At 70.3% G+C, this 55711-nt stretch carries 54 protein-coding genes (2 of these 54 only partly in view); 24 read left to right on the forward strand and 30 right to left on the reverse strand.

Translation table 11 applies throughout. The annotated features are described in order from the left end of the window. Positions 1-113 carry the 3' portion of an MDR family MFS transporter gene (locus OHA25_RS50380; protein WP_327583957.1) on the forward strand. 1174 nt of this gene lie to the left of the window's left edge, so the window shows 113 of its 1287 coding nt (coding positions 1175-1287); its start codon lies beyond the left edge, outside the window; its stop codon occupies positions 111-113. A 422-nt stretch (positions 114-535) separates the two neighbouring features. Here OHA25_RS50380 and OHA25_RS61710 read toward each other — a convergent pair whose 3' ends face one another. Beyond that, positions 536-1342: a hypothetical protein gene (locus OHA25_RS61710; protein ID WP_442941984.1), complete on the reverse strand. Its 807-nt coding sequence runs from the start codon at positions 1340-1342 to the stop codon at positions 536-538. A 156-nt stretch (positions 1343-1498) separates the two neighbouring features. On the opposite strand from OHA25_RS61710, the gene OHA25_RS50390 reads away from it, so the two are divergent. Beyond that, the gene (locus OHA25_RS50390) at positions 1499-2464 is read left to right on the forward strand and encodes a phosphotransferase enzyme family protein (RefSeq protein WP_327591160.1); all 966 of its coding nucleotides are present in this window, start codon (positions 1499-1501) and stop codon (positions 2462-2464) included. On the opposite strand, the gene OHA25_RS50395 is transcribed toward OHA25_RS50390, so the two are convergent. The 6 genes from OHA25_RS50395 to OHA25_RS50420 are packed head-to-tail and all read right to left on the reverse strand — an operon-like array spanning position 2451 to position 8017. After that, on the reverse strand, positions 2451-2825 hold the full coding sequence (locus OHA25_RS50395) for a universal stress protein (protein ID WP_327583959.1): 375 nt from the start codon (positions 2823-2825) through the stop codon (positions 2451-2453). The two genes, OHA25_RS50390 and OHA25_RS50395, sit on opposite strands and share 14 nt — an antisense overlap. Then, entirely contained in the window at positions 2822-4342 is a 1521-nt protein-coding gene (locus OHA25_RS50400) for a tripartite tricarboxylate transporter permease (protein ID WP_327583960.1), read from the reverse strand. The genes OHA25_RS50395 and OHA25_RS50400 overlap by 4 nt, the downstream gene beginning before the upstream one ends. Continuing rightward, positions 4339-4785: a tripartite tricarboxylate transporter TctB family protein gene (locus OHA25_RS50405; RefSeq protein WP_327583961.1), complete on the reverse strand. Its 447-nt coding sequence runs from the start codon at positions 4783-4785 to the stop codon at positions 4339-4341. The genes OHA25_RS50400 and OHA25_RS50405 overlap by 4 nt, the downstream gene beginning before the upstream one ends. Next, a complete protein-coding gene (locus OHA25_RS50410) occupies positions 4782-5768 on the reverse strand; it encodes a Bug family tripartite tricarboxylate transporter substrate binding protein (protein ID WP_327583962.1) in 987 nt (328 codons plus the stop codon). The genes OHA25_RS50405 and OHA25_RS50410 overlap by 4 nt, the downstream gene beginning before the upstream one ends. A gap of 16 nt (positions 5769-5784) precedes the next feature. Further along, positions 5785-7062, reverse strand: coding sequence for an enolase C-terminal domain-like protein (locus tag OHA25_RS50415; protein WP_327583963.1), 1278 nt, complete (start codon positions 7060-7062; stop codon positions 5785-5787). A 13-nt stretch (positions 7063-7075) separates the two neighbouring features. Continuing rightward, the gene (locus OHA25_RS50420; RefSeq protein ID WP_327583964.1) at positions 7076-8017 is read right to left on the reverse strand and encodes a 5-dehydro-4-deoxyglucarate dehydratase; all 942 of its coding nucleotides are present in this window, start codon (positions 8015-8017) and stop codon (positions 7076-7078) included. A gap of 104 nt (positions 8018-8121) precedes the next feature. Here OHA25_RS50420 and OHA25_RS50425 point away from each other — a divergent pair, with 104 nt between their 5' ends. Both OHA25_RS50425 and OHA25_RS50430 read left to right on the forward strand, forming a co-directional pair. Further along, a complete protein-coding gene (locus OHA25_RS50425; protein ID WP_327583965.1) occupies positions 8122-8916 on the forward strand; it encodes an IclR family transcriptional regulator in 795 nt (264 codons plus the stop codon). Positions 8917-8934: 18 nt separating this feature from the next. Next, the gene (locus OHA25_RS50430; protein ID WP_327583966.1) at positions 8935-9669 is read left to right on the forward strand and encodes a sulfite exporter TauE/SafE family protein; all 735 of its coding nucleotides are present in this window, start codon (positions 8935-8937) and stop codon (positions 9667-9669) included. On the opposite strand, the gene OHA25_RS50435 is transcribed toward OHA25_RS50430, so the two are convergent. The 5 genes from OHA25_RS50435 to OHA25_RS50455 all read right to left on the reverse strand — a co-directional run bounded on the left by OHA25_RS50435 (position 9670) and on the right by OHA25_RS50455 (position 16199). Further along, positions 9670-10545, reverse strand: a complete 876-nt coding sequence (locus tag OHA25_RS50435; RefSeq protein WP_327583967.1) for a carbohydrate ABC transporter permease — start codon at positions 10543-10545, stop codon at positions 9670-9672. A 64-nt stretch (positions 10546-10609) separates the two neighbouring features. Further along, positions 10610-11539 (reverse strand): carbohydrate ABC transporter permease, encoded by a 930-nt coding sequence (locus tag OHA25_RS50440; RefSeq protein ID WP_327583968.1) that lies wholly within the window; start codon positions 11537-11539, stop codon positions 10610-10612. 62 nt (positions 11540-11601) lie between these two features. Further along, complete coding sequence (locus tag OHA25_RS50445) at positions 11602-12921, reverse strand: extracellular solute-binding protein (RefSeq protein ID WP_327583969.1); 1320 nt, start codon at positions 12919-12921, stop codon at positions 11602-11604. An 18-nt stretch (positions 12922-12939) separates the two neighbouring features. Continuing rightward, positions 12940-15039, reverse strand: a complete 2100-nt coding sequence (locus OHA25_RS50450; RefSeq protein ID WP_327583970.1) for an alpha-galactosidase — start codon at positions 15037-15039, stop codon at positions 12940-12942. A gap of 131 nt (positions 15040-15170) precedes the next feature. Further along, positions 15171-16199: a LacI family DNA-binding transcriptional regulator gene (locus OHA25_RS50455; protein WP_327583971.1), complete on the reverse strand. Its 1029-nt coding sequence runs from the start codon at positions 16197-16199 to the stop codon at positions 15171-15173. 50 nt (positions 16200-16249) lie between these two features. Between OHA25_RS50455 and OHA25_RS50460 the strand changes: the two genes are divergently transcribed. Further along, positions 16250-17131, forward strand: coding sequence for a DNA-3-methyladenine glycosylase family protein (locus OHA25_RS50460; protein WP_327583972.1), 882 nt, complete (start codon positions 16250-16252; stop codon positions 17129-17131). 45 nt (positions 17132-17176) lie between these two features. Further along, positions 17177-17596: a CoA-binding protein gene (locus OHA25_RS50465; RefSeq protein WP_327583973.1), complete on the forward strand. Its 420-nt coding sequence runs from the start codon at positions 17177-17179 to the stop codon at positions 17594-17596. 252 nt (positions 17597-17848) lie between these two features. On the opposite strand, the gene OHA25_RS50470 is transcribed toward OHA25_RS50465, so the two are convergent. Continuing rightward, positions 17849-18517, reverse strand: a complete 669-nt coding sequence (locus tag OHA25_RS50470; protein WP_327583974.1) for a hypothetical protein — start codon at positions 18515-18517, stop codon at positions 17849-17851. Between OHA25_RS50470 and OHA25_RS50475 the strand changes: the two genes are divergently transcribed. Both OHA25_RS50475 and OHA25_RS50480 read left to right on the forward strand, forming a co-directional pair. Continuing rightward, positions 18516-18713 carry a hypothetical protein gene (locus tag OHA25_RS50475; RefSeq protein ID WP_327583975.1) on the forward strand — a complete coding sequence of 66 codons (198 nt, stop codon included), beginning with the start codon at positions 18516-18518 and terminating at the stop codon, positions 18711-18713. The genes OHA25_RS50470 and OHA25_RS50475 overlap by 2 nt on opposite strands. Before the next feature lie 113 nt (positions 18714-18826). After that, positions 18827-19990: an NAD(P)/FAD-dependent oxidoreductase gene (locus OHA25_RS50480; protein WP_327583976.1), complete on the forward strand. Its 1164-nt coding sequence runs from the start codon at positions 18827-18829 to the stop codon at positions 19988-19990. A 3-nt stretch (positions 19991-19993) separates the two neighbouring features. Here OHA25_RS50480 and OHA25_RS50485 read toward each other — a convergent pair whose 3' ends face one another. From OHA25_RS50485 to OHA25_RS50495, 3 genes are read right to left on the reverse strand one after another with little or no spacing between them, the layout of a single operon-like run. After that, the gene (locus OHA25_RS50485) at positions 19994-20662 is read right to left on the reverse strand and encodes an alpha/beta fold hydrolase (protein ID WP_327583977.1); all 669 of its coding nucleotides are present in this window, start codon (positions 20660-20662) and stop codon (positions 19994-19996) included. Next, positions 20659-21825: a YbfB/YjiJ family MFS transporter gene (locus tag OHA25_RS50490; RefSeq protein ID WP_327583978.1), complete on the reverse strand. Its 1167-nt coding sequence runs from the start codon at positions 21823-21825 to the stop codon at positions 20659-20661. Before OHA25_RS50490 ends, OHA25_RS50485 begins: the two co-directional genes overlap by 4 nt. Beyond that, positions 21816-22646 carry an alpha/beta hydrolase family protein gene (locus OHA25_RS50495; protein ID WP_327583979.1) on the reverse strand — a complete coding sequence of 277 codons (831 nt, stop codon included), beginning with the start codon at positions 22644-22646 and terminating at the stop codon, positions 21816-21818. The genes OHA25_RS50490 and OHA25_RS50495 overlap by 10 nt, the downstream gene beginning before the upstream one ends. Before the next feature lie 79 nt (positions 22647-22725). Between OHA25_RS50495 and OHA25_RS50500 the strand changes: the two genes are divergently transcribed. Further along, positions 22726-23328, forward strand: a complete 603-nt coding sequence (locus tag OHA25_RS50500; RefSeq protein WP_327583980.1) for a TetR/AcrR family transcriptional regulator — start codon at positions 22726-22728, stop codon at positions 23326-23328. 110 nt (positions 23329-23438) lie between these two features. On the opposite strand, the gene OHA25_RS50505 is transcribed toward OHA25_RS50500, so the two are convergent. Beyond that, entirely contained in the window at positions 23439-24173 is a 735-nt protein-coding gene (locus OHA25_RS50505) for a maleylpyruvate isomerase family mycothiol-dependent enzyme (RefSeq protein ID WP_327583981.1), read from the reverse strand. Between the two features lie 128 nt (positions 24174-24301). Here OHA25_RS50505 and OHA25_RS50510 point away from each other — a divergent pair, with 128 nt between their 5' ends. Next, positions 24302-25363 carry a trypsin-like serine peptidase gene (locus OHA25_RS50510; protein WP_327583982.1) on the forward strand — a complete coding sequence of 354 codons (1062 nt, stop codon included), beginning with the start codon at positions 24302-24304 and terminating at the stop codon, positions 25361-25363. Between the two features lie 4 nt (positions 25364-25367). Here OHA25_RS50510 and OHA25_RS50515 read toward each other — a convergent pair whose 3' ends face one another. The 3 genes from OHA25_RS50515 to OHA25_RS50525 form a co-directional block, all read right to left on the reverse strand. After that, a complete protein-coding gene (locus tag OHA25_RS50515) occupies positions 25368-25979 on the reverse strand; it encodes a flavin reductase family protein (RefSeq protein WP_327583983.1) in 612 nt (203 codons plus the stop codon). A 60-nt stretch (positions 25980-26039) separates the two neighbouring features. Beyond that, positions 26040-27692: an FAD-binding dehydrogenase gene (locus OHA25_RS50520; RefSeq protein WP_327583984.1), complete on the reverse strand. Its 1653-nt coding sequence runs from the start codon at positions 27690-27692 to the stop codon at positions 26040-26042. A gap of 95 nt (positions 27693-27787) precedes the next feature. Further along, positions 27788-28558, reverse strand: coding sequence for a SigB/SigF/SigG family RNA polymerase sigma factor (locus OHA25_RS50525; RefSeq protein ID WP_327583985.1), 771 nt, complete (start codon positions 28556-28558; stop codon positions 27788-27790). 291 nt (positions 28559-28849) lie between these two features. Here OHA25_RS50525 and OHA25_RS50530 point away from each other — a divergent pair, with 291 nt between their 5' ends. Then, on the forward strand, positions 28850-29968 hold the full coding sequence (locus OHA25_RS50530) for a 5-methyltetrahydropteroyltriglutamate--homocysteine S-methyltransferase (RefSeq protein WP_327583986.1): 1119 nt from the start codon (positions 28850-28852) through the stop codon (positions 29966-29968). Between the two features lie 35 nt (positions 29969-30003). Here the strand turns inward: OHA25_RS50530 and OHA25_RS50535 are convergent, their stop codons facing one another. Next, positions 30004-30336 carry a helix-turn-helix transcriptional regulator gene (locus OHA25_RS50535; RefSeq protein ID WP_327583987.1) on the reverse strand — a complete coding sequence of 111 codons (333 nt, stop codon included), beginning with the start codon at positions 30334-30336 and terminating at the stop codon, positions 30004-30006. Between the two features lie 130 nt (positions 30337-30466). On the opposite strand from OHA25_RS50535, the gene OHA25_RS50540 reads away from it, so the two are divergent. Next, complete coding sequence (locus OHA25_RS50540) at positions 30467-30745, forward strand: hypothetical protein (RefSeq protein WP_327583988.1); 279 nt, start codon at positions 30467-30469, stop codon at positions 30743-30745. A gap of 2 nt (positions 30746-30747) precedes the next feature. Here the strand turns inward: OHA25_RS50540 and OHA25_RS50545 are convergent, their stop codons facing one another. Continuing rightward, positions 30748-31116 carry an STAS domain-containing protein gene (locus OHA25_RS50545; protein WP_327583989.1) on the reverse strand — a complete coding sequence of 123 codons (369 nt, stop codon included), beginning with the start codon at positions 31114-31116 and terminating at the stop codon, positions 30748-30750. 109 nt (positions 31117-31225) lie between these two features. Further along, positions 31226-32563: an MFS transporter gene (locus tag OHA25_RS50550; RefSeq protein WP_327583990.1), complete on the reverse strand. Its 1338-nt coding sequence runs from the start codon at positions 32561-32563 to the stop codon at positions 31226-31228. A gap of 186 nt (positions 32564-32749) precedes the next feature. Here OHA25_RS50550 and OHA25_RS50555 point away from each other — a divergent pair, with 186 nt between their 5' ends. The 5 genes from OHA25_RS50555 to OHA25_RS50575 all read left to right on the forward strand — a co-directional run bounded on the left by OHA25_RS50555 (position 32750) and on the right by OHA25_RS50575 (position 37574). Beyond that, complete coding sequence (locus OHA25_RS50555) at positions 32750-33310, forward strand: hypothetical protein (RefSeq protein WP_327583991.1); 561 nt, start codon at positions 32750-32752, stop codon at positions 33308-33310. 37 nt (positions 33311-33347) lie between these two features. Further along, the gene (locus OHA25_RS50560; RefSeq protein WP_327583992.1) at positions 33348-34427 is read left to right on the forward strand and encodes an NAD(P)H-dependent amine dehydrogenase family protein; all 1080 of its coding nucleotides are present in this window, start codon (positions 33348-33350) and stop codon (positions 34425-34427) included. Then, positions 34424-34930, forward strand: a complete 507-nt coding sequence (locus tag OHA25_RS50565; protein WP_327583993.1) for a carboxymuconolactone decarboxylase family protein — start codon at positions 34424-34426, stop codon at positions 34928-34930. The genes OHA25_RS50560 and OHA25_RS50565 overlap by 4 nt, the downstream gene beginning before the upstream one ends. A gap of 28 nt (positions 34931-34958) precedes the next feature. Then, on the forward strand, positions 34959-36554 hold the full coding sequence (locus OHA25_RS50570) for a GMC oxidoreductase (protein ID WP_327583994.1): 1596 nt from the start codon (positions 34959-34961) through the stop codon (positions 36552-36554). 201 nt (positions 36555-36755) lie between these two features. Further along, positions 36756-37574 (forward strand): IclR family transcriptional regulator domain-containing protein, encoded by an 819-nt coding sequence (locus OHA25_RS50575; protein ID WP_327583995.1) that lies wholly within the window; start codon positions 36756-36758, stop codon positions 37572-37574. Positions 37575-37584: 10 nt separating this feature from the next. On the opposite strand, the gene OHA25_RS50580 is transcribed toward OHA25_RS50575, so the two are convergent. From OHA25_RS50580 to OHA25_RS50600, 5 genes are read right to left on the reverse strand one after another with little or no spacing between them, the layout of a single operon-like run. After that, a complete protein-coding gene (locus OHA25_RS50580) occupies positions 37585-38550 on the reverse strand; it encodes a quinone oxidoreductase family protein (RefSeq protein WP_327583996.1) in 966 nt (321 codons plus the stop codon). 23 nt (positions 38551-38573) lie between these two features. Next, positions 38574-38936 carry a hypothetical protein gene (locus tag OHA25_RS50585; RefSeq protein WP_327583997.1) on the reverse strand — a complete coding sequence of 121 codons (363 nt, stop codon included), beginning with the start codon at positions 38934-38936 and terminating at the stop codon, positions 38574-38576. Next, positions 38933-39799, reverse strand: a complete 867-nt coding sequence (locus OHA25_RS50590) for an extradiol ring-cleavage dioxygenase (RefSeq protein ID WP_305915848.1) — start codon at positions 39797-39799, stop codon at positions 38933-38935. The genes OHA25_RS50585 and OHA25_RS50590 overlap by 4 nt, the downstream gene beginning before the upstream one ends. Then, on the reverse strand, positions 39792-40652 hold the full coding sequence (locus tag OHA25_RS50595) for a citryl-CoA lyase (protein ID WP_327591161.1): 861 nt from the start codon (positions 40650-40652) through the stop codon (positions 39792-39794). The genes OHA25_RS50590 and OHA25_RS50595 overlap by 8 nt, the downstream gene beginning before the upstream one ends. Then, positions 40652-41872 (reverse strand): CaiB/BaiF CoA transferase family protein, encoded by a 1221-nt coding sequence (locus OHA25_RS50600; protein WP_327583998.1) that lies wholly within the window; start codon positions 41870-41872, stop codon positions 40652-40654. Before OHA25_RS50600 ends, OHA25_RS50595 begins: the two co-directional genes overlap by 1 nt. Before the next feature lie 183 nt (positions 41873-42055). On the opposite strand from OHA25_RS50600, the gene OHA25_RS50605 reads away from it, so the two are divergent. After that, a complete protein-coding gene (locus tag OHA25_RS50605; protein ID WP_327583999.1) occupies positions 42056-43501 on the forward strand; it encodes an amidohydrolase family protein in 1446 nt (481 codons plus the stop codon). Here the strand turns inward: OHA25_RS50605 and OHA25_RS50610 are convergent. Then, positions 43498-44529 carry a LacI family DNA-binding transcriptional regulator gene (locus tag OHA25_RS50610; protein ID WP_327584000.1) on the reverse strand — a complete coding sequence of 344 codons (1032 nt, stop codon included), beginning with the start codon at positions 44527-44529 and terminating at the stop codon, positions 43498-43500. The genes OHA25_RS50605 and OHA25_RS50610 overlap by 4 nt on opposite strands. 261 nt (positions 44530-44790) lie before the next feature. Between OHA25_RS50610 and OHA25_RS50615 the strand changes: the two genes are divergently transcribed. The 6 genes from OHA25_RS50615 to OHA25_RS50640 all read left to right on the forward strand — a co-directional run bounded on the left by OHA25_RS50615 (position 44791) and on the right by OHA25_RS50640 (position 52976). Beyond that, positions 44791-46065 carry an ABC transporter substrate-binding protein gene (locus OHA25_RS50615; protein ID WP_327584001.1) on the forward strand — a complete coding sequence of 425 codons (1275 nt, stop codon included), beginning with the start codon at positions 44791-44793 and terminating at the stop codon, positions 46063-46065. Next, on the forward strand, positions 46059-46991 hold the full coding sequence (locus OHA25_RS50620) for a carbohydrate ABC transporter permease (protein WP_327584002.1): 933 nt from the start codon (positions 46059-46061) through the stop codon (positions 46989-46991). The genes OHA25_RS50615 and OHA25_RS50620 overlap by 7 nt, the downstream gene beginning before the upstream one ends. Further along, positions 46988-47815, forward strand: a complete 828-nt coding sequence (locus tag OHA25_RS50625) for a carbohydrate ABC transporter permease (protein WP_327584003.1) — start codon at positions 46988-46990, stop codon at positions 47813-47815. The genes OHA25_RS50620 and OHA25_RS50625 overlap by 4 nt, the downstream gene beginning before the upstream one ends. Position 47816: 1 nt before the next feature. Beyond that, complete coding sequence (locus OHA25_RS50630; protein WP_327584004.1) at positions 47817-50438, forward strand: family 78 glycoside hydrolase catalytic domain; 2622 nt, start codon at positions 47817-47819, stop codon at positions 50436-50438. An 80-nt stretch (positions 50439-50518) separates the two neighbouring features. Further along, entirely contained in the window at positions 50519-51508 is a 990-nt protein-coding gene (locus OHA25_RS50635; protein WP_327584005.1) for an endonuclease/exonuclease/phosphatase family protein, read from the forward strand. 103 nt (positions 51509-51611) lie between these two features. Then, on the forward strand, positions 51612-52976 hold the full coding sequence (locus tag OHA25_RS50640; RefSeq protein WP_327584006.1) for a xylan 1,4-beta-xylosidase: 1365 nt from the start codon (positions 51612-51614) through the stop codon (positions 52974-52976). 46 nt (positions 52977-53022) lie between these two features. On the opposite strand, the gene OHA25_RS50645 is transcribed toward OHA25_RS50640, so the two are convergent. After that, positions 53023-55711 carry the 3' portion of a PQQ-dependent sugar dehydrogenase gene (locus OHA25_RS50645; protein ID WP_327584007.1) on the reverse strand. It continues 617 nt past the right edge of the window, so only the last 2689 of its 3306 coding nucleotides appear in the window; the start codon falls outside the window, past its right edge; the stop codon is at positions 53023-53025.

Below are 55711 nucleotides of genomic sequence, written 5' to 3' on the forward strand. Positions count from 1 at the left end.
TTGGCCTCCCGGCCGCCGTACCCTGGCTGCTCCTCGCCACCGTCCCGGCTCTGGCAGTGGCCCTGCTTCCCCGCCGCCCGGGAAAGACCAGGGGCGCAGGGGCCGCGCCCTAACGGATTCTCCGCGGCCTGTTCCATCGAACCCGCTGACCGCACTTCGGGCTGGAATGGCAGCCGCCGCCCGCATCCTCACGGGCCTGCAACGGCACGAAGGAGAGGTACTCCTCGACGGGCGGCGGCTGAGCCTGTCGCCGCGGCCCGGCTCAGTGCCCGCCGGATCGTCGTGTTCGATGAGCCCAGCTCCGGCGTCGACCGCCGCCGGCCGTATCTGCCAGGCCCTGCTCAAAACCTGATCCCTCCCTTCCCCGAACCCATCCAGCGCAGCTCTTCAGGCCGCCACGTGCGACCCGATCGGCGCGGACATCAAGCCGGATTCATGCGGTCCCGGCGAGCACTCCTGGCAGGGGTACCTCGTGCAGGTTAGGCCTCACCTCACGCCCAGGGGCTGATCCACGGAATCGGTGGCCCGCCTCAATTCAAGGCGTCACCAGACGATGGCTCAAGGAGTCCAGCGCTCCCTGCGTTCTCGATCCATCGACCCCAGCGGGGACTGCGAGAAATTGCGCCGCAATCGCGCCATCCGGGCCACAGTTCCCCTGCGCGCACTGCCATGCCAACTGATGCAGGCACCGAGCTCGCTCGTGGGTCGACTTCGGCTGAGCGTTACCGACATCCCCGGTGCTCTCTGACCGACGACCTTGCTGCACGCCTTCCTCTGCTTGCGGTCGTGCTGATCGGCCCTGCCGAATCTGGCCCATGAGCAACTCGTAGGCGCCGATAAGCGCGAGGGACGGCCAGGCGGCGATGAAACGAGCGATCAGGGTGGGATCGGCGACAGCCACATTGGCACCCAGACTGGCCAGACTGCCGATGACCAGCGGGATCCACGCCAGCACTCCCCGCGACGACCGTACCTGCCGGCAAGAAGGATCGACATCGATGAGGCCACGATCATGCCGTCCACCGCGAGCGGGATCAATGTCGCCCCTAGCGCACTCTCGCCGTGCCGCAGCGCCAGCTCGTACATGTGGCGATACGACACGACGGCCGCGATGCCGTAACCGAGCGCCGTCGATGTGGACGGCCGCACCGATCCTGGCCGCGGTGAGAATGATCTCGCAGTCGCAGATGAACCCATCTTGAGCGCGCAGATAGCTGCCGACGTCGAGGTGTTCGGCGTTGACGGCGACGCCGTTCGGGTTGTTCAGGTGTGCGCCATTAAGCGTGAGGTTGCCGCTGATCCGGCCGCTGGGCAGGCGCAACTCGCCGGTGCGCGATTGCATCGGGCTGATCGACGACTGGGATCAGCCTTCCAATACCGCCGATCTTCACCGCCTTCACGGCGCTGCCGCCGCTGAGCCATCTGATGGTGCGCTTCATCGGCATGAAAACTTTGTGCGCGGGCCAGATGACCGCCCATACTGGGCCGCGTGGATCTCATGGCGTACGTGCAGGAAGCGTTCGGCTGGGATGAGGACGTCGTGGCGTCCCTAGGGCCGCGGGGGGCGCTGGGGCAGATCTGGCGGCTGGAGGTCGGCCCGGAGCGCTACGCGCTGAAGGAGATCTTCGCCGAGCCGCCGTCGACGGCGTTGATCGACGCGGAGCTGGCGTTCGCGCGGCGTGCCGCCCAGGCCGGGGTTCGGCTGCCGGCCAGCCACGCCGACCGCGACGGGCGCTATCTGCTCACGACGCCCGATGGGACGTGGCTGCGCCTGTACGACTGGGCGGACCTGCGGCCGGTCGAGCTGACGGCGCCCGCCACGCCGACCGAGCTCGGGGCGCTGCTGGCGCGCCTGCACCGGTGCGCCCAGCCCACGGCCGCCGAGCCGGACGGCCGGCCGCCCGACCCCTGGTACGACCGGGTCCCCGCCACTGATGAGCTGGCGAAGCTGTCCGCGTCGGGCGCGGCGTGGGCGGCGCGCCTGGCCGACCTGCTGGCCATCGTGCCCGAGTTGTGCGCGGCGGTCGCGCCGGCCGATCCCGTCGGCCTGCTCGTCTGCCATCGCGATCTGCACCCGGAGAACGTCCTGGCCGACCCGGCCGGCGGGCTGGTGGTCGTTGACTGGGACAACCTGGGGCCGGCCGCGCCGGGCCGGGAGCTGGCCCGGGCGCTGTTCGACTGGTTCTGCGACAACTCGGTCGCCGACCTCCACGCCATGCGCGCCATGTACGAGGCCTACGTGCGCGCGGACGGCCCCGGGCGCATCACCGAGCCCGCGGACTTCTCGATGCTGGTCGCCTCCCGGCTCAACTTCCTGCTGGTCCAGGCACGCCACGCCCTCGACCCGGACACCGAGCCACGCCACCGCGAGTGGGCGGAACGCGAGATCGACGAGGCGCTGCGCATCCTGCCGACCCCGCGGCAGCTGGCCGACGTGCTGGAGATGGCCCTCAAGACTCCTTGACCGCCAGCACGGGGCAGGCCGAGTCCAGCAGGATGCGCTGAGCCGTGCTGCCCATGATGAGCTTGCCGACCGGGGAGCGGCGCGGCACGCCGATCACGACGAGGCTCGCCGACTCCCGCTGCGCCACATCCAGCACCGCGGCGGCCGGGTCGTTGTCCTGCACCTGCCGCACCTCGTGCCCGTCGCCCACCCGGCGTTCGAGGTCGGCCACCACCGCGGTGTCGGGGTCGACGTAGGAGCCGGGGCGGGAGACGTTCACCACCACGAGCCTGGCCTTCCTGAGCTCGGCCTCGGCCAGTGCCTGGTCGAGGACGGCCTGACCGAGCGCCGTGGGGACGTATCCGGCGATGACGACTGTCATGCTTCCACCTTCTCTCGGGAGGAGTCCTTGCGCTTGCTCAGGCGCAGGACCGGGGGCACGACGATGATCAGGACGATCACGGCGAGCAGGGTGGCGGTGATGGGTTGGGTGAGGAACCCGGTCACGTCGCCGCCGAAGATGCGCATCGACCGGCGGAACGACGACTCCAGCAGGCTGCCGAGCACGAACGCCAGCACGAGCGGCCCCGGCTCGAAGCCGGCCTTCTTCATCAGGTAGCCGAGCACGCCGAGACCGACCATGAGGAACATGTCGAAGACGCTCATCCTGACCGTGTAGACGCCGATCATGGTGACGAGGATCGTCAGCGGGGCCAGGATCGCCTGCCGCACCCGCAGGATGCGCACGAACACCCCGATCAGCGGCATGCTCATGGCCAGCAGCAGCAGGTTGCCGACGTACATGGAGTTGACCACGCCCCAGAACAGGTCGGGCTTCTCCGCCACCAGCGCCGGGCCGGGTGTGATGCCCTGGATGAGCAGGGCACCGAACATGATCGCCATGGTGGCGTTCGCCGGGATGCCCAGCGTCAGCAGCGGGATGAACGACGACGTCGCGGCGGCGTTGTTGGCGCTCTCGGGCCCGGCCACGCCCTGGATGGCGCCCTTGCCGAACCTCTCCGGCTGCTTGCCGGCCCGCTTCTCCACGGCGTAGGCGACCATGGACGCCATGGTCGCGCCGCCGCCCGGCAGGATGCCGAGCAGGAAGCCGAGGAACGAGCCGCGGGTGATCGCACCCTTGGACTCGCTGAGCTCGGCGCGGGAGGGGTAGACCGAGCCGACGGGCGCGGCCGCCTCCGGGGGCCGGCGCAGCGACTCCAGGTTGTAGAGGATCTCGCCGACGCCGAACAGGCCCATCGCGACGATGACGAAGTCGATCCCGTCGAGCAGCTGGTCGACGCCGAAGGTCAGCCGGGAGACGCCTTCCAGCGGGTCCTGCCCGACGGTGGCCAGCAGCAGCCCGACCGTGGCCATGAGGATGCTCTTGAGCGGCGACCCGGTGCCGAGCGTGGTGATCAGCAGGATGCCGAGCAGGGCCAGCGCGGTGTACTCCGACGGCCCGAAGTCCAAGGCGAAGCCCGCGACCAGCGGCGCCACGAACGTCAGGCCGATGATCGCGACGGTGCCGCCGATGAAGGAGCCGATGGCGGCGATGCCGAGCGCCGAGCCGGCCCGGCCCTGCTTCGCCAGCGCGTGCCCGTCGATGGCGGTGACCACGCTGGACGCCTCGCCGGGCAGGCGCAGCAGCACTGAGGTGATGGTGCCGCCGTATTGGGCGCCGTAGAAGATGCCGGCGAGCATGATGATGGCCGCGGTCGGCTCGATGTTGTACGTGATCGGCAGCAGCACCGCGATGGTGGCCGCGGGACCGAGCCCGGGCAGAACCCCGATCAGCATGCCGAGGGTGACCCCGAGCAGGCAGTAGAAGAGGTTCTCCGGCTGGAAGACCACGCCGAAGCCGTCGATCACCGGGGAGAGGAAGTCCATGTCCAGTCTCACAGTTGGATGATGTGGGGCAGGGACACCCCGAGCGCTGTGATGAACAGCAGGTAGAGCGCCGCCGTCGCGACGACGGAGACCACGGCGGTCACCCGCCAGCTCTCCCGGCCGAGCCCCTTGAGCCACAGCACGAGCAGCGCGATGGTCGGCACCTCGAAGCCGACGAGCTCGAACAGGAACGCGTAGGCGATCAGCGAGGCGGCCGCGATGGCGACCGTCACGACGTCCTTGGTGAAGCGTTCCTCGTCGCCGCGGGGCCGCGACTGGAGCATGAGCACCGCGGCGATGACCACCATGGCGACACTGACCACCAGCGGCCACATGCCGGGCCCGGGGGCCGACAGGCTGCCGACCCCCAGGTTCCACGACATGAGCGCGGCCACCACGCCGATGACCAGCGGCACCAGGGCGACCACCACGTTCAGCCGACGCTCGTAGCTCACTGCTGCTGGGCCTTCAGGTCGATGCCGAGGTCCTTGGCCAGCTTGTCGAAGCGCTGCAGGCTCTCGTTCAGCTGGGTGCCGACCTGGTCGCCGTTGGCGTCCCAGCGACCGATGTAGTTGGTCTTCAGGATCTCGTTGTACTCGGGCGAGGCGATGGCCTTGTCGATGGCCGCGGCCAGCTTGTCGCGAACCTCGGCGGGCAGCCCGGCCGGTCCCGCGACGAACCTGCGCTGGTCGACCACGACGTCGTAGCCGGACTCCTTGGCGGTCGGCACCTCCGGCAGGGCCTCGTGCCGCTTGTCGCCGAAGACCGCGAGCGCCCGCATCTTGCCGGCCTGGACGTGCTTGAAGCCCTCGGCGATCTGCACGGACGCGGCGTCGACCTTGCCGCCGAGCACCGCGGTCACCGTGGGCGCGCCGCCGTCGAAGGGCACCGGGGCGGCGTCCGTCTTGGCCAGGCCGAACAGCAGGGTCTGCGACAGCTGGCTGCCGGTGCCGGGGCCGGTGGTGCCGTACTTGACGCTGGAGGCCTCGACCAGGTCCTTGAGCGTCTTGTACTTCGAGTCGGCGGGCACGACCAGGACGTAGTCCTCGACCGCCAGGCCCTTGATGAAGGTCATGTCGGTGAGCTTGACCGGGTCGGCGTCGTCGAGCATGAGCGGGCCGATGGCGAAGAGCGACTGCGGCATCACCGCGATGCGGTAACCGTCCGGCTTGCTGCCGAACACGTCCTTACCGGCGATCTTGCCGTTGGCGCCCGGCTTGTTCACGACCACGGCCTTGACGCCGAGCGGCTCCTCGATGCTCTTGGCGAGGGCGCGGGTGAGCAGGTCGGTGCTGCCGCCCGGGTCCGTCGGAACGGTGAACTCGACGGGCTTGTTGGGGTAGCCGGACGCGGCGGCGCTCTTGTCACCGCTGCCGCCCTGCACGGAGCAGGCGGAGGCGGCCAGCGCGACGGCGGCCAGGAGTACTCCGATTCTCATGATTCTTCTTTCGTTGTCACCAGCGGGGGAGTGCGGGCTGGATCCAGTCGGGGTGGACCTTGCGCATGGCGGCGACGTCGTCGCGGTCACGCATGTCGGGGCGGGCGAGCCAGCGCTCGTGCAGCGCGGCCAGCGCGTCCCGGTCGAGCTCGACACCGAGGCCGGGGGCGTCGCTCACCTCGATCGCGCCGCCGGTGAAGCGGTGCGGCTCGGTGATGACGTCCTCGGTCTGCCAGGGCCGGTGGCTGTCGCAGGCGTAGCTCAGCTGAGGGATGACGCTGGCGACGTGGGTCATCGCCGCCAGGCTGATCCCGAGGTGGGTGTTGGAGTGCATGGACAGGCCCACGCCGTACGTGCGGCACAGCGCCGCCAGCTCACGGGTGGCCTGCAGGCCGCCCCAGTAGTGGTGGTCCGACAGCACGACCTGGACGGCGTCCTTGGCGAACGCCTCCGGGACCTCGGCGAACGTGGTGACGCACATGTTGGTGGCCAGCACCGCGCCGGTGCGCTTGCGCACCTCGGCCATGCCGTCCACGCCCGCGGTCGGGTCCTCCATGTACTCCAGCAGATCGCCGACCTCCTCCGCCACGCGCACGCTGGCCTCGACCGACCAGCCGCCGTTGGGGTCCAGCCGCAGCGGGTAGCCGGGGAACGCCTTGGCCAGCGCCTTGATGGCGGCGATCTCCTGCTCGGGCTCGAACACGCCGCCCTTGAGCTTGAAGGAGGTGAAGCCGTAGTCGTCGGCGAAGCGCTGGGCCTGCCGGACGACGCCGTCGGGGTCGAGGGCGGCGCCCCAGTCGTCGGGGGCCTCGCCGTCGGGGTGCTCGGCCCAGCGGTAGAACAGGTAGCCGCTGTAGTCGACGCGGTCGCGTACCTTGCCGCCAAGCAGGCAGTGCACCGGCAGGCCGGTCGTCTTGCCGAGCGCGTCGAGCGAGGCCACCTCGAAGGCGGACACCACGCTGCGGATCAGCTTCTCGTTGTTGCGGGTGCCGCGCAGGCCGGCCGGGTCGAACTCCTTGACGTTGTCCGCGGACCCGGTCAGCGCGGCGGACGCCAGGGTGTACAGGCCGTTCACGGCGGTCAGGTCGCGGCCGGGGAGGACCTCGGCGAGCTTGCGGGCCACGTCCAGGTAGTCGGTGTCACCGTAGGTCTCGCCGATGCCGGTGACGCCGTCGTCGGTCTCGATCTCGATGATCGTGCGCGGCGTGTACGGCTGGTGCACGCCGAGCACGTTGAGCAGCGGCGGGTCGCTGATCAGGATGGGCGTGACGGTCGCCCGAATGATTCGTGACATGTGGGGATTCCTTCTAGGCGGCGGCGAGGGCGAGTCCGGTGCTCAGCAGGCCTTCGAGGGTCCGCAGGTGCTCAGGCGTGGGGTCGGCCAGCGGGGCACGCACCGAGCCGACGTTCGCGCCACGCAGCCGGGCCCCGGCCTTGACCAGGGAGACCGCGTAACCACTGCCCTGGTCGCGCAGCTCTACCAGCGGGACGTAGAACTCCTTGAGCAGCAGGTCGACCCGCGCGTCGTCACCGGCGTGGAACGCCCGGAAGAAGGCGCCGGCGATCTCGGGGGCGAAGGCGTGCACCGCCGAGGAGTAGGCCGGCACGCCGATGCTGCGGTAGGCGCGTGCCTGCATCTCGGCGGTGGCCGCGCCGTTGAAGAACAGCCACTCACTGGGGGCGGCGAGCTTGATGCGCTGCAACCGGTCGAGGTCGGAGTGGCCGTCCTTGACGCCGATCACGTTGGGGATCTCGGCGAGGGCGGGCACGGTGGCGACGTCGATCCTGACCTGGGCGCGCTGGTAGACGATGATCGGCAGCGCGGTGCTCGCGGCGACGCGGCGCACGTGCTCGACCAGTCCCCGCTGCGGGGTCTCTGCCAGGTACGGCGGCAGCAGGAGCAGGGCGTCGGCCCCGGCCCGCTCGGCGGCGGCAGCGAACCTGGCGGCCTGGGCCCAGCCGTAGCCCACGCCCGCGACCACCGGCACCGCGCCGCCCGCCTCCTCGACGGCAGCCTTGATCAAACTCGCGTACTCGTCCTCGGCGAGCGAGAAGAACTCACCGGTGCCGCAGCACGGGAACAGCGCGCCGGGACCGGCCGCGATCTGCGTGCGCAGATGCGTGCGGAAGCCGTCCAAATCGACGCACCCGTCGGGGTCGAAGGCAGTCAGCGGGAACGACAGCACGCCTGTGTCCATCCCCCGGCGCAGCCGTTCGGATATCTCCTCGCTCGTATACGTGGCAGGCAATCTGTCTCCATATGTAGATTGCTGAGCATGTGGCTGGCAGTTAAGCTCCATTTTGGTAATGTGTCAACACTTTGACCGAGGCGCGCAGACTCCTGTGAGGTGCAATGACCCATCCCGAGAGCGGGGTGCGTAGCGTCAAGTCAGCGGCGAGGACCATCGAGCTCCTCGAACTCCTGGCCTCCCGCCAAAACCGCCCCGCCCGTCTGCGTGAGCTGAGCGAGGCCCTGGGAGCCCCCCGCAGCAGCCTGTACGCCCTGATCCGTACCCTCGTGGAGCACGGCTGGGTACGCACCGACGAGACCGGCAGCCTCTACAGCATCGGTATCCGCGCCCTGCTGGCCGGCACGACCTATCTGGACACGGACCCTTACCTGCGCATCGCGCAGCCGCACATCAACGACCTCAGCGCCCAGCTGGACGAGACCATCCACTTCGGCCGCCTCGACCGCACCTCCATCGTCTACCTGGCCACGAAGGAGTCGAGCCGCTACGTGCGCCCGTTCAGCCGCGTGGGCCGCCGGCTGCCGGCGTTCAGCACCGCCATGGGCAAGTCGCTGCTGGCCGAGCGCATCGGCACCCCGCACGAGGTGCCGATCCCGCAGCCGATCGTGCCGCTGACCCCCAACACCCTCGTGGACCAGGACGCCCTGCGGCGCGACCTGGAACTGACCCGCGAGCGCGGCTACGCCATCGACAACGAGGAAAACTATGTCGGCGTGAAATGCTTCGGCTTCGCGCTGCGCTACCACTCCCCCGCGACTGACGCGATCAGCTGCTCGGTGCCCATCGCCAGCCTGACCGACGAGCGGGAGCAGGAGATCGTCGAAGCGATGGGGAAGGTCAGGCTGGCGATCGAGCGCATGGCGCCGGTCGATCTGACCGCACCCGGGTGGGTCTGACGGTTGGATCTTCTCTCCGTGGCCCTGCTGGTCGCAGCGGGGCTGGGCTCGGGCCTGGCCGGCTCCATCGGCGGGCTCGCCTCGCTCGTCAGCTATCCGGCGCTGCTCGCCTTCGGCCTGCCGCCGGTCGTCGCCAACGTCACCAATACCGTGGCGATGTTCTCCACCACCGTCGGCACCGCCGCAGGCTCCCGCCAGGAGCTGCGCGGCCACGGCCGGCGCGTCGCCAAGCTGGTCGCGGTGGCCGCGGTGGGCGGCACGGCCGGGGCCTGGCTGCTGCTGGCCACCCCGGCCAAGGCGTTCGAGCTCGCCGCGCCGTTGCTCATCGCGTTCGGCTCGGTGCTGCTGCTGGCCAGGGACCCGCTGCGGCGCCTGGCCGACGCGCGGGCGCCCAAGACCGCGTCCTTCCTGCCGCTGGCCGTGGCGGTGGCGCTGGTCGGCGTGTACGGCGGCTACTTCGGCGCGGCCTCCGGCGTCATCATGCTGGCCGTGCTCTGCGCCAGCGTCACCGAGCCGCTGCCGGTCACCAACGCGGTCAAGAACATGGCCACCGGCGCGGCCAACATCACGGCCGCCGTCGCGTACGCCTTCCTGGCCCCGGTTCACTGGCTGGCCGCCGGCGCGCTGTCGTGCGGGTGCCTGGTGGGCAGCTGGCTCGGGCCGAAGGTCGTGCGGCGGCTGCCGGAGCGCCCGCTGCGCTTCGCCATCGCCGTGGCCGGCCTCGGCATGGCCGTCAGCCTGTGGATGGCGTGACTACTTCACCGCCCCGCCCGTGATCCCGGAGATGATCTTCCGCTGCGCGACCGCGAAGACGACCAGCAGCGGCAGGCTCATCAGGATGATGTAGGCGAAGATCAGGTGCCAGTTGTTGAGGTAGAGCCCGGCGTTGGCGACCTGGAACAGGTTCAGCGGCAGCGTGTCGAGCCGGCCGCCGATGACGAAGAAGGCGTAGAAGACGTCGTTCCACACGTACAGGCAGATGAGGATGGTCGCGGTGGCCAGCACCGGCCGCAGCAGCGGCAGGATGACCGACACGAACACCCGCACCGGGCCCGCGCCGTCCATGCGGGCGGCCTCCTCCAGCGACAGCGGCACGGTGCGGACGAAACCGGTGACGAAGAAGATCACGGTGGACATGTAGATGCCGGCGTAGACGCCGATCATGCCGACCGAGGTGCCGGCCAGGCCGAGCTGGCGCAGCAGGAGCACGATGGTGACGACGGCGGGCGGCAGCACGATGCCGCTGATCGCCAGCGCGTAGAGGACGGCGTTGAGCCTGGTGGTGCGGCGGGCGAGGACCCAGGAGGCCATCGAGCCGAGCGTCAGCACCAGCGCCACGGACGGCGCGACGACGAGCAGGCTGCCGAAGAACGCGGAGGGCACCTCGCCCTGCTGCCAGACCTGTACCAGGTTGTCCCACAGCTGCCAGCGCGACGGCAGGGACAGGTCCGGCGACAGGGCCTCGCCCTGCGACTTGCCGGCGGTGACGACGACCAGCCACAGCGGCACGCCCATGACGAGCGCGACGAGCACGACGACGGCGAAGGGCCGCAGCCGTGCCGCGATCCCGCGCGAGCCGGGTGCGGGCACGCGGCTCCGCACCTTGCTTCCAAAGGCCTGGACTGTCACAGGTCCTCCTTCGTCGGACCTGCGACCAGGTCGCTGTGTTTATTGGTGCCCTCGCTACGCTCGGTCACAGGATCTCCTCCCTCTTGCGCAGGATCCGGATGACGGGGAACGCCAGCAGGGCGACCATGAGGAACAACACCAGGCTCATGGTCGTGGCCTGGGCGAACAGTCCCTGGCCGAACGTGCGGTAGATGAAGATGTTCAGGATCTCGGTGCTGCGGGCGGGCCCGCCACCGGTGAGCGACTGGACGATGTCGAAGCCGTTCATGGAGCCGAGCAGCGAGGTGGCCACGTTGAAGGTGACCGCCGGGGCCAGCAGCGGGAAGCGGACCGACCAGAACGTCTGCCAGCCGGAGGCGCCGTCGATGCGGGCGGCCTCGGTGACGTCCTCGGGGATGGTCTTGAGCCCGGCCAGATAGATGAGCATGGACAGGCCCATCCACTTCCAGGCGTGGATGACCGCGGCCAGCACGAGCGTCCAGGTGGTGCTGCCGAGCCAGGCGATGCTCACCTGCTGCCCGGTCAGCGCCGACAGCAGGTCGTTGAGGCTGCCGTCCGGCTTGAGCAGGGCCTGGAAGACGTACCCGACGGCCAGCGCGGACATCAGCACGGGGATGACGAAGATCAGGCGCGCGGCGCGGTTGAGCCAGGTGTCCTTCTCCAGCAGCACGGCCAGGCCGAACCCGAACAGGTTCTGGAAGAGCGCGACGAGGACGGCGTAGATCACGGTGATCCGCAGCGCGCTGAACAGCGTGCCGTCCGACAGCAGGAAGCTGAAGTTGTCGAAGCCGACGGGGCGGATGTCGCTCTTGAAGCTGGACCAGTCGGTGAAGGCGTAGATGAAGTTGAAGAGGGTCGGCAGGAAGAAGAAGACGAAAAGGATCGCGAACGCCGGGATGAGGAACCACATCGGGTGGTTCTGACGCCTGGCGGCCGCCGCGGGGGTGCGGCGGCGGGCGACAGGGAGCGTGAGCGTCTCCTGACCGGTCGGCACGAGGCGGCTCCTAGAAGGGAGGGCGGGAGGCCGTGCGAGCCTCCCGCCGGGCGGTACGTGGATCAGAAGCCGGAGGCTCCGGCGGCCTTGGCGAGCTGGGCGAACTGCTTCTGAGTCGCGGCGGCCACCTGCTCGGGCGTCAGGCTACCGGTGATCATGTCGGCCAGGTTGAGGTACAGGTCGGGGTTGGCCACGGCCAGCGCCTGCATGGAGCCGACCGAGGTGCCGACCGACTTGTGCACGTCCAGCAGCGCCTGCGGCACACCGGCGGGGGTCGGCACGTCGCTGCGCAGCGACACGGTCTTCCGGTCGGCGACGAAGCCCTGGTAGCCGGGGCCCATCCAGTACGAGAGCAGTTGCCGGGCGGCGGCCTCCCGCTTGGCGTCGCCGGTGCGGAAGGCGACCAGCGCGTTCGACTGGTCGGGGATGAACGTGCCCACGTTGCCGGACGGCGAGATCGGGAAGAAGCCGATCTTCTTGTCCAGCTCCGCCGTGTCGGCCTTGGCCTGGAGCTGGCCGAAGAACGAGTTCACCTGCATGGCCATGGCGGCCTTGCCGGACAGCAGCGCCTCGCCCTGGTCCTCGAACTTCGCCGTCTTGATGTCGGAGTTGAACAGCCCCTCGTCGATCAGCGACTTGTACTTCTTGATCGCATCGAGGATGGTCTTGTCCTCGAACGTCTCCTTGCCGGTGTTGACCCGGTCCCACAGGCCGCTCTTGGCGGCGTCGGCGAGCTGCACCTGCACCCACCACTGCGTGGCCCACTTGTCACCGGCCATCTCGAAGAACGGGGTGACGCCCTTGGCTTTGAGCGTGCGCCCGGCCTCCAGCAGCTCGTCGAAGTTCTTCGGCGTCTCGGTGATGCCGTTGGCCGCGAAGACCTCCTTGTTGTAGTAGACGCCCTCGACGGCCGGGCTCGTGATCAGCGCGGCGTAGCGGGTCTTGTCCAGCAGGCCCGTGATGTCACGCAGCTCGGGCGCCAGGGTCGACACCCACGGCGCGCCGTCGAGCGGCTGCAGGTTGGAGCGGGCGTTGAGCGCGGTGAGCATGGACGCGGTGGGCTGCCAGAAGGCCAGGTCGGGCTTGTCGCCGGTGGCCACCTTGGTTTGCACGCCCTGCTCGTACGGGTCCGGGATGGTGACGACCTCGACCTTGGCCCCGGTGGCCTGGGTGAAGGCGTCGGTCACGGCCTTGGGCATGGTGTTGCTGTTCTGGGCGGCCCAGATGGTGAGCGTGACCCCGTCCAGGCGGGCGGTGGGCGAGGGCCAGGCGGCGGGGGCGTCGCCGGGGGCGGGCGTGGCGGGCCCCGCGGCGGGATCGCTGCAGGCGGTGAGTGCCAGGGCGGCGGCGGTCGCGACCGCGGTGAAGGCTGCGAGTCTCACGGTGAGCTCCTTTGCGGGTCAGAGAGGGCGGAGCCGGAGGATGCGGGCAGTGGGTGCGGGGCGGGTGGCGGTGACGGTGAGCTCGGCGGTCCGCGGGTTCCACGTGTGCGTCCAGCCGTTCGCCGCCGCGGGGTAGACGACCTCCACGCTCAGGTCCCGTCCCGCGAGGTGGGGCAGGGGGAGCACGGTGGTGTCGAGGGCGCCGGGGCGGCGCCAGATCCCCAGGTGGGTGCTGTCCCCGGCGCGCAGGCCGAGGGCGAGCCAGGGGTCGTTCCAGCCGGGCAGGCCCAGCGGCCAGCACGGTGTGGCTCGGATCAGGTCGGGGCGGAGGCTCTGGTGGAGCCCGACACCCTCCTTGACCAGCGAGAACTGCGAAGGAGTCATCCTCTGCAGGTTGCCGGACAGGTAGAGACGGCCCAGGATGCCGGTGCACAGGGTGAAGGCGATTTCCTCGTCCGTCATCTCGGGCTGGGGGTAGGCCCAGTTGGCGGCCTGCTCGGGCAGCACCGACAGCGGCGCGGCCACCGCGATCGGCGGGTAGCGCAGGAAGTCCTGCTGGTCGCTGGTGGACTGCAGCTGCATGCGGGCCAGCAGCGCGTAGTCCATGCGCATCGCGCCGGAGCCGCAGTTCTCCAGCACCAGGTGAGGGTGCCGGTCCAGGACGCCCTCCAGCCAGGCGAGGTGGGCCCGGTTGTGGGCGAGCAGCCCGGCGCCGACGCTGGTGGCGTCGCGGTCGGTGCCGGCGCCGGGGTTGATGTTGTAGTCCAGCTTGAAGTAGCCGACGCCGAGCTCTTCCACCAGCCGGTCCACCACCTGGTCCAGGTGCGCGACGGCGGCGGGGTGGCGCAGGTCCAGGTGGTAGCGGCCGTGCTCGGCGACGCGCTCGCCGCCGCGCTGCAGGAACGCCTCGGCGGGCAGCTTGTCGGCCATCGGGCTGCGGACGCCGATCACCTCGGGCTCCAGCCACAGGCCGGGCGTCAGGCCGCGGCCGGCGATGTGGGTCAGCACCTCTTCCAGCCCGTTGGGGAAGCGGGTCTGGGAGGGCTGCCACTCGCCGACGCTGTCCCACCAGTCGCCGCCGTCGTCGTACCAGCCGGCGTCGACGCAGAAGATCTCCGCCCCCGCCGCGGCGGCCGCGTCGATCAGCGGCAGCAGCTTGGCCGTCGTGGGGTCGCCCATCAGCGTGTTCATGTAGTCGTTGAACACCACAGGCAGCGCGGCCCGGTCGGGGTGCGGGCGCCGCAGCGCCCGCCGGTGCGCGGTCAGGGCCGCCGCCGCGCCCTCCACACCGTCGTCCGAGACGGCGATCGAGATGGGCACGGAGGTGAACGACGCGCCGGGCGCGAGCAGCTCGCTCCACTGGTGGTCCAGGTCGGTCGGCCCGGACAGGGCGACATAGACGCCGTCCATCCGGTCGCCTGCCTCCCACCGCCAGGGGCCGTTGTGCTCGATCTGCCACAACCAGGTCTGGCCGGTGCCGCGGTCGGTCAGCCCGCCCATCGGCACGTGCTCCCCGCTGGACCAGGTGCCGGTGCTGGTCAGGGCGAACACGCCCTTCCCGTGCTGGCCGTGCCCGGCCAGGCCGAGGTCGGCGACGTGCTCGCTCAACGGCCGCCGGGACCAGCGGCTCTCCCCCAGCCATTCGCTGCTCGCCCGCAACACGTCGAGCTCGCCCACCGGGCGGCCGAGGAAACCCGCCGCGAACGAGGTGACGGCCAGCAGCAGCACGGGCCTGTCGCTCAGGTTGGTCACCTTGACCTGGGTCTGGACCGCGGCCACGCCCTCGAGCGAGCGCATCGTCACCTCGGCGCCCAGCCCCGACGTCTCATCCCGCAACCGCACGCGCAGCTCGCGCCAGTCGCCGTCGCTCGACTGGTCGGAGCCCGCGTACCGCAGCCGGCAGCCCACCGCCGTCTCCGACAGCCGCTGCGAGGCGCGGGCCCGGCCCTCGCCGGGGATCAGCACCTCCACCAGCGGCTGCGACACCCGCGCCGGCGAGCCCGCCGGACCGGCCGACAGCTCGCGGAGCGCCACCGGGCGATCCGGGTGGATCTCCACGACGGCGGCGAGGCCGGCATGGCCCCAGCGCAGGGTCTGGGCAACGTCAGCAGGCTTCAAGATCTCTCCTCAGATAACACACGTCCTCAGCCGAGTGCCGCTTGTGACCGGTCACATCGGCTGTAGGCGTTAGTGTGAGCGGTCACACGACCAGAAGAGAAGTCTCTTTGCGGGATCGTTACGCGCCGATTTCAGGAGTGAGGCGGCGGCGCCGTCGACTCCCGCACCACGAGGGCGGGCGGCACGAGGGCGGGCCGGGCGTCGTCGGGCTGCGCCTGGCCGGTCAGCTCGGCCACGGCCGCGTGGAAGCAGGCCCGGCCCAGGCCGGCGAAGTCCATCCGCACCGTGGTCAGGGCAGGAGTCCAGTACGCCGAGCCCGGGATGTCGTCGAACCCGACGATGCTCACGTCGCCGGGAACGTCCTTGCCCGCGTCGTACAGCGCGCGCCTAACCCCCTGGGCGATGTCGTCGTTGCCGCACAGGATCGCGGTGACCTCCCGCTCGGCGGCCAGCCGCCGCCCCGCCGCGTAGGCCGACTTGATGTCCCACCCGCAGCTCAGCACCTCGGGAATCTCCGCCCCGGCCTGCGCCAGCGCGTCCTGCCAGCCCGCCAGCCGGCCACCGGGGCCGCCCTCGGACGGGATCGCCACGTGATGGACGGTGCGATGGCCCAGCTCCAGCAGATGCCGGGTGGCATCGGCGGCGGCCCGGCGCTCGTCCAGGGCGATCGCGACACGGCCCCGGTCGGGCGCGGCCGGCTCGACCACGGCGACGGCGGGTACGTCCGGCGGCAGCGCCTCCAGCACCGCGATGCCCAGCGGATCCCACGCGATCACCACCACGCCGCCCGCGCTGGCGTCGCTGACGTAGTCCACGGCCTGCTTCACCTCGGCGGGGGCGGCCGACTCCACGACCCTGATGCCCATGGCCAGGCCCTCGGCGCGGGCCGCCTCCTCCAGGCCCTGCAGCGTGGTGGCGTAGCCGTACAGCACGGTGTTGGACGTGACCACGGTGATGCCGCGGGCGCGGCCGAGGCTCAGGGCACGAGCCGCCCGGCTGGGCCGGAAGCCGAGCCGCTCGATGGCCGCCAGCACGGCGGTGCGGGTTTCCGGCCGCACCCGCGGGGAGTCGTTGAGCACGCGGGAGACGGTCTGGTAGGAGACCCCCGCGGCGGCGGCGACGTCCCGGATGCTGGGCACGGATCGAGGGCTTGGGCTCACGGTCACATGGTAGGGCGGGGCGCGAACGAGGTGGCCGATACCATGCGCGCATGACCACGCACGGCTTCACGCTCACCGCCGAGGGCCCGTTCGACTTCGGCGCCTCGCTGCGGTTCGTCGAGGAGTGGCCGGCCACCAGCGTGCTGCCCTCGGACGGGCGGGCGCTGCGGTTCGCCTACTGCGCGGAGTCCGACTGGCTGCCGATCGGCGTGACCGTCACGGGCGTGCGGGGCGGGGTGAGCGTGGCCACGACGCGGGCCGCGGGGCCCGGGATCCGGGGTGAGGTGGCGCGGATCCTCTCCCTGGACGTGGACGGCGCCGGCTTCGCCAAGCTGGGCGAGGCCGACCCGGTGCTGGGCGACCTGCAACGACGCCGCCCCGGGCTGCGGCCGGTGTGTTTCTGGAGCCCGTGGGAGGCGGCGTGCTGGGCGATGATCGTGCAGCGCTCGTCGATGATCACCGCCTCCCGGATCAAGCAGCGCATCGCCGAGCGGTACGGCGCGCCGGTGACCGTGGACGGGCGAACCTACGCGGCCTTTCCCCCGCCCGTGACGCTGCTGGAGGCGGGCGGCCTGGGCCTGCCCGCGCAGAAGGAGGAGTGGGTGCGCGGCCTGGCCCGAGCGGCGCTCGACGGGCTGCTCACCGCCGAGCACCTGCGTTCGCTCGGCCCGGAGGAGGCGCTGGCCGAGCTGCGTGGCCTGCCCGGCGTGGGGCCGTTCTCCGCGGGGCTGATCCTGATCCGCGGCGCTGGCGCGCCGGACGCGTTCCCCGGCGACGAGCCGCGCCTGTTCGCGATCCTGCGCGAGGTGTACGGGCTGCCGGAGGACGCGCCGCCGGCCGCCTACCGCAGGCTGGCCGACTCGTGGCGGCCCTACCGGTCCTGGGCGTCCTTCCTGTTCCGGGCCTCCACGTACGGCGCCATGGACCCGTGAATCCGGCACCGGAAGTTACGCCGGGCCCGCGGTGTTGCCCTGGGCATGGACAATCGTTACGCGGATGAGAAGGTCATCAAGCGGCTGCTCGGACAGGCACAGACGTGGGCTTTCGTGGGCCTCGGCAACCATCCCCACCGTACGGCGTACGAGCAGGCTCGTCTGCTCCAGGTGCGAGGCAGGCGGATCATCCCCGTCCATCCTGCCGCCGAGACCGTGCTGGGCGAGCCGGGATACGCGTCGTTGTCCGACGTGCCGGCCAAGGTGGACGTCGTCGCCGTCTACCGGCGTTCCGAGCATGCGGGAAAGGCCGTGGACGAGGCGATCGCCACGGGCGCCGGGGCGGTGTGGCTGCCCCTTGACGTGATCGACGTGGCCGCGGCTCAACGTGCTCGCGACGCCGGCCTCGATGTCGTCATGGATCGTTGCCCAGGAGTCGAATGGGCATTGCGCCGCCCTTCTTAGGTTCAAACTCGGTTTGCGTTCCCCCCTTCGCTGGGATTATTGGGTTATTTTAGGAGATAAGTCGAAAGTCACGCCGGGGATGCACATCTCAGCTCCCTCGGTTGCTCCACTCTTCAAGAGGAGCGAAGCCATGATTATTAACCGCACTATGACGGCCGCACGGGTCTGCCTGTCGCTGGTCCGTCTACCGGAGCCGGGTGAGGGCGACAGCGACGACCATGCGCGAAGACGCCGTCGTCGCCGGTGACCTGATCACTTCTTGGAGATGATGCGGCCCTTGAACATCGGGTGCTTGGTTTCCCAGTAGCGCCAGCCTTCGACTCGGGCCGGCACGTTGGCGATACCTGAGTCGACCTCAACGTGGCGGCAGGTCCGCAGCACTGACCACGCCGACCAGCCGACGCGGTAACCGAGCACCCGATACCACATGTTGCCGTACTTGCCGTCGCTGATCTCCTGGGTGTATTCGTGCCCAGTGAAGACCATGTGCCGCTCTTCGAGGTGGGGAAGGCCCAGTTTCCGCAGTGCGTCGACGACCTCAGTGGTGCCGAACGTACGTGTGATTTCGTGCCTCTTCTCCTTCTCGGTCTCCAGGAACGCGAGGACTTCGTGTTCCCGCGTGACGGACACCGTCATCTCACCGCCAGGGCCGTCGATGAAGCGGGTGCGGGGGACGAAGAAGTTCCTGGGCGACAGCCAGTGACGTTTCCAGAAGATGCGCGGCTCGCACCACCTGTGATCGTGGTCAATGTGATGTTCCTGCTTCTGCTTCTGCTGCTGCTCGTAATCATCGTCGTCGGCGCCCGCACTGGTCGTCAAGGAGGCGACCAACACGACCGAGAGCGAGCCGCACATGGCCAGCCTCGTCGCCCTCCTCACCGAGTGACGGGGCTTCGGCCGGTCGGGAAGGGGCGTGAACATGTCCGTTCCTTTCAAGAAAAATGCGACCACGCAGCCGCAGCGCGAAATGCGACCCGCCGCAGGCGAGCCGATCAGACCAGCACGATGGTTACAGTTGACGCGGTTCGGGCTGGAGCGCCACACCGCAGCCGGATCTCTCGCATCGAATAAAGAATTGGCGAAGAATCGTCAATTTGCTTTTCCCGCCGCCGATTGATCTGCTCCCGCCCGGCCTCCCGGGGAGCAGAAGACCGATGGGGGCGTACCACTTCCTCCTGGTCTGTCCGATCCGCGATGCTGGATCGGGTAACCGGCGAAAGGAACCGATCCATGCGCGAGACCGGACGTGTGCTGCCCTCACATGCCTCGGCAGTCATCATCGGAGGCGGCGCCATGGGCGTCAGCTCGGCGTACGCCCTGGCGGCGGCCGGGGTGCACGACGTGGTCCTGATCGACAAGGGGCCGCTGGGCTCCGGCTCCACCTCGAAGGCGGCCGGGGGCGTGCGCGCGCAGTTCTCCGACCGGGTCAACATCGAGCTCGCCGTACGCAGCCTGGAGACGTTCGAGACCTTCGCCGACCGCTTCGGGCAGGAGATCGACCTGCACAAGCCGGGCTACCTGTTCCTGCTCGACTCGGCGGAGTCGGTCGCGGAGTTCGAGAAGAACGTGGCGATCCAGAATGACCTGGGCGTGCCCAGCCGGATGATCTCCGCGCGGGAGGCCGCGGAGCTGTCACCGTTGATCGACACCGACGGGCTGCTCGCCGCCGCCTACTCCCCCAGCGACGGGCACTGCACCCCCGAATCCGTGGTACTCGGGTACGCGGGCGCGGCCCGGCGACTGGGCGCGCTCCTGCTGCCCAACTGCGCCGCGACCGGCATCGAGACCGTGGACGGCCGCATCGTCGCGGTCCAGACCGACGGCGGCCGCATCGAGACCGACACCGTGATCTGCGCGGCCGGCGCCTGGTCGCGGGAGATCGGCGCGTGGGTGGGCGTCGACCTGCCGGTGACCCCGCTACGCAGGCAGATCCTCGTCACCGAGCCGATTCCCGATCTGCCCCCGACCGCGTTCACCATCGACTTCGGCACCACGCTCTACTTCCACCGCGAGGGCCCGGGGCTGCTGCTCGGCATGTCCGACCCGGACGAGACCCCTGGGTTCAAGCTGGACCGGTCCGACGCCTGGCTGCCGCGCCTCGGCGAGGCCATGGCCCGCCGTGCCCCGGCCCTGATGGAGACCGGCATCGCCACCGGCTGGGCCGGCCTGTACGAGGTGACGCCGGACCACAACGCGCTCATCGGGACCGCTCCGGACGTCGACCGGTTCCTTTACGCCACCGGCTTCTCCGGCCACGGTTTCCTCATGAGCCCCGCCGTCGGGGAGGTGGTCCGGGACCTCTACCTGGGCCGGGCCCCGTTCGTGGACGTCACCGGCTTCGACGCCGGCCGTTTCGCCCTGGCGGGGGCCAGGCCGGAGCTGAACATCGTCTGACCGTCAGCCGCCGATGTCGAGCAGGATTTTCAGGAGGTCCTGCGGGGCGTCCCGCATGAGGTTGTGCCCGCTGTCGAGCGCGTACGTGGTCCAGGAGGGGTCCGCGCGCAGCCGCTGGTAGGTGGGGGTGAACGGCGATTGCTCCGCCCACCCCGCCGCGTACACGTAGACCCGCCGCCGGACGTGCGCCGCGTGCTCAGTGATCGGGAGAGGTTGGAGGAGCGAGGCGAGTGGGTGGGGCGTGGCTCGCGGATCGAAGAAGGGCAGAGGACGCACGGCGTCGCCGCTCTCCACCACGTCCACGTACCACTGCCGCTCGCGATCGGAGACCAGGCTCCACATGGAATCGCCGGGCTGCGGCACGACGGCGTCCAAGTAGACCAGCGAGTCCACCCGGCCCGGCACCCGATCGGCGACCCCGGTGATCATCATTCCCCCGTAGCTGTGGCCGACCAGCACCGCGTCCTGGATGTTCTCGGCCGCCAGCACGCCGATCACGTCCTGGATGTGGGTCTCCAGGTTCACCCCGCCATGCAGCAGATGGCTGCGCTCACTGAGCCCGGTCAAGGTCAGCGGGTGTACGCGGTGCCCGTGACGGCGCAGCTCCTCGGTGAGCTGTTCGAAGCACCAGCCGCCGTGGCACATGCCGGGAATCAGAACAAAGGTGGTCACTGCCGTTCTCCTTCTCTCGTGGTCGTGGGTGCGAGGCGTGGACGGCCTAGGGTGGCGGCGGCCGCCGCGCACAGGATCGCGGTCCAGGCCAGCGTGGCCTCGGTCGAGGTGTGATCGGCGAGGATGCCGGCGATCCACGGCCCGGCGGTCTGACCGGCCGCGAACAAGGTGGTGAAGGCCGCCAGCGTGGCCGTCCAGTCGGCGGGCGGGGTGCCGTTCCTGATGAGCGCGGTCACGGCGGCGGGAACGGCCATGAACGTCGCCCCGTAGACGACTGCGGAGGCGAGGATGACCGGCAACTCCGAGGAGGCCAGGGCCAGTGCGGCTCCCCCGGCGAGGACGGCGAGCAGCGCGGCGAGGGCTCGGTCACCGGGCCACTGGGTGATGGGGCGGCTCCACAGCGAGGGCGCCGCCATGACGGCCACCCCCAGGACCGTCCAGGTGAGTGTCACCTGCGCGACCGGGAGGTGCCGCTCGGCGAGGTAGGCGGACAGGAAGGTGATGTAGGTGATGTAGCCGGCGGCGAACAGCAGATACGCCAGGGCGGTCCGCCAGAGCGGGCGCACCCGAGCCTGCCCGGCGGTGGCGGCCGGCGCCTCCCTGTCCTCGCCGGTGTCCGCGGCGGCCCAACTCACCAGCGTCGCCAGCCCGGCGGCGACGCTGAGGCCGGCCCAGGCGAGCTGCCAGCGATCCCCCAGTGCCGGGATGGTCGCGCCGCTGACCACGATGCCCAGCCCGGTGCCGGCGAAGTAGACGGTGATGGGCACGCCGGAGGAGATGCCGGTGGCGATACGCGCCGCGATCACACCGCCCGCGATGAACACCAGCGCCCCCGCGACCCCGGCGGCGGCCCGTGCGGTCAGCAGCACCAGGTGGTCACCGCTCACCGCGGTGGCGGCGAGCGCCACCACGATGAGAACCATCCCCCAGCGGAAGGTGCCGGCGGTGCCCAGCCGGCGCCGGACGACGGGGGTCACCAGCGCGCCGAGGAGGTAGCCGACCCCGTTGGCGGCGCTCATGACCCCCGCTTCGGCCAGGCTCCAGTGCAGGTCGTCCCGCATGGCCGGGACGAGCAGCCCGTAGGCGAAGCGCGCGAGCCCGAGGGCCGAAGCGGTGCCGAGCGCCAGCCTCACCGCCTGCCACAGCGCCGGGCTCACGGGCATCGCGCCAGGAAGCTCAAGATCGTACGGGCCAGCGTCACGCGATGGTCCGATAGAGCGTGGTCGGTGGCGAAGACATGATGGTCGAGCTGCTTGACGGGCTGCGCCTGGTAGGCCGTGACCAGCGGTTCGTGATGCACCTCGTGCGGGGTGACGGTGTCGAGGCTGGTGCCGATGAGCAGCACCGGGCGGTCCGCCAGCAGCGGCGCGAGCCCGGCAAGCCGCCACGAGTCGCCGGCCGCCTCCATCTCGGCGACGAGCGCCTCCCCGCTGGTGCCCCGAAGCGGTCCGAGCTCCCCGGCGAACGCCTCCACATAGCCCTCCCGCAGGCTCGGGTCAGCCCGGCAGAGCGCCGCCACCGTACCGAAGTCGAACCCCGCCACCGAGGCGACCGCCGCAATGGACGGGTCCGCCGCCGCGGTCATCAGCGCGGCGAATCCACCGAGACTGTGGCCGATCAACACCACCCGTCGCGGATCGAGCCGGTACGTGGTGGCGAGCTCCTTCTCCCGCAGACCGGCCATGATCGCGGCCGTGTCCTCGAGCACATGCCCCCACGACCACGAACCCCCGGCGCCCCACGAGCCGCGATAGTGGAACACCAAGGACGCATAGCCCGCACGGCGCAGCACCTGTGCGAGGTCGAAGTTGCGTTCGTTGCCGGGGAATCCGTGCAGCAGCACGACGACCGGGTGCGGCCCGCTGCCTGCCGGAACGTGCAGGACGCCCGGCAAGGCCGCGCCACCGCTGTCGAAGGTCAACGCGGGTGTGACGGCGGGAAAGCGGGGATCGCGCGGAGGGTCGGTGGCAAGCGGGTCCGTCATCGAAGGCTCCAGAGATCGAACCGATCGGTACGATCGAAGACGCTAGCAGCCAATCGAACCGATCGGTACCATCTATGGCATGCCAGTCGCCAAAGGCTCGACGATCGACCCGGCCCGCACCCGCGCCGCTATCATCGAAGCGGCCACCCCGGTCCTGTACGAACGCGGACTCGACGGCATCGGCGTCGCCGAGTTGTGCGCCCGCCTAGAGGTGTCCAAGGAGACGCTCTACCGCCACTTCGGCACCAAGGACGGCCTCGTGCAGGCTGTGCTGGAAGCGCGCAGCGCGCGGTTGACCGGCTGGCTGACGGAGGCCGTCGCGGCGGCAGGAGACGACCCCCACGACCAGCTGACCGCGGTCTTCGACGCCCTCCAGCGGTGGTACGACAGGCCGGCCTTCCGCGGCTGCGCGATGGTGAACGCGTCCGCCCAGCACCACGACGAGACCGTGCGTGCCCTCACCGCACGGCACCTGGACCGCTACCTCGATCTGCTCACCGGCATCGCCACGCGCGCCGGAGCCGCGGACCCGGGCGCGCTGGGGCGCCAGCTGCTCATGCTGATCGAGGGCGCGACCGTTGTCGCCGCACATCACGGCACGGCCGGCACGGCCGGACAGGCCCGCGACGCCGCCCTCACCCTGCTGGGGACCCCCTCAAGGACTCAAGGGCCGGTGAGGTAGCGGCCGCGATCGCCAGCAGGGCCCGGAGCTTGTCGGAGATGGGTGCGGTGCCCGGGGCGTCGTTCCCCAAGCTCGATGTACGGCATCCGTTTCCTCCTGAGGATCGGCGGTCAGGCGGCGTAGTTGCGGACGACACGCAGAGCGTCGGCGGCGCGCGGACCCTCGGCGGTCAGGCCGGTCTGCTCGGGTGCGAGGCGGCGAGCGCCAACCCGGCAGAACTCCGAGGCCAGGCCGATGATCCGGTCCGGGGCGGCGGGGTCGCCGAAGGTCCATCGGGTTCCGTCCGGTGCGGTGAGCTCGCAGAACACCGGAGTGTCCGGGAGCCCGGACACGGCGAAGGCGTACGGCAGCGTACGGTGGGCCAGCCAGGCCACATGCCGCAGCCGGTCCGTGTCGGGGTAGGCGATGCCCAGCGGAACCGTGATGTCCAGGGCATGCGCCCAGTGCTCGGCGATCCTGGTCGTGGCCAGAGTGCGTGGGGACAACGGCGTCCTGACCCAGGACAGGCGCGTGCCCGGCGGATGGGCGCGCAGCGCGTCAGGAGTGGCGAACGCGGCTTTGCGCCAGCGGGCAAGCAGGTCCGACGGCGGCATCCCGCGCTCCGCGGCCACCATCTCGTCGGCCAGGCCGTCCACGGTGGCCTCGGCGGAGGGAAGGAAGGCCGTCCCTTCCGTGATGGACTGGCCGGTGACCGTTTCCTCGGTCTGGGCGAGATGCAGAACGACATCGGCAACGGTCCAGCCCGCCGCCGCCGAGGGGCAGGACCACTGATCCGGGGTCAGGGACTCCAATACCGCGTCCAGCTGGCGGTATTCCGCAGCCAGATCATCGAAGATGTCCGTCATCACCCCATCGTACGGAACTTTGTTCTGCTGGTTCCAGGCGATGCCATATCCAGATACGCATACCTTGAGTCGGATCGACACCTCCGTACGTACCTCTGAGCGCAACTATCCGGTTTCGGGAGGTACGTATGCACCGCAGAGTCGCCCTGCTCTCCGCCGTCGCGCTCACCGTGGCAGGCGCCCTGGTCCCCGCGGGCGCCGCCCAGGCCAGTGCCTCGACCGGCCTCGACCCCAGGCGGCCCGTCGGATGGTCGGGCGCCGACTCCTGGTCGGAGCGCAGGACCGTCCTGCAGTACTGGACGCCGCAGCGCATGCTGGCGGCGCAAGCGCTCGATGCGCCCGCGCCGCGACGCACCAGCCAGTGGGACGACCCGTCCCAGGGCACCCCGTGGGCGACCCGCGGCGCCGCGTCGACGACGGCCCGGCGTACTCCGTGGACCACCCAGGGCGCCGCCTGGTCGGTCCGGGGCGTGGCGGCCCAGCAGCGGACCATGGTGCCCAACAGCCCCGGGCTGCGCTGGACCGACGGGGGCGGGGTCGTGCGTACCGTCGGGCGGGTGTTCTTCACCACGGCGGAAGGCCGCAACTCCGCCTGCTCCGGCACGGCTGTGACCAGCGCCAACGAAAGCGTCGTGATCACTGCGGGGCACTGCGTGAAGCTGAACGGCGCCGCGCACCGCAACTGGGTGTTCGTCCCGGGGTTCGACAACGGCCGCCGCCCGTTCGGCACCTGGGTGGCCACCACGCTGCTGACCACCCAGCAGTGGAACGCTCGAGAGGACATCAACTTCGACGTCGCCGCGGCCGTGGTCGCGCCGCTGCAGGGGCGGACGCTGACCGACGTCGTGGGCGGGCAGGGAGTGGCGTTCAACCAGCCCAGGCGGCGGCAGATGTACTCCTTCGGCTTCCCGGCGGCGGCGCCGTTCAACGGGCAGCGGCTGATCTACTGCAGCGGGCGCGCGATCGACGACACCGTCATGACCAGCGACCTGGGGCTGCGCTGCAACATGACCGGCGGGTCCAGCGGCGGGCCCTGGTTCCAGGGTTTCGACGAGTCCACCGGGCAGGGCTGGCTGAACTCGGTCAACAGCTTCAAGTACAACTTCGCGCCGAACTTCATGTTCGGCCCCTTCTTCGGGAACGAGGCCATGGCCGTCTACCAGGCGGCGCAGAACACCAACGCGCTGTGAGCCGTCATGCCCGGGGTGTCTGGCTGCGGTAGGAGTGGCCGAGCTCCGGGCCGAGCCCGAAGTAGTGGCGGAAGTTGTAGATGAGCGGGCTCCAGGCGGCCGGGTCCACGTGGTCGGTGCCGGGCACGACGATGCGCGGGTCCGCGTGGACCTTGCCGACGACGGCCTCGGCGATGACGAACCAGCCCGCGACGCCCGGCCGTACCCGTTCGACGCGGGCCTCCAGCTGGAGCGGGCACTCGGCGACCCGCGGCGGCCGTACGGTGTCGGACGGCTCGGCCCGCAGCCCTGCCGCGCCGAACTTGTCCGGCTCGAAGCGGCAGCCGTGCGGCTTGCTCGCGGGCACCGGATGGCGGCCGGTGAGGGGCGCCAGCCGCTCGACCGCCGCCCACTGGTGCGGCGCGGGCAGGTTGATCACCACCTCGGGGCGGCGCCCGAGGTTGTACGCGGTCTGGCCCTCCGCGCCCAGCCCGAGCACGATCACCTGGCCGAGTGCCCACGCCGAGGAGATGGGGGCGAGATTGGCCGATCCGTCGTCATTCTCGGTCGACAGGAGCACGACCGGGGTGCCGAAGTACAGGATGGCGGGCTCGATGGCCACATGGGCTGCGTTCATGGACCGGAGCTTAGGAACGCGATGTTCAAGCCCCGGTCGAAAGGTCCCGGCCCGGGCGGCTCAGCCGGCGGCGGCGCGGCCGGCCTGGCGGCCGGAGAACAGGCAGCCCCCGAGGAACGTGCCCTCCAGCGCGTTGTACCCGTGCACGCCGCCGCCGCCGAACCCGGCCACCTCCCCCGCCGCGAACAACCCCTCGACCGGCCGCCCGTCCCGGCCCAGCGCCCGCGAGTCCAGGTCGGTCTGGATGCCGCCGAGCGTCTTACGGGTGAGCACGTGCAGCATGACGCCGATCAGCGGACCGGCGGCCGGATCGAGGAGCCGGTGCGGCGTGGCGACGCGTCCCAGCCGGTCGCCGACGTAGCGGCGCGCGTTGCGGATGCCCTGGACCTGGGCGTCCTTGCTGTACGGGTTGGCCAGCTGCAGGTCGCGTGCCACGATCTGCCTGCGGACGAGGGCCGGGTCGAGCAGCGGCGCCTTGGTCAGCTCGTTCATCCGCGCCACCAAGTCCTCCACGGTGGAGGCGACGACGAAGTCCGCGCCGTGCCGTTTGAAGGCCTCCACTGGGGCGGGCGCGCCCTTGCCGACCAGCCGCTCCTTGAGGAAGGCCCGCCGGTCCTTCCGGGTGATGTCGGGATTCTGCTCCGAACCCGACAACGCGAACTCCTTCTCGATGATCTTCTGGGTGAGTACGAACCACGAGTGGTCGTGTCCGGTGCTCCGCAGATGCCGCAGGGTGCTCATCGTGTCGTAGCCGGGCAGGCACGGGTCGGGCAGCCGCCGGCCCAGCGCGTCCAGCCACAGGGAGGAAGGGCCGGGCAGGATCCGGATGCCGTGGCCCGGCCAGATCGGGTCCCAGTTGCGGACGCCCTCGGTGTAGTGCCACATGCGGTCGCGGTTGACCAGCCGCGCCCCGGCCTGGGCGCTGATCTCCAGCATGCGCCCGTCGACGTGGGCGGGCACGCCCGTGAGCATGCTCTCCGGCGCGGGTCCGAGGCTCTCGGGCCAGTAGCGGCGTACCAGCTCGTGGTCGCCGCCGATCCCGCCGCTCGTGACGATCACGGCGGGGGCGGCGAACTCGAACTCGCCGACCGGCTCGCGGCTGGAGGTGACGCCGCGCGGCGAGTCGTCCGCGGCCAGCAGCGTCCCGCGCACGCCCTGGACGGCGCCGCCGGACACGACGAGCTCGTCGACCCGGTGGCGGTGGCGGAAGGTGACCAGCCCCTCGTCGGCGGCCTGCCGGACCCGGTGGACGAACGGCTCCAGCACGCCCGGCCCGGTCCCCCACGCGACGTGGAAACGCGGCACGGAGTTGCCGTGCCCGTCCGCGCGCAGGCCGCCACGTTCGGCCCAGCCGACGGTGGGCAGCAGCTTGACGCCGAGGCGCTCGAGCCAGGCCCGCTTCTCCCCGGAGGCGAACTCCACGTATGCCCGCGCCCACTGGACCGCCCAGGAGTCCTCGCCGTCGAGGCGGTCGAACCCGGCGCTGCCCTGCCAGTCGTGCCAGGCCAGTTCGAAGGAGTCGCGTACGCCGAGCCGCCGCTGCTCCGGCGAGTTCACCAGGAACAGGCCGCCGAAGGACCAGTGGGCCTGGCCGCCGAGGTTGGCCGCGTTCTCCTGGTCGAGCAGGAGAACCTTCTTGCCTGCGTCGACGAGCTCACAGGTCGCCACCAACCCGGCCAGGCCGGCTCCGACGACGATGACATCAGCGTTCATACAGCGGTGATCCCGTCCATGAGTGCTTTCACCCGATGGACCTGGAGACTACCGAGCGGTCACTTCAGAGTGTGCGGGCAGGCGTGCCAGATTCCTCAGTCCTGCAGCTGAGCGCGCAGCTTGGCCAGCACGGCGCGCAGGATGCGGGACACGTGCATCTGCGAGATGCCGAACTCGGCGGCGATCTCGGATTGGGTCATGTTGCCGTAGAAGCGCATGAGGAGGATGTTGCGCTCCCTGTCCGGCAGCGCGTCGATGAGCGGCTTGATCGCGTACGCGCCCAGCAGGTCGTCCAGCGTGTCGTCCTGCGCGGGCAGGAAGTCGCCCAGGTCGGCCGCGTCCTCCTCGCCCCCGACCGGCGCGTCCAGCGACAGCGTGTTGTACGCAGCCGACGCGTCGAGCGTGAGCAGCACGTCCTCCTGCGAGATGCCCATCTTGGCGGCCAGCTCCGCGACGGTCGGCGCGTGGCCGAGCGTCTGCGTGAGCTCGGCGGTCGCCTTGTTGAGCTCCAACCGGCGCTCCTGGAAGACACGCGGCACCCTGATGGCCCACGTACGGTCGCGGAAGTGCCGCTTGACCTCGCCCACCATCGTGATCATCGCGTAGCCGCGGAACTCGTGCCCGAGGTCCGGGTCGAAGCCGTTGATGGCCTTCATCAGTCCGACGTACGCGGCCTGGCGCAGGTCCTCCATGGGTTCGCCGCGGTGGTAGTAGCGTCGCGTGACGTCGTTGACCAGACCTGCGTACATCTCCACCAGACGCTCACGGATGCGGATCTTCTGCAGGTCCGAGGTCTCCGGCCGATTCATCTCGGCCAGCAACTGCTCGGCGGTCATCTCTTCGAACGCGATTTCCAGGACTGCCATCGGATACTCCAAGAGTAAGTCTCAGGCGCCCCTGCACACCAAAAAAGTCCAGGCAGAGGCACACACGCCGGTCGCGTGAGTCGAAGCCCTCTGCTGGACTTCGGGATCAGTAATTCCCACCAAATCCCCACTTATCGCCATTCTAGATCACGAAACGATCACACTGCAAGAAAACATCTCAGGGGTGGACGACCTTGCGCCTGTGGCGGACAGTGGCGGGTGGACTCTCTCACCTCACGGCGGACGCGGGCCCCCTCCGATCTCCCGCGTCCCTGACACCGAGGAGGAAGTATGCCCGCGATCCACCACGCCGAGCACGTCGGGAGCCTGCTGCGGCCGCCCGAGCTGCTGCAGGCCAGGCAGGCGCGCGAAAAGGGCGAGATGAGCGGCGAGGAACTGGCCAAGCTGGAGGACGACGCGGTGCTGGCCGCGATCCGGCTCCAGCGTGAGGCCGGGATGGAGGTCTTCACCGACGGCGAGATGCGACGGGCCACCTGGATGGCGGGTCTGCTGGAGTCGCTCGGCGGGGTGGTGCCGGTCGAGGTGCCCACGGCGGCATGGTTCCGGGAGGACGGCATGCCGCCGCCCGAGGAGACCGCGTTCCAGATGGTGGCCGCGAATGCCAAGCTCACCCAGAAGGCGCATCTCACCGCCATGGAGGCCGGTTTCATGGCCCGGCACGCACCCGGCCAGTTCAAGATCACGATGATGAGTTCCTCGATGGGGAACCTCCTGTGGCGGCCGGACGTCAGCCCGGCCGTCTACCCCACGCCCGGCGACATGATGCGCGACCTCGTCTCCCTGCGGATCAAGGAGATCGAGGAGCTGCTGGGCCTGGGGGTCAACTGGATCCAGCTGGACTCCCTGAGCTACAACATGGTGTTCGACGCGGACTTCCGCGCGCGCCTGATGGGACCCGGCGCCCCCGGCCCTGAGGCGATACTCGACGCGACGGTCGCGGTGGACGCCGAGCTGGTGCGCGCGACCAAGGCCATGAACCCCGACGTCACGGTCGGGATGCACATCTGCAGGGGCAACAACCGCAGCGCGTGGATGTCCACGGGGGGCTACGAGCCGATCGCCGAGCGGCTGTTCGGCGAGGTCCCGGTGGACCGGTTCCTGCTCGAGTACGACACCGAGCGGGCCGGCGGGTTCGAGCCGCTGCGGTTCGTGCCCCAGGGCACCACCGTCGTCCTCGGACTCGTCTCCTCCAAGGTCCCGACGCTGGAGTCGCAGGACGACCTGCGCCGCCGGATCGACGAGGCCGCCAAGTACGTGCCGCCGGACAACCTCGCGATCAGCCCGCAGTGCGGCTTCGCCTCCACGGCCAGGGGCAACCTGCTGACGGTGGACGACGAGCGGCGCAAGCTGGAATTGGTCGTCGACACGGCCCAGAGGGTGTGGGGCTGAGCCGCGTCCGGCGGGGCACTGGCCGGTTCAGCCGGTCAGTGCGACTCGAGCGACTGGTCCTGGGAGAGGTCGTGCTGGGTGAACAGGTCGATGAGGAGGCGGACGGGCAGGTTGGCCTCGGTCGGGTAGCGGAAGGACTGATCGAGGTGGAGGATGTAGCGGTTGCGCCGCCCCACCCGCTCGCGCGCCACGTAGCCGGCCTCGTGCAGGTCGGTCACGATGCCCTGCACGGCGCGTTCGGTGATGCCGATGGTGGCGGCGATGTCGCGCAGCCGGACCTCGGGATCCCGGGCGATCTCCAGCAGAACCCGGGCATGGTGGGTGAGGAAGGTCCAGGAGGAAGAAGAACGATCGTGGTAACTGCTCACCGATTCTCACGCTCCTGGCCGCAGACTAGTGTCCCCTTCGACAGCGTAGGGCCCGCGGATGTTTCCGTGCCCAAAGCCGGGTATGACCTTGTTCCGGGTGACGATCGTACCGGGCGGAAAGGAGCCCCACATGGAACAGCCGGGTATCGACAGCCGGCGGACCGCCGTGCCCACCGGGCACGTCTCCTGCACTCCGGCTCCGGCCGCCCAGCTTTTCGAGATCGCCGTGCTGGACTCCACCGGCGAGGACGGGCTGGGCCGCTGGCACACGATCGGCTGGGGCGTCGACCGGGTGCATGCTGACAGCATCGCCGAGTCGTTCGTCACCCGGCCGGTCCGCCCGTACGACGCGGCGCAGATCCGGCAGAACGGCCACCTGGTCGGCGAGCACCACCGCCCGGCCGAATAGCCCTACGAGGAGGGGTTTTCCGGCTCGCCGAAGGGCCGCAGCCGCATGAGCCGCATCAGGCGGCGCATCTGGTACGGGGTGTCGCGGAGAGGCGCTCCGGCCCGCTCGGCGAAGGCCACCAGTGCCCGCACTGCCATGACGTCGGTGAAGCCGACCTGGCCGACGTCGATGACGAGCGGGTGGTCGATCCGCCGGGCCCGCTCCAGCGTGCGCAGCACCTCGGCGCTGTTGGTCCTGTCGAGTTCGCCGATGATGCGGATCAGCGCCGAGCCGGGCGTCACGGTGCAGGTCACGCGCACGAGATGATCGACGTAAAGCAACTGGCTGACGGTGGTCATGGGCTCGCCGTCCGCCTTGCTGACGCGGCGCATACGGCAGCTCACCCCTCCCTGCCCGCGACGGAAGGATTGTTCTGGCCGGACAGGTTCACCGTAACATGCGATGAGAAATACCGGAATAGCTCTTCTATAGTTCTACGCCTCACTCCGCGGCTTTTGACGGCTGCGGCTCGTCGTACTCGACGGCGTAGTCGTAGTGCGAGCGATCCTTCAGCGCGAACGCCGCCACCACGCTGATCAACGCGCAGATCGCCATGTAGATCGCGATGGACAGCGAACTCTGGTAGGTCGCGTACAGCCAGACGGCGATCAGCGGCGCCGGCCCGCCGGCCGTCACCGAGGCCAGCTGGTAGCCGAGCGAGGCGCCGCTGTAACGCAGCCGGCCGGTGAAGCTCTCGGCGATGAACGTGGCCTGCGGGCCGTATTGGATGTCGTGGATCGGCGCGGCCAGCACGATGGCCAGGAAGACCAGCGACGGAACGCGGGTGTCCAGCAGCGGCCAGTAGATGAAGGACCAGACGGCCATGGCGGCGGCGCCCACGATGTACAGGCGCCTGCGGCCCACGAGGTCGGAGATGTAACCCCAGAACGGAACCGTGAAGAGCGAGACGATGCCCGCGACGATCACGTACGTGTAGACGTCGCTGGCCTCGAAGCCCAGCGTCTTGGTGGCGTAGGTGAGGACGAAGACGGTGAAGATGTAGAACGGCGCCTGCTGCCCGGTGCGCAGCAGCGCGCTCAGCACGATCTCCCGCCAGTTCCTGACGATGACCTCGCGCACGGGGACCCGCTCGACCTTGTTCTCCGCCAGGACCTTGGCGAAGACCGGGGTCTCCAGGATGCCGAGCCTGATGTAGAGCCCGACTCCGGCCATCACGATGCTGAGCAGGAACGGGATGCGCCAGCCCCAGTAGGGGTCGACCGGCTGGAAGGTCTGCAGCGCCAGGTAGCCGAGCACGAGACCGACGGGGACGCCGAACTGCGGCCAGCTGCCGAGGAAGCCGCGCCGCCCGCCGCGCGACTGGCCCCACTCGGTGGCGAGCAGGACGGAGCCACCCCATTCGCCGCCGACGCTGATGCCCTGCAGCAGGCGCAGGAGGGTCAGCAGGATGCCGCCCCAGATGCCGATCTGCTCGTAGGTCGGCACCAGGCCCACGAGCGCGGTGGCGACGCCCATGGCCAGCAGCGTGATGATCAGGGTGGCCTTGCGGCCGATGCGGTCACCGTAGTGGCCGAAGATCGCCGCGCCGATCGGACGGGCGGCGAAACCGCCGAAGTAGGTGCCGAGCGCGAGCAGCAGGCCCGTGGTCGGATCGCTCGTGGGGAAGAACAGCTGCGCGAAGATGGTGCTGGCCGCGAAGCCGTACAGGAAGAAGTCATACCATTCGATCGAGGTGCCGACGGCCGAGGCGATCACCGCCCGGACCAGCTGTCGTCTCTTTTCCTGGCCAGTGGCGTCGAGCGCCCGCTCCTCTACCATCTACCGCTCCTCGGTAGGCCTTGCTTTCCCGTGACGTTACCTGAAGTGGTGGTGACGGTCACGAGGCAGATTTCGCGGGAAAGGGCATGACCGGCTCGGCCGGTGCGATCGCGGCTTCCGTACGTGCTGGGTTCAGTGGTGCGTTCACGGGTAGCGGGAGGCCAACGCCGAGAGGAGGGCCGAGCGATGCGTCCTATCGCCTCTGCCGTGATCGTCATGGCCCTGGCGGCCGCCGTCGGTTGTCAAGGCCATGCTGGATTCGACACCAGCGCGAAGGACATCCCTCAGAATGAGGGGGCCAACGTCGATGTGGGGTCCACCCTGCATCTGCGTAACGTCTTCCTGCTGGGTGGCGCCGACCCTGCCTCGCCCGCCCCGCAGCAGGCCCTGTACGCGGTGCTGATCAACGAAGGCAACCAGCCGGCGCGGCTCGAACGCATCACCATCGAAGGCGGCGGGTCGGCGCAGCTCCCCGGGCCTGTCACCCTGCCTCCGAACCAGCTCGTCGGCTCCGGCGAGAAGCCGCTCTGCACGGTCACCGGGGTGCGCCCGCGTGGCACCACGGTGCCGATGACGTTCGTCTTCAGCGGTGCCGCGCCTGTCCGCGTGAATGTGCCGATCAAGGAGAAGGCCGGCGTCTACACCCGGCTGACACCCCCGCCGACCGGCTCGCCCTCCCCCACGGCCCCGGGCACCGTCTCGCCCTCCCCTACTCCGACGGGCACCGCGTCACCGACTCCGTCCTGACCTATACACCGAACCAAGCGCTTGCTACGCTCCGGCCATGGTGTCCACGGTGATCTGGGGTACCGGCAACGTCGGTCGGGCGGCCATCCGCGCCGTCGAGGCGCATCCCGCACTGAAGCTCGTCGGCGTGCTGGTCCACGACCCGGCCAAAGCCGGCCGCGACGCCGGCGACCTGGCCTCACTCGGCTACGAGGTCGGGGTGGCGGCGACCACCGACGTCGACGCCGTCTTATCCGCCTCCCCGCGCGCCGTCGTCTACGCCGCCTCCGGCGATCTGCGCCCCGACGCGGCCCTGGCCGACGTCATCGGGGTGCTCCGCATGGGGGCCGTGGTCGTCACCCCCTCCCTCTACGCGCTCTACGACCAGCGCAGCGCCCCGCCCGCATTACAGGCCGAGGTCCGGGCCGCCATCGCGGAGGGCGGCGGCTCGTTGTTCGTCTCGGGCGTCGACCCGGGCTGGGGCAACGACGTGCTGCCCCTGCTGATCAGCGGACTGGGGTCCGTCATCGACGCGGTCCGCTGCCAGGAGATCTTCGACTACTCCACGTACGACCAGCCGGACTCGGTCCGCTACCTGGTCGGCATGGGCCAGCCGATGGACTACGAGCCGCCGATGCTCGCGCCGACCGTCCCCTCCATGGTGTGGGGCGGCCAGGTACGGCTGATGGCCCGCGCACTGGGCGTGGAGCTGGACGACCTCCGCGAGAGCGTGCAGCGGCGACCGCTCGAGACCACCGTGACCACGCCGGAGATGGGCGAGTTCGCGGCGGGCACGCAGGGCGCGGCGCGGTTCGAGGTGCAGGGGATGGTCGGGGGCGAGCCGCGTATCGTCGTCGAGCACGTCACCCGCATCCACCCGTCCTGCGCCCCCGACTGGCCCTCGCCTCCGAGCGGCGAGGGCGCCCACCGGGTGATCATCGAAGGCCGCCCGCGCATCGAGGTCACGGTCGAGGCCACCGACGAGGGCGGCAACCGCTCCGCGGGCGGCAACGCCACCGCCGCCGGCCGCCTGGTGAACGCCATCGACTGGCTCGTGACGGCCGGACCAGGACTGTACGACGCGCTCGACGTGCCGTTGCGCCCCGCGGCCGGCAGACTCGGAAGGAAGCATCCGTGATCATCGACGTCCCCGAGGGCAAGGACCCGATCGCGTACGTGTGGGGCGAGATGGTCCCCGGCATCGGCGCCGCCGCCTCCCGATTCTCGTTGTCGGTCTACGCGAACACGACGCTCGGCCTGCGGGAGTTCGAGGCGGCCCGGCTGCGGATCGCCCAGCTCAACGGCTGCGTCTTCTGCCTGGACTGGCGGACGGAACGCGACGGCCAGAAGGTCGAGGACGACTTCGCCGACGCGGTGGCCGAGTGGCGCACCACCACCGCCTTCGACGAGCGCACCCGCCTGGCCGCCGAGTACGCCGAGCGCTACGCCCTGGACCACCACAGCCTCGGCGAGGAGTTCTGGTCCCGGATGACCGCGCACTACAGCCAGGCCGAGATCGTGGAGCTGAGCATGAGCATCGGCTCCTGGTGGGCGTTCGGCCGGCTCAACCGCGTGCTGGGCCTGGACACCGCCTGCGTGTTGCCCGGCGGCCCATCCCCGGCCGGCGACCAGCATCGATGAGAACGTCGATGAGAGCGAGGAACCCCCCATGAGCGACACCATCTCTCGCCGCGGCTTCATTGCCGGCGCCGGCACCCTCCTGGGCGCCGCCGCGCTCGCCGCCCCGGCCCGGGCGGCGACCGGCCCGATCGCCTCCGGGGCTCACGTCCCGGCCCTGGTGATCGGGACCGGGTACGGCGGCGCCGTCGCCGCGCTGCGCCTGGCCGAGGCCGGCGTGGACGTCCACATGATCGAGATGGGCATGGCCTGGGACACGCCCGGCTCCGACGGCAAGATCTTCTGCAATACGCGGGAGCCGGACTACCGGTCGTACTGGCTGCGGACCAGGACCAAGGCGCCGCTCAACTACTTCCTCGGCTTCCCCATCGACCGGGACATCCCGCGCCACACCGGCGTGCTGGACGCCGAGGAGTTCGGCGGGATCACGGTCTACCAGGGCCGCGGCGTCGGCGGCGGCTCGCTCGTCAACGGCGGCATGGCGGTCACGCCCCGGCGCGAGAACTTCGGCTCCGTGCTCCCGTCGGTGAACGCCGACGAGATGTACAACGTCTACTACCCACGCGCCAACGCCGGGCTCGGGGTCGCCATCATCGACCCGGCCTGGTTCGACACGACGCCCTACTACCAGTACGGCCGCGTCGGCCGTAAGCACGCCCAGCGCTCCGGCTTCCCGTTCGTCTTCGTGCCCGACGTGTACGACTGGAACTACATGAAACAGGAGGAGGCCGGCACCGTCACGAAGTCCGCGCTGGCCGGCGAGATCCTCTACGGCAACAACCACGGCAAGAAGACGCTGCAGAAGACCTACCTCGCCCGCGCCAAGGCCACCGGCAGGGTGGCGATCTCACCGCTCCACAAGGTCACCTCGGTCGCCCCCGCGTCCGGCGGCCGGTACACGGTGACCATCGAGCAGCTCGACACCTCCGGGAACGTCACCGCGACCAAGACCGTGACCGCGGACCGCGTCTTCTTCGCCGCCGGCAGCGTCGGCACCAGCAAGCTGCTGGTCAGGCTGAAGGCCACCGGCGTGCTGCCGAACCTGAACGGCGAGGTCGGCAAGGGCTGGGGCGACAACGGCAACGTCATGTGCGGCCGCGCCAACCACCTGTGGGACCCGACCGGCAGCCTGCAGTCGTCGATCCCGTGCTGCGGCATCGACAACTGGGCCGCAGGGGGCGCGTTCGCCGAGGTCGCGCCGCTGCCGACCGGGATCGAGACCTTCGCCTCGTTCTACCTGTCGATCACCAAGAACCCGAACCGGGCCCAGTTCTCCTGGAACGCGGCGGCGGGCAAGGTGGAGCTGAACTGGCAGACCGCGTGGAAGCAGCCGTCCATCGACATGGCGAAGACGATCTTCGACAAGATCAACGCCAAGGAGGGGACGATCTACCGCACCGACCTGTTCGGGGTCTACAAGATCTGGGGCGACCACCTGACGTACCACCCGCTCGGCGGCGCGGTGCTGAACAAAGCCACCGACAACCACGGCCGCCTGCACGGTTATCCGGGCCTGTACGTCATCGACGGCTCGCTCATCCCCGGCAACACCACGGTCAACCCGTTCGTCACCATCACGGCGCTGGCCGAGCGGAACATCGACACCATCATCGCCACCGACCTGTGAGGCACAAGGATCTCCCTTGCGGACAAGCGTCCGTGTAACGACCACTCGGAAACGCCACCGTCACATCCCCTCCTGATCAGGCTCCGTATCCGCGGCTGGGGCGGGCAGCGCTATGCTCGCCCCAGCCGCCGCTATGCGGACACAGGGCTCCGCCCGACGGTCTAGAGTCGGATCGGCGGGATCCGAGCAGGGAGGCGTTCCATGGCACGTGCTGACACCGGCCCCGATTTCATCGAGGCGCTGGCCCGCGGCCTCGATGTGATCAGGGTGTTCCGGCCCGGCCGGCCCGTCATGTCGCTGACCGAGGTCGCCGCCGCCGCGGGGCTGGCCCGGCCCACGGCCCGCCGGATCCTGCTCACCCTGCAGGAGCTGGGTTACGCCAGGAGCGAGCCCGGCGGATACGCGCTCACGCCCCGGGTGCTGGAGCTGGGGGTGTCCTACGTGCGGTCGATGGGGTTGTGGGAGGTGGCCAGGCCGCACATGGAGCGGCTGGTGGCGCAGACCCACGAGTCGTCGTCCATCGCGCAGCTCGACGGGTCCGACATCGTCTACGTCGCGCGCGTGGCCGTACCGAAGATCGTCACCCTGTCGGTGCAGATCGGAACCCGGTTCCCGGCCCTGCAGACGTCGCTGGGGAAGGTACTGCTGGCCGCGCTGCCGCCGGACGAGGTGGACCGGGTGCTCGCCGAGCCCAGCCGATCGGGGGTGGAGCCGCGCTGGCGGCCGGATGTGGCCGAGCGCGACGCGGCGCTGCGGGAGGTGCGGGCGAAGGGCTGGGCGCTGACGGACGAGGAGCTCGCCCTGGGCATCCGCAGCGTGGCGGCGCCGCTCAGGGACGGCATGGGCAACGTGATCGCGGCGATCAACGTCAACGCGCACGCGGCGGAGACGCCGGTGGAGCGGCTGGCCGAAGTGCACCTGCCGCTGTTGCTGAAGACGGCCGGCGCCATCAGCGCCGACTGGGCGCTGTACGAAACGGTCCCCCACGTCACGCTGCCGGCCCAGGCGCCGGTCCGGTGAGCGGTCGGGGTCAGGCGGGTTGCGGGGTCAGGACGATGCGGCCGGAGGCGGCGCCCGCGGATTGGCGGCTCCACGCGGCCTCGATTTCGTCCAGCGGCACGACCTCATGCGACACCTCAAGGCGCCCCAGCGTCGCCAACTCCGCGATCCGCCCCATGGCGGTGGCGCGTTGTTCCCTGGTCAGCTCGTTGTTGGTGTAGCCGAGCACCCGCAGGGACCGGCTGCGCAGGGTCGCGGAGTCCAGCGGGCACGTCTCCCCTGCCGAGCTGCCCAGATTCACCAGCCGCCCGTACGTCCGCAAGGTGCGGGCGGCCGCGGCGGCCGGCACGCCGAAGAGCGGATCGAGCACCAGATCCAGCGGCCCGTCAGAGGCGGCCGCGAAGCGTGCGGTCAGTTCGCTCACATCGTCCGTGTCGAGCGCGACCACAGCGTCCGCGCCCGCCTGCTCGGCCCGTTCCCGCGCGGCCGCGGAGCGGGCCGCCGCGATCACCCGCCGGGCGCCCGCCACCCGGGCCAGTTGCACGGCGGCCTGCCCGACCACGCCCCCCGCCCCCAGCACCAGCACCTGCTCACCGGCGGCGAGCTCGCCGCGCCAGGTCAGCGCCATGTGGGCGGCGACCGCCGACAACCCCAGCGCGGCGACGGCGACCGGGTCGGCCCCGGCAGGCAGCTCCACAAGGTCGTCGGCGGGTATGGAGGCCAGCTCGGCCATGCTCCCGTCGCCGGGCGCCATCCCCGCGGACGTCGAGAACCAGACGAGCGTGCCGTCCCCCACCGTCCCGACGCCCTGGACGCCCGGCACGTAGGGGGTGGCCGGGACGCCGAAATAAGAGGAGCCGCCGGCGCACAGCACGTCGAGCGGGGTGATGGGCGCGGCGAGCACCCCCACCAGCCGTTCCTCCGGCCCCGGCTCCGGCGCCGGGCGCTCGGCCACCCGGGGTGGCTTTCCGCAGGTCTCGATCTGCGCGGCACGCATCAGCGGCTCCCTTCGCATCCCGTTCAGGTGGCGATGTCCGGGTACGGCAGATTGTGGTGGGCCAGGCGTCGGGCGTACTCCAGCTGGAACCCGAGCGGCTCGGCGTAGTCCCGCTCGAACATCGCGATGAACAGCGTAAGCGTCAGGAACGGGTGCGCCCCCAGCTCGAACAATTTGGGATAGTCGTGGGTGGCGAGCGCCTCCCGCTCGGTGTCGTCGAACCGCAGCCAGGTGGACGACTCACCGGTGTGGCAGCCGAGGACCCGGTTGGCGTACTCGGCCTCCCACCACTCGACGGTGGCCCGCGGCTGCTCCCGGTAGCGTTCGACCAGCTCGGGATCGCGGTCGACGGTGAACAGGAACTTGTCGAGCAGATACTTACTCACGACCGGCCGCCTCCGTTCGGATACCAGGTGAAGTACGCCTCCATGGTGTGGAACAGGTCGTAGGTGTCGACGTAGTCGGCCTTTCGCCCCTCGCCCGCGACGCCCATCATCAGCATGAAGTCCATGAACCCGTGGGTGGCGTTGCCGGGTGCGTGCAGGCTGTCGAGCGTGACCTCGGCCAGGCAGCCCTCGATGTCCCCTGAGGAGATCCACTCCACGGCCCGCCGGTCGAACTCGGGATCGGGCCCGTGCGGGCCGAACTGGCGGGGACCGCCGAGCTCGAGCGACAGATGCCCGGTCCCGATGACCGCGACCCGCTGATCCGACGGCCAGGATTCGACCAGCTCCCGGATCGTCCGCCCGAGCTGCACGAACCGCTTCGGGCGCGGCAGCGGCGGGGCGAAGATGTTGGTGTAGATCGGCACGATCGGCAGGTCGTTCTGCGGGCGCAGGGTGATGATCGGGCAGGTGATCGAGTGGTCGATCCGCAGCTCGTTGGAGAAGGCCAGGTCGAAGCCGGCGTCCAGGCCCTCACGCAGGATGTACGCCGACAGGTCCTCCTGGCCGGTGAAGAACATCCTGGGCAGGCCGAACTCGCGTTCCTCGTTGTAGAAGTTGGCGTCGTAGAAGGGGGCCTTGCCGACCAGGAACTGCGGCATGTTGTCCAGCCAGAGCTGGTGGAAGTGGTCGGAGCCGACCATGACCAGCACGTCGGGCCTGGCCTTGGTCAGGGTCTCACGGAACGCCTCGACCTTGCGCACCCACTCGTCGGCGAACGGCGGCCGGTCCTCGCCGGTGCTGGTGGAGGCGCGGTAGTAGAAGGGATGGTGGGTGGACGCGATGACCGCGACGAGTTCAGCCATGCAAGCCTCCGTTGGCGTACGGCTCGGGCGGGATGGATTGGTTGTTGAGGTCCACTGAGAGGAAGATGTCGTTGGCGACGGGACGGCGCAGCTCCTCGGCCAGCTGGCCGATCAGGCCGGCGGTCCTGGCCAGCAGTGCGAAGGCCCGCAGCAGCTCCAGTGGCAGACCCAGGTCGGCCAGCGCCGCTCCGCACACGCCGGCCCCGTTGAGCGGCAGTGTGCGGCCCAGGACCTGCGGATGGACGCGGCCGATGGCGGCGAACAGCGACAGGTGCGGCCCATACAGGCCCTCCTCGGCGGCGATCTGGAACAGCCGCGGCGTGCGGGGGTCGCCGTCCTTGTGCACGTGGTGGCCGAGGCCGGGGATGAGCTTGCGTTCCGCGCGCCGGGCGCGGACGGTCTCGAGGGCGAGCGCGTCCCAGCCGGCGTCGTCGCCGGGGATCGGGTGCTCCCGCAGCACTTCGTTGAGGAAGCGGCCGCAGTCCTCGGTGACGCCGAGGAAGCGGGAGCCGCCGCCGAGCAGGCCGGCGGCGAGCGCGCCCTGCACGGAGTCGGGCGCGGACAGGTATGTCAGCCGGGTCACGATCGCGGTCGGGGTGAACCCGTGGTCGGCGAGGGCGGCCAGGATCGCCTCGAACACGCGGATCTCGCCGGAGGTCGGACGGCGCTGCGTGGCCAGCCAGAACGCCAGGTCGCCGAAACCGACCTGGCCCATGACGTCCTCGGCCAGGTCCTGCCCCAGCAGCGTGATCGTCGTCGGCGACGACGCCCCGAGCGCCGTGGCGTACTGCCGCTCCGTGCCGGACTCGGGCACATCAGACTTCGTGCCGGACTCGGGCACATTGGGTTCCATCACGCCCCACCTCCTTCCACGGAGCCGGCGGGGCCGGCGGGGCCGGCGGGGCCGGCGAGCCACTTACGCAGCTCCGCGCCGTGCTCGTCGAGTTCCGGTGGCGGCAGCGTATAGCTGACGGGCGTCTCTGAGAACCGGATCGGATGCCGTGTCGTCGGCACCGCCCGCTCCCCTGCCCCCACCTCGACGACGGGATCGAGCCCGAACCGCTCGGCCATCGCGAACCCGCCGTCGATTGTGTTGATCGGCCCGCTCGGCACCCCGGCCTCGACCAGCAACTCGAACCATTCGACCGCGCCCCGGGTGGCGAGCCGCTCGACCAGGATCGGCCGCAGCTCGTCCCGGCGCGCGGTGCGGTCGGCGTTGCGGGCGAAGCGCGGGTCGTCGGCGATCTCGGGGATGCCGAGCACGTCGCACAACTTGCGGAACTGGCCGTCGTTGGCGGCGGTGACAATGAGGTCGTTGTCGGCGGTCGGCAGCGGCTCGTACGGGAACACGCTCGGATGCGCGTTCCCCATCCGATACGGCACGACCCCGCCGGCGACGTACGCGGAGCTGTGGTTGACCAGCCCGGTCAGCGCCGACGACAAGAGATTGACCTCGACCTGCTGCCCCTGCCCCGTGGCCTCGCGGTGGCGCAGCGCGGCGAGGATGCCGATGACGGCGTGGTTGCCGGCCATCACGTCGAACACGGAGATCCCGGCCCGGTACGGCGGCCCGTCAGGATCGCCGGTGAGGCTCATCAGCCCCGACATGGCCTGCACCATGAGGTCGTAGCCGGGCACCCGGGCCCCGGCGCCCGACCCGAACCCGCTGATGGAGGCGTACACGACGCCGGGGTTCGCGGCCCTGACCGAGGCGTAGTCGAGGCCGTACTTGGCCAGCCCGCCGGGCCGGAAGTTCTCGATCAGCACGTCCGCGCGCCGGGCCAGCTCCCGGGCCGCTTCGGCGTCGGTCTCGTCCCGCAGGTCGAGCGCGATCGACCGTTTCCCCCGGTTGACCCCGAGATAGTACGTCGACACCTCGCCCCGCGCCGGCGGCGTCCAGGATCGCGTGTCGTCCCCGGTGGGCCCCTCGACCTTGACCACGTCGGCGCCCAGGTCGGCCAGCAACATCGTGGCGTACGGCCCGGCCAGGATCCGGGAGAAGTCGGCCACCAGCACGCCGGACAGCGGACCGCCCCCGGCCGGTCCGTTCGCCGCTACGGCGTCGTCTGTCATCCGGCTCCCTCCAACACCTGCGTTCACTACACGGACGATTGTCCGCAATCGCGATTCTGGCACAAGCCCGGACCGGGGCCCAAGGGCGACGGAGGCTCTTGACACCGTTCCCCGCAACCGTAGAGTTACGGCGAACAGCATGACCGTGTAGCGGACAACCGTTCGGAAGATCGGAGTTCAGCGATGAGCGAGCGGATCGAGTTCGAGGCCGGACGGCCTGTGGTGCTGCGCGGCGGCACCGTGCTGCCGATGGACGGCGGGCGCACGGTGCTCGAACGCACCGACGTCCTGGTGACCGGCGACCGGATCGCCGCGGTCGGGCCCGATCTTGAGGCGCCCGAGGACGCTGTCACGATCGACGCGTCGGACGGCATCGTCATGCCCGGCATGATCGACACTCACCGTCACATGTGGCAGACCGCGTTGCGCGGGTACGGCGCCGACTGGACGCTCACGCAGTATTTCGTCTGGTTCTACCTGGAGCACGGCAAGCTGTTCCGGCCGGAGGACATTTACGCGGGCAACACCCTCGCCGCGATCGAGGCGCTCGACGCCGGCGTCACGACCGTCGTCGACTGGTCGCACGGCCTGCAGACAGTGGACCACGCCGACGCCGCCGTCGACGCGCTGCAGGAGGTGCCGGGCCGGTACGTGCTCGCGTATGGCAACATCCAGCAGCCGCCCGCCGAGTGGACGGCCGCGCCCGAGTTCCGCGACTTCGTGGCCCGCCGGATCACCGGCGACGACCTGCTCGGCTTCCAGCTCGCCTTCGACGTGCTGGGCGACCCCGCCTTCCCGGAGAAGCCCGCGTTCGAGGTGGCGCGGGAGCTGGACGCGCCGGTCACCACGCACGCCGGCGTATGGGGCGCGACCAGCGACGACGGCATCCGACTCATGTACGAGCACGGCTTCATGACCCCGCGCACCATCTACGTGCACGCCGCGTCGTTGTCGGCCGACTCCTACCACCGCATCGCCGCCACCGGCGGCTCCGTCTCGGTCTCCACGGAGAGCGAGCAGAGCGCCGGCCAGGGCTACCCGCCCACCTGGGCGGTACGCGCCCACGGCATCCCGGTGTCGCTGTCCATGGACACCAGCGTGTGGTGGAGCGGCGACCTGTTCTCCGCCATGCGCACCACCCTCGGCGCCGACCGCTCCCGCGAGCACCTGGAGGCGCACGCCAAGGGCGACACCGTCACCCACTGTGGCCTGCGCGCCGACCAGGTCGTCGACTGGGCCACCCGCGGCGGCGCCCACGCACTCGGCCGCGACGACCTCGGCGTGATCGCGGCAGGCAAGAAGGCCGACCTGGTGCTCATTAAGAACGACCGTTCGCCGGTCTCGTTCCCGGTGCTCAATCCGTACGGCCACGTCGCCTTCCAGGCCCAGCGCGGCGACGTGCACACCGTCCTGGTCAACGGGCGGGTGGTCAAGCACGAGCACGAGCTGCTCGGCGTCGACCTGACGGCGGCGCGCCGCCAGGTCGAGCGCACGGTCGACTATCTTCGTTCGGAAATGGGCGAGGATGCCTGGAACAAGGGCATGAACCCAGACATCCCCGCGACGAAGATCCTCGACAATCCTTACACCTACACCGACTACCGCAGCGATGCGACACACCGCCTCTAACGGCAGGGAGCCGTCGAGCGGCGCGGCACCAAGGTCGGCGTGAGGGAGAAGTCGACCGCCGCCGTACGGCCCTGGATGCGTTCAAGGAGCAGGCGGCCCGCCGTTCTGCCCATGATCGTGCCGTCTTGATCGACGGTGGTCAGGGAGATGTGAGCGAGGCCTGACATGCGGGTGTTGTCGTAGCCGGCCAGGGAGATGTCGGCGGGGACGGCGAGCCCGGCCTCGTAGAGGGCCGCGAGTGCGCCGAAGGCGGCCAGGTCGGCGCCGGCGAAGATGGCGGTGGGGCGCGGCTCGCGGGCCAGCAGGACCCGCGCCGCCGCATGGCCGCCCTCCTCCGTGTAGGCGGTGGCGGCGACGGCGATCTCGCCGGCCAGGCCATGCTCGGCCATGACCCGCCGGTAGGTCCGTTCCCTGATGGTGTGCAGCAGCGCCCCGGGCCTGCCGCGGCTGGCGTCGCGCTGCCCGATGTGCGCGATGCGGCGGTGCCCCAGCGCGATCAGATGTCTCACGACCAGTTCGGCGCCCGCCTCGTCGTCGTCGTGGACCGAGTCGTAAAGGGCCGACTTCTCGTGGGGGCCGAGCACGACGGTCGGCGTGCCCGCGGCCACCTCTTCCAGCTCCCCTTTGGAGCCGAGCGGCGCGATCATCAGGATGCCGTCCACCTGGCGATCCACCAGTGCGTCGATCGCCCTGCGCTCCCCCTCCGGATCCTTGCCGCCCTGGACCAGGATGGCCTGGTAGTCGGTGCCGCCGAGTTGCGTCATGAGGCCGTCGAGGATCTCGGCGAAGAACGGGTTGCTGATGTGCGGCAGGAGCACGCCGATGGTGAACGTGTGGCCGCGCATCGCGCGCGCCGCGTTACGCGGGCGGTAGCCGAGCTCGTCGATGGCGGCCCGGACCCGGTCGCGCATGGCCGCGCTGACGCCGTAGGCGTTACGCAGCACCTTCGACACCGCGGTGGTGGAGACTTGAGCGCGGCTCGCCACGTCGGCGATCGTGATCCGGCGCCCTCGAGCGGCCCCGCCCATACGCCCGCCTTCCCGTCGGAACCCGTTCGGACAGTACGGTTCAACCATCGGAAAGTCGTGGATAACGTTACCCATTCCTGGTGGGTCGAACCCTCTGGGAACGGTATTTCCCCGGGTCACGATTGGGGATCGTTCCCCAAAGTCAGTCTTGACGGCGCCCTTATGTGACGCCTACGTTAACTGGCATCGGGGGCGTTTAAAACGTTTCAACGGACCCGGAGGGGCGTTGTGAAGACCTCGCACCGCGTACTGGGAGCGGCCGTGGCCGTTCTCGCGACAGCTGCCCTGACCTCCTGCGGCTCGGGCTCAGGCGCCGAACCCGCCGCCGACGGCACGACCACCCTGACGTTCCTCGTGGACAACGGCCCAGGGACCGTCAACACGGCCAAGGCGCTCACGGAAGCCTTCATGAAGGCCAACCCCAAGATCAAGATCGAGACCGAGACGCGGCCGGGCGGCAGCGAGGGCGACAACATCGTCAAGACCCGGCTCTCGACCGGCGACATGACCGACGTGTTCTGGTACAACTCCGGATCGCTGCTCCAGGCGCTCAACCCCGCCCAGACCCTCGTCGACCTCACCGGCGACCCTGTGCTGCAGAACGTGCAGAAGGATTTCCTGCCGGTGGTGAGCCAGGCGGGCAAGGCGTACGGCGTGCCCGGCGGCACCGCCTTGGGTGGCGGCATCCTCTACAACCGCAAGATCTACGACAAGCTCGGCTTGCAGGTGCCCAAGACCTGGGCCGAGTTCATGGCCAACAACGACAAGATCAAGGCTGCCGGGATCACGCCGATGATCGGCACCTTCAAGGACACCTGGACCTCGCAGCTGCTCGTGCTCGGCGACTTCTACAACGTCCAGGCGGCGGACGCGAGCTTCGCGCAGAACTACACCGCCAACAAGGCCAAGTTCTCCACCAGCCCGGCCGCGCTGGCCGGCTTCCAGCATCTGGCGGAGGTGCACGCCAAGGGCTACCTCAACAAGGGCTTCGGCTCGGCCACCAACGACCAGGGCATGAAGATGCTGATCGAAGGCGAGGGCGCGCACTACCCGATGCTCAGCGCCACGTTGCCGCCCCTGGTGGCCACCATGCCGCAGGCCGCCACCGACGTCGGCTTCTTCGCCATCCCCGGCACCGACGCGGCCAAGAACGGCGCCACGCTCTGGGAGCCGGCCGGCGTCTACATCCCCAAGACCACCAAGAACCTGGACGCGGCCAAGAAGTTCCTGGCCTTCATCGCCTCGACCGCGGGCGCCGATGCCGTCAGCAAGGTCGTCCAGCCGTCCGGGCCGTACCGGATCCAGGGCGCCAAGCTGCCCGATGACGCCATCCAAGTGGCCAAGGACCTGCAGGTGTACGTCGACCAGGGCGCGACCGCGCCCGCGTTGGAGTTCGTCTCCCCGGTCAAGGGCCCGTCCCTGGAGCAGATCACCGTCGCCGTCGGCTCCGGGCTGACGCCGCCCGCCGAGGGCGCGGCCCAGTACGACAAGGACGTGGAGAAGCAGGCTCAGCAGCTGGGGCTCGCGGGATGGTGACCAAGCAGCACGCCGGGCCCCGCACGGGGCCCGGCCCGGCCCGCGAGAACAAGCAGGTCCGCGCCTCGAAGCAGCGCGCGGCCTACCCGTACGCGCTGTACGTGCCGGCCGCCGTCGTCTACCTGGTGATCTTCCTGGTGCCGACGGTCATGGCCTTCTACTTCGCGCTGACCCGCTGGACGTTGTTCGACAGCACCTTCGTCGGGCTGCAGAACTTCGGCGATTTCTTCGCCGAGCAGAACCTGCGCATCGGCTTCGCCAACACCCTCATCTACGCGGTGGTCACCAGCGGTCTGAAGGTGGTGCTCGGACTGCTGCTGGGCGTGCTGCTCACCTCGAAGCTGCGGCTGCGCGGCTTCCTGCGCTCGGTGGTGTTCTTCCCCGTGCTGGTGTCCACCGTGGCGGTCGGCTTCACCTTCAGCGCGCTGCTGCGACCGGACACGGGGCTGGTCAACAAGGCCCTCGCCTTGGTCGGCATCGACGGCCCGGACTGGCTGGGCGACGCCAACACGGCGCTGCTGTCGGTGGCGCTGGTGGACGTGTGGAAGGGCGTGGGCATCGCCACCGTCATCTACATCGCCGGCATCATGTCCATCCCGCGCGACTACTACCAGGCGGTGGCCGTGGACGGCGGCGGCGCCTGGCACCGCTTCCGGCACGTGACGCTGCCCTTGAGCTGGCCGGCCACGTATTCGGTGATCCTGCTGTCCTTCATCGGCGGGCTGCGCTCGTTCGACCTGATCTGGACGATGACGCGAGGCGGGCCCGGCTTCACCAGCGACACGATCGCCTCGATCATCTACAAGCAGTACCAGGCCGGCTTCTTCGGCCTGTCCACCGCGGGCAACGTCATCCTGTTCGTCGTCGTCACCGCCATCGTCGTGCCGCTCAACTACGTCCTCGGCAAGAGGCAGGTCGCCGCATGAGAGCTCTCAAGAGATTCAGCGCGGAGACGATCGCGCTCCTCGTGGCCACCGTGGTCTTCCTCATCCCGTTCTCGTTCATGCTGCTGACCGCGGTCAAGGACCAGGTGCAGTCCGCCGACCTGGACTTCGCCTGGCCCACCAGCTGGCCCGTCGTCCAGAACCTCATCGAGGTCATCGAGGCGCGCGACTACCTGCTGCTGCGGGCCTACGTCAACAGCACGATCCTCACCGTCGCGTCCGTCGCGCTGATCGTGGTGTTCGCCGCGATGGCCGCGTTCGTGCTGCAACGCCGGGTCGGCAAGATCGGCAAGGTGGCCGACTTCCTGGTGCTGTCAGGGCTGGTCATCCCGCCCGCGATCGTCCCCACGATCTGGCTGCTGCAGGGGCTCGGCCTGTTCAAGACCCTGCACGGACTGATCCTGGTCGAGGTCGCCTACGGCCTGTCGTACGCGGTGCTGCTGTTCCGCGCCTTCATCGCGGCCATCCCGCGTGAGCTGGACGAGGCCGCCATGATCGACGGCTGCGCGGGGTTCACGCTCTTCTTCCGCGTGATCTTCCCGCTGCTCCGGCCGGTCACCATCACGGTGATTCTCACCACATCGGTCGCCGTGTTCAACGACTTCGTCAACCCCCTGTACTTCACCCCAGGCGACGAGAACGCCACCGTGCAGCTCACTCTCTACAACTTCCAGAGCCAGTACAGCACCCAGTGGAACCTGCTGTTCATGGACATCGTCCTGATCACGATCCCGCCGCTGCTGCTGTTCGTCTTCTTCAACCGCAAGATCGTCGACGGGATGACCGCCGGCGCCATCAAGGGATGACATGACTTCTTCGTTGCACGTCCACGCTCCAACCTTCGAACATCACCGCCACCCGCTCGGCATCGGCGAACCCGCCCCTCGCCTGTCCTGGGGCGTCACCACCGGCCTCCCCGGCTGGCGGCAGCAGGCGTACGAGGTCGAGCTGAGCGACGGCACGGCGACCGGACGCGTGGAGTCCGGCGAGTCGGTGCTGGTGCCCTGGCCGGGCGCGGAGCTCGGCTCCCGCGAGCGGCGCGGCGCGCGGGTGCGGGTGTACGGCGCCGACGGCTCGGCCAGCGACTGGAGCCCCTGGTCGTACGTGGAGACGGGGCTGCTCGACCCCGGCGAATGGCGTGCGGAGGCGGCGGCACCGCCCCTCGACCTGCTGGGCGTGCCGGACGGTCCCGCCCTGCTGCTCCGCCGCGACTTCACCCTGCGCGGCCCGGTCGAGCGGGCCCGCCTGTACGTCACCGCGCACGGCACGTACGAGGTCGAGCTCAACGGCCGCGTCGTCGGCGACGACGTGCTCGCCCCCGGCTGGAGCAGCTACGGACACCGCCTGCGCTACCACACCCACGACGTCACGGACCTGCTGCGCAAGGGCGGCAACGCCATCGGCGCCACCCTGGCCGACGGCTGGTACCGGGGCCGCGTCGGCTTCGGGAGCGGCAAGACCGATGTGTACGGCGACCGCACAGCCCTGATCGCCCAGCTGGACATCACCTACGCCGACGGCACCCACGACAGCGTCGTGACGGACGGCGCCTGGCGCTGCGCCACCGGCCCTGTCACGGCCGCGAGCCTGTACGACGGCGAGAAGCACGACGCCCGCCTCCTGCCGCGTGGCTGGTCGGAGCCCGGCTTCGACGACTCCTCCTGGCCGCCCGCCGACGTGCTGCACCACGACCCGGCCCGGCTCGTGGCCCCGACCGGCCCGCCCGTGCGCCGCGTGGAGACACTCAGCCCGGTCGAGGTGCTGACCGGCCCGTCCGGGGAGACGATCCTCGACTTCGGCCAGAACGTCTCCGGCCGCCTGCGCATCCGCGTCCAGGGCCCGGCCGGCCACACCGTCACCCTGCGGCACGCCGAGGTCCTGGAGGGCGGCGCCCTGGCGGTGCGGCCGCTGCGCAACGCGGCGGCCCTCGACCAGTACACGCTGCGCGGCGACGCCGAGCCCGAGGAGTGGGAGCCGCGCTTCACCATGCACGGCTTCCGCTACGCGCAGGTGGACGACTGGCCGGGCGAGCTGGACCCGGCCGACGTCCAGGCCGTCGTCTGCCACACCGACATGCGGCCCATCGGCACCTTCGACTGCTCCGACCCCCTGCTGAACCGCCTGCACGAGAACGTCACGTGGAGCATGCGCGGCAACTTCGTCGACCTGCCCACCGACTGCCCGCAGCGGGACGAGCGGCTCGGCTGGACCGGCGACATCCAGGTCTTCGCCCCCGCCGCCGCCTTCCTGTACGACTGCACGGGGCCGCTGTCGTCCTGGCTCGCCGACCTGGCCGCCGAACAGGCCGAGCTCGGCACAGTCCCGCCGTACGTGCCGTGGGTGTCGCTGTTGTTCCCGCCTGCTCCGGCCGCGGCCTGGGGCGATGCCGCGGTGATCGTCCCGTGGGTGCTCTACCAGCGATCCGGCGACCTCGCCCTGCTGCGCGCGCAGTACACGAGCATGACGGCTTGGGTGGACCAGGTGGCCGGGTTGACCGGCGGTGCCCACCTGTGGGATCGGGGCTTCCAGTTCGGCGACTGGCTCGACCCCGCCGCTCCCCCGGACAATCCGGGCAAGGCGCGGACCGACCACGCGCTCGTCGCCACCGCGTACCACGCCTGGACCGCCCGCATCGTGGCCGACACCGCGGCGCTGCTCGGCCGCTCCTCCGACGCCGAGCACTACACCACGCTGGCGAGGGAGGTGCGCGCGGCCTTCCACCGCGAGTTCGTCACCCCGTCGGGGCGGCTGGCCTGCGACACCCAGACGGCCTACGCCCTCGCACTGTGCCTGGATCTGCTGGACGGGCCCGAGCAGCGGGAGCGGGCCGGACGCCGGCTGATCCAGCTCGTCGCCCAGGACGACCACCGCATCGGCACGGGTTTCGTCGGCACGCCGCTCATCTGTGACGCGTTGTGCTCCGTGGGCGCCTACGACACCGCGTACGCCCTGCTCACCCAGCGCAACTGCCCCTCCTGGCTGTACCCGGTGACCATGGGCGCCACCACGATCTGGGAGCGCTGGGACAGCATGTTGCCCGACGGCACGGTCAACCCGGGCCAGATGACCTCTTTCAACCACTACGCCCTCGGCGCGGTGGCCGACTTCCTGCACCGCACGGTCGCCGGCCTGGCGCCGGCCGCGCCCGGCTACCGTGAGTTGCTGGTACGGCCGCGCCCTGGAGGTGGCCTGACCCGCGCGAGCGCCGCACTGGAGACACCCTTCGGCCGAGCCGAGGCAGGCTGGGAACGCGCCGGCGGGCGGCTGGAGCTGCGCGTGGTCGTCCCGCCGAACGCCACGGCCACGATTTACCTGCCCGCGGAGCCTTCCCACCCGATCGCCGTCGGGTCCGGGGAGCACGTCTACACGTGTGCGTTCCGTGACCCGGCCGACGACCCCACACCGCCGCCGGCACCCCGATTCGGCTAAGGGGACGCGCCCACTGAGCCGGATCGACCGGCCGGAGCGCCATCATAGAAATTTCATGATGACCGCTTAGGTTCGTGGGCGTGCTTCTACAGGAGGCCGCCACGAACGAGGCGGTGCCGGGCCGGCCCCGGCGCAAGTGGGCCGCGCGCCTGACCACAGGGGTCGCGGTGTTGTTCGCCGTGGGGACGGCCGTGCGGCTGGGCGGGCTGGAGTCGGGGGTCCTGCTCGTCCCGCTGGTCTCCTTCACGCCGTACTTCGCGCTCGCGGCGCTGGTCGTGCTGGCGATGGCGCTCGCCACCCGCAGCCGCGCCGCGATCGCGGTCATGCTGGCGGTGTGCGCCTGTCTCGCCTGGTGCGTCGTCCCGCGGGCGATCGCGACGACCGGCTCGGCCGAGGGCCGGCCGCTGCGGGTGCTCACCGCCAACCTCAACGGCGGGCGCGGCGACGCCCAGGTGATCGTCGACCTGGTGCGCAGGTTGAACGTGGACGTGCTCAGCCTGCAGGAGCTGACGTGGTCGGCCCGCGACCGGCTGGCCGCCGCGGGGCTCGACGGGCTGCTGCCGTACCAGGTGGCCAAGCCGGAGACCTGGGGCCCGGAGGGCAGCGGTGTGTACGCGCGCTACCCGCTGCGGGAACGTTCCGAGGTGTTCGAGCCGGTGGGGCACCACATGCCGGTGGCGGAGGTGGCGCTGCCCGGCGGGTCGGCCGTGGAGGTCGTGGTCGTGCACCCCGTGGCGCCGGTGCCGAGGACGGTGCCGGAGTGGGAGGCGGGCGTGGGCACGCTACCGCCCGCGCCGTCCTCGGGCCCGCCGCGGATCCTGGCCGGCGACTTCAACGCCACGCTCGACCACGCCGTGTTCCGGCGGCTGCTGGCCACCGGTTACACGGACGCGGCGGCGGCCACCGGCCAGGGATTGGTGCCGACCTGGCCGATGCGCAGGCTCCCGCCGCTGGTGGCCATCGACCACGTGCTCACCGACGGCCGGGCCGGCGCGACCGCCGTGGAGATCCACGACGTGCCGGGCTCGGACCATCGGGCGCTCTTCGCCGACCTGCGGGTGCGGCCCTGAGCCGCGGCCGACGGTAACGCTTCACTGAGAATCATGTCCGCGATCACCGCTCGGGCGGCCGCCCGTGCGATGCTCTCAGCCAGACGAATCATGAGGAGCACAGGTGTCTTCGGATAGCGGGAAGTCGATGTGGGGACGGCCGATCCGGATGATCGCCGTCGCCGCGGTCGCGGTGGTCTTGGCGAGCTGTGGATCCGCCGCCTCCCCCGGCGCGGATCCCGCGACCTCGGCGGCGCAGGAGTCGCCGGCGCAGTCGCCTTCCGAGGTCCAGAAGCCGCCGGCCGTGGAGCCCGGCTGGCCGCGCTGGGGGTTCACGCACACAGGGACCAGCGCCAACAACATCACCCCGCAGTTCGAGCAGACTGTGGCCCAGTCGCTGGCCCGCACGCCGATGCTGCAGAACCAGCACATCATGGGCTTCGGGGCGCTCAACCCCCAGCCCACGCGGCAGCAGTACTTCTGGGAGGACCTCGACAGCCGCACGAGCTTCATGAAGCAGTCCGGCGGCACGCCGATCATCACCCTCTGCTGCGCCCCCGACTGGATGAAGGGCGGCCCCGAGGGACCGACCTCGCAGGAGGGCTGGGCGGAGCACCTGGAGGACGCCCCCTACCCGCAGCACTTCGACGACTTCGCCAAGCTGGCGGCGACCGTCGCCGAGCGGTACAAGGACGTCGACTACTTCCTGGTCTGGAACGAGTTCAAGGGCTTCTGGAAGGACCACTCCAAGCCCGCGGACTACAAGGGCTACACGGAGCTGTACAACAAGGTCTACGACGCGGTGAAGGCGGTCCGTCCCGACGCCAAGATCGGCGGCCCGTACCTCGGGTTCGACAGCAACGGGAGCGGCGACTCCGAGCTTCGCGGCGACTGGGGCGTGGTCAACCAGAACGTCCTGGACGCCTTCACCTACTGGTACGAGAACAAGAAGGGCGCTGACTTCATCGTCGTCGACGGCGCCTCGCCGACTGATGCCCACGAGCTGCTGCCTGACGAGTTCGGCGCGCTGAGCAAGTTCAGCGCGGTCACCCAGTGGCTGCGGAAGAAGGCCGACGACATGCCGATCTGGTGGTCGGAGTGGTATTTCGTGCCCGAGGACGGCACCACGTGGCCCGAGGACAAGCGACTCGCCGTCCAGGCCGCCTCCATGATCGAGTTCGCCAAGAGCGGCGCCGCCACCGCGCTGTACTGGAACCCGCAGGCCAAGGAGGGCGCCTGCCGGGGCTGCCTGTGGAACCCGAAGTCCGGCGCCCCGCTCCCGACCATGGAGCTGGTGAGCAACTTCGCCAAGTGGTTCCCGGCGGGGGCCGAGCTCGAGGACGTCGCCTCCTCGGAGCCGAAGGTACGGGTGCTGGCCCAGCCCGACCAGCTGCTGCTGGTCAACACCACGGACGGTCAGGTCACCACGACGGTGGACGGCAAGGAGCAGACGCTGAAGCCGTACGAGATCAAGTGGAGCGATCGCTAGGTCTCACGGCGGGGAGGGCCCTGGACGGGCCCTCCCCCACGCGTCGCTACACCTCCTTCAACCGGGCGATCAGCGCCTGGGCGTCCCGGACGAGGGCGGCGCGTACGGTGGCGGTCCGGACGTTGTCCCGCTTCTCGGCGATCTTGATGAACTGCTGCAGCGCGTCGATCGCCGGCGCCGGTCTGCCCCGCTTGTCGTGCCATTCGGCCAGGTCGAGCTGCTTCAGCAGCTCGGCGGCGGCCTTGTGGGTCACCGAGCCGTTCTTGGCGAAACGGGCCACGAGCGTCCGCAGGTCGGCGTACGACGTCGTGGTGGAGAACGTCACCGTCTGCGTCCTGCTCCGCCCCGCCTTGTCCGCGGCGGTCCCGGTGAGCTGGTGCTCGCCGAGCGGCAGCGTCCACAGCTCGATTGCCGTGCCGGACGGGACCTCGGTGCCGTCGAGCTTGGCGGTGACGGCGTCCACACCCGAGACCGCGTCCGTGGCCGTGAGCACCGGGGTGATCGAGGCCGAGTCGCCGTACGGCTTGGCCTCGACTCCGCTCATCGTCAGCACCGGGTCCGACTTGTCGATCTTGACGGTGACGCTGCCGACCTGGGACACGTTGCCGCCGTTGTCGGTGGCCCGGTAGCGGACCTCCTTGGCGCCCTCGGCGCTGAGCGTCACGGGATTGTTGGCGTTGGCCCAGGTGGCGCCGCCGTCAAGGGAGTACTGGCGGCTCGCGACGGTGCCGTCGTCGGTGGCGGTGACGGTGAGCGTCACGTTGCCGGTGTACCAGCCGTTCTGGCCGTTCGGCTGGGCCGGGTTGAGCGCGGCCGTGACGGTGGGCGGGCTGGTGTCGGCCACGCCGTCGCCGAGGAACGTGAAGACGTCCACGGCCACGCCGCCGGTCGAGGTGACGTACAGCCGCCCGCTTCCGGACGGAGCCGCCCCGAACGAGGTCGTCACCGTCTGCCAGCCGTCACCGGCCGGCACCTCGACGGTGGCGAACGGCTCTGCGGTGGCCGAGCCCCAGCGGAGCGAGAGCGTCCCGGCGCCGGTGGCCCTGGTCCGCACCCCGCTGATCCCGGTGAAGTTGACCGGGTCGTACGCGATCCAGTCGCCGGCGTCGAACGAAGTGACCTTCGCCCTGCCGGACGCGCCGTCGTCCGGGGTGGTCGTCACGCCGCTGCTCTGTTTGGCGTGCTCGGCCTGCGCCTGCTTCGGGTTGAGCACCAGGGCGGCCTCGCCGAGCGCGCCGGGGATGCCGCCATTGCCGTTGTCGCGGTAGGTGACGACCACGACGCCGTAGATGTTCTCCGTCTCGCCGTGTTCCGGCGCGTTCGCCGGGGTGGGCCAGGCGCCCGCGCAGCCAGTGCCGGTGGTCTCCGGGTGCGCGTGCGTGTCATGGCCGAGCCCGAACGTCCACTGCACCCGGCCGCACACGGGCGTGTTCCCGTCCTCGGCGTCCGACACCCCGATCTTGTACGGCACTGCGTCGCCCCAGTCGAAGAACGCCCCGTCCGGCGGCGTCTGAACGGTCACCTTGGGCGCGGTGTTGCCCACGGTGACCTCGGTCGAGGTGAGCCCTGCCCGGCCACCGGAGTCGGTGACCCGCAGCCGCGCCACGTACTGCCCCAGCTCGGTGTAGGTGTGCGTGGCCGTCGCCCCGGTGGCGTCGAAGGTTCCGTCGCCGTCGAAGTCCCACTCGTACGTCAGCGCCCCCGGCTCGGCGTCGGTCGAGCCGCTCGCGTCGAACGCGACCGTGAGCGGCGCCCCGCTGCTCGACGTCGGCTCGGCCGCCATCCGCGCCTGGGGTGTCTTGTTGTCGGGCGTGTAGTCGATGCGGTAGAGCCCGGCGTCCGGGTTGGCGCGGAAGAACCCGTCGCCGTAGTCCAGGACGTACAGGGAGCCGTCGGGGCCGAACTCGATGTCCATCGGGCTGTCGGTGATCGGCTGCACCGCCGTCCGCAGCGCGCTGTTGGGCAGGAAGTGCTCCAGCGCGGTCACGGGCCCGTCCGGGTAGGTGACGGTGAAGGCCGCCAGGTAGTCCTGCGAGAACTCGGCGAAGAACGCCTTGCCGTCCCAGTACTGCGGGAACTTCCCGGCCGCCGGGTTCGCCGGGTCGTAGTGGTAGATCGGGCCGCCCATCGGCCCCTGGCCGCCCTGCGGCTCGAAGTCGGTCAGCCCGGCCCATGCGGCGGGCTGGTGGGTGTTGTTGTCGCCGTAGTACAGGTCGGCCGGCACGGCGGCCGGGATCTGGGTGAGGCCGGTGTTCCAGCGCGAGGTGTTCTGCGGCCCGGCCGCGCAGTCGAACCATGGCCCCGGCTGCGCGGTCGCGAAGTCCCAGTCGTTGTAGTTGAAGTGGTTACCCGTGCAGTACGGCCAGCCGCTGTTCATGGGCTTGGTGAGCGGTGTGATGTTCCACTCCACGTAGCCCAGGGGCCCCCGGTTGGGGTCCCCGGCGCCGGCGTCGGGCCCGTAGTCGGCCCACGACAGGGTGCCGGTCGCCGGGTCGACGTCGATGCGGAACGGGTTCCGTACCCCCATGACGAAGATCTCCGGCCGGGTCTTGTCCGTCCCCGGCGGGAACAGGTTGCCCTCGGGGATCGTGTACGTTCCGTCGCCGGCCACCTCGAACCGCAGGATCTTGCCGCGCAGGTCGTTGGTGTTGCCCGCGCCGCGCCGCGCGTCGAAGCCGGGGTTCATGCCGGGCGCGTCGTTGTTGGGCGCGTACCCGTTGGCGCCGGGCGTGCCG

Origin of the sequence: Nonomuraea sp. NBC_00507, from assembly GCF_036013525.1 — a bacterium.
GTDB lineage: Bacteria > Actinomycetota > Actinomycetes > Streptosporangiales > Streptosporangiaceae > Nonomuraea.

What these genes read in the sequence shown, in the direction of transcription:
- OHA25_RS61710 (WP_442941984.1), bottom strand. Translation starts at nt 1,342, where the DNA reads ATGCAATCGCGCACCGGCGAGTTGCGCCTGCCCAGCGGCCGGATCAGC.
- OHA25_RS50390 (WP_327591160.1), top strand. Translation starts at nt 1,499, where the DNA reads ATGGCGTACGTGCAGGAAGCGTTCGGCTGGGATGAGGACGTCGTGGCG.
- OHA25_RS50395 (WP_327583959.1), bottom strand. Translation starts at nt 2,825, where the DNA reads ATGACAGTCGTCATCGCCGGATACGTCCCCACGGCGCTCGGTCAGGCC.
- OHA25_RS50410 (WP_327583962.1), bottom strand. Translation starts at nt 5,768, where the DNA reads ATGAGAATCGGAGTACTCCTGGCCGCCGTCGCGCTGGCCGCCTCCGCC.
- OHA25_RS50415 (WP_327583963.1), bottom strand. Translation starts at nt 7,062, where the DNA reads ATGTCACGAATCATTCGGGCGACCGTCACGCCCATCCTGATCAGCGAC.
- OHA25_RS50425 (WP_327583965.1), top strand. Translation starts at nt 8,122, where the DNA reads ATGACCCATCCCGAGAGCGGGGTGCGTAGCGTCAAGTCAGCGGCGAGG.
- OHA25_RS50460 (WP_327583972.1), top strand. Translation starts at nt 16,250, where the DNA reads ATGACCACGCACGGCTTCACGCTCACCGCCGAGGGCCCGTTCGACTTC.
- OHA25_RS50465 (WP_327583973.1), top strand. Translation starts at nt 17,177, where the DNA reads ATGGACAATCGTTACGCGGATGAGAAGGTCATCAAGCGGCTGCTCGGA.
- OHA25_RS50475 (WP_327583975.1), top strand. Translation starts at nt 18,516, where the DNA reads ATGTCCGTTCCTTTCAAGAAAAATGCGACCACGCAGCCGCAGCGCGAA.
- OHA25_RS50470 (WP_327583974.1), bottom strand. Translation starts at nt 18,517, where the DNA reads ATGTTCACGCCCCTTCCCGACCGGCCGAAGCCCCGTCACTCGGTGAGG.
- OHA25_RS50480 (WP_327583976.1), top strand. Translation starts at nt 18,827, where the DNA reads ATGCGCGAGACCGGACGTGTGCTGCCCTCACATGCCTCGGCAGTCATC.
- OHA25_RS50490 (WP_327583978.1), bottom strand. Translation starts at nt 21,825, where the DNA reads ATGCCCGTGAGCCCGGCGCTGTGGCAGGCGGTGAGGCTGGCGCTCGGC.
- OHA25_RS50495 (WP_327583979.1), bottom strand. Translation starts at nt 22,646, where the DNA reads ATGACGGACCCGCTTGCCACCGACCCTCCGCGCGATCCCCGCTTTCCC.
- OHA25_RS50500 (WP_327583980.1), top strand. Translation starts at nt 22,726, where the DNA reads ATGCCAGTCGCCAAAGGCTCGACGATCGACCCGGCCCGCACCCGCGCC.
- OHA25_RS50505 (WP_327583981.1), bottom strand. Translation starts at nt 24,173, where the DNA reads ATGACGGACATCTTCGATGATCTGGCTGCGGAATACCGCCAGCTGGAC.
- OHA25_RS50510 (WP_327583982.1), top strand. Translation starts at nt 24,302, where the DNA reads ATGCACCGCAGAGTCGCCCTGCTCTCCGCCGTCGCGCTCACCGTGGCA.
- OHA25_RS50515 (WP_327583983.1), bottom strand. Translation starts at nt 25,979, where the DNA reads ATGAACGCAGCCCATGTGGCCATCGAGCCCGCCATCCTGTACTTCGGC.
- OHA25_RS50520 (WP_327583984.1), bottom strand. Translation starts at nt 27,692, where the DNA reads ATGAACGCTGATGTCATCGTCGTCGGAGCCGGCCTGGCCGGGTTGGTG.
- OHA25_RS50525 (WP_327583985.1), bottom strand. Translation starts at nt 28,558, where the DNA reads ATGGCAGTCCTGGAAATCGCGTTCGAAGAGATGACCGCCGAGCAGTTG.
- OHA25_RS50530 (WP_327583986.1), top strand. Translation starts at nt 28,850, where the DNA reads ATGCCCGCGATCCACCACGCCGAGCACGTCGGGAGCCTGCTGCGGCCG.
- OHA25_RS50540 (WP_327583988.1), top strand. Translation starts at nt 30,467, where the DNA reads ATGGAACAGCCGGGTATCGACAGCCGGCGGACCGCCGTGCCCACCGGG.
- OHA25_RS50545 (WP_327583989.1), bottom strand. Translation starts at nt 31,116, where the DNA reads ATGCGCCGCGTCAGCAAGGCGGACGGCGAGCCCATGACCACCGTCAGC.
- OHA25_RS50550 (WP_327583990.1), bottom strand. Translation starts at nt 32,563, where the DNA reads ATGGTAGAGGAGCGGGCGCTCGACGCCACTGGCCAGGAAAAGAGACGA.
- OHA25_RS50555 (WP_327583991.1), top strand. Translation starts at nt 32,750, where the DNA reads ATGCGTCCTATCGCCTCTGCCGTGATCGTCATGGCCCTGGCGGCCGCC.
- OHA25_RS50560 (WP_327583992.1), top strand. Translation starts at nt 33,348, where the DNA reads ATGGTGTCCACGGTGATCTGGGGTACCGGCAACGTCGGTCGGGCGGCC.
- OHA25_RS50570 (WP_327583994.1), top strand. Translation starts at nt 34,959, where the DNA reads ATGAGCGACACCATCTCTCGCCGCGGCTTCATTGCCGGCGCCGGCACC.
- OHA25_RS50575 (WP_327583995.1), top strand. Translation starts at nt 36,756, where the DNA reads ATGGCACGTGCTGACACCGGCCCCGATTTCATCGAGGCGCTGGCCCGC.
- OHA25_RS50580 (WP_327583996.1), bottom strand. Translation starts at nt 38,550, where the DNA reads ATGCGTGCCGCGCAGATCGAGACCTGCGGAAAGCCACCCCGGGTGGCC.
- OHA25_RS50590 (WP_305915848.1), bottom strand. Translation starts at nt 39,799, where the DNA reads ATGGCTGAACTCGTCGCGGTCATCGCGTCCACCCACCATCCCTTCTAC.
- OHA25_RS50595 (WP_327591161.1), bottom strand. Translation starts at nt 40,652, where the DNA reads ATGGAACCCAATGTGCCCGAGTCCGGCACGAAGTCTGATGTGCCCGAG.
- OHA25_RS50600 (WP_327583998.1), bottom strand. Translation starts at nt 41,872, where the DNA reads ATGACAGACGACGCCGTAGCGGCGAACGGACCGGCCGGGGGCGGTCCG.
- OHA25_RS50605 (WP_327583999.1), top strand. Translation starts at nt 42,056, where the DNA reads ATGAGCGAGCGGATCGAGTTCGAGGCCGGACGGCCTGTGGTGCTGCGC.
- OHA25_RS50610 (WP_327584000.1), bottom strand. Translation starts at nt 44,529, where the DNA reads ATGGGCGGGGCCGCTCGAGGGCGCCGGATCACGATCGCCGACGTGGCG.
- OHA25_RS50620 (WP_327584002.1), top strand. Translation starts at nt 46,059, where the DNA reads ATGGTGACCAAGCAGCACGCCGGGCCCCGCACGGGGCCCGGCCCGGCC.
- OHA25_RS50625 (WP_327584003.1), top strand. Translation starts at nt 46,988, where the DNA reads ATGAGAGCTCTCAAGAGATTCAGCGCGGAGACGATCGCGCTCCTCGTG.
- OHA25_RS50630 (WP_327584004.1), top strand. Translation starts at nt 47,817, where the DNA reads ATGACTTCTTCGTTGCACGTCCACGCTCCAACCTTCGAACATCACCGC.